We start from the raw sequence: 45,145 nt of genomic DNA, 5'->3' as shown, positions 1-45,145 counted from the left end.
GACCGTCATCACCAAGGCTGTCCTCACTCTGGAGAGGCAACGCTGAAAACGCTCACTGGTCGTGCCCGGGCCCGGGTGGAGCGTGATCCGGCCGGCATGCGGGGCATGCGCGGCCAGAGCGGTGTGGGTGAACGCTGCGTCATCCCCTGCATCGACGACGACAGCCAAGCAGGGTGTGCCGGGTGTGGTCATGCGAGGCGGCTGAAAGCCCAGCGCAACAGGTCGCGGTCCGGGCGAGGGCGGCCGGTCCGTTCCAGGGCGGTGCGCATGTGGGCGGTGAGTTGGGCCCAGGCGCGGAAGTTGCCGTGGGCGGCCTGCTCATCGGCGAAGGAAATGTCGGCCGGGTCGCAGTCTTCCCAGACCGGGTGGAAGAGCGGGATGACGTCGAGGACCTCTTCGGGGGTGAGGCGGGTGAACTGCTGCCAGATGAAGATCCGGGAGGACAGCATCGGCTCTCGGCGCAGCACTGTATGGGCGCCTGCGCCGCCGACGAAGACGATGGCGATCTGGGTGGTGGGCTCGTCCCACAGGTAGCGGAAGTACTCGAACGCCTCCCCGTTGAGCCACTGGGCCTCATCCACGAGGAACGTGCGGGGCCGCTCGGTCAGGGCGGTCTTCAGCAGGCGGTCGAACTCACTGGGATGGCGGGGCGGCTCACCAGGCAGGCGCAGCGTCTCGAAGAGCTCGTAGCGGACCGCGCGAGCGGTCGGCCGGGCACGGAAAGTGACCCGGCAGACTTCCTCACCGCAGGTGTCCTCCAGCTCGTGCAGGCACGTGTTAACCGCGAGGGTCTTACCGAAGCCCGCATTGCCGTGGATGCACATCATCGCCCGCGCAGCGACCGTGTCGGCGATGTTCTCCCTTGCGGTGAGCAGCGCCCGGGTGGTCACGATCGACGCGTCCGGGAGATCGACGTACTGGTAGGTGGGGGCGGTCACCGCGGTCCTCCCTCGGTGGCACCGGAATCAGTGCCAGGGCCAGTACCGGGGCTGGCCGTATCCGTTGGACGGGCGTGGCGGGTGCGTGCGGCGAGGCCGGGCGGCGTGCGCCACTCGGCTGGCGGAGCGGACGGCGGAATCAGGTCCGGCAACGCAAGCCTCGACAGGTCCACCCAGTCAGCCGCCGCGAGCTCCTCGCCGGCCTCCACCGCAGACACAGCACCGAGCCGCTCCGGCTTCCCTGGCCGAGTAACCGCCGCGTAGCGCTCACGCTGCGCCGCTGTGAGGTCTTTGCTCAGCCGCCGGCTGCGCGCAGCGCGTGCTGTACGGACCGCGGTGATCTGCTCCGGGCTTGCCTCGTCCGCGATGGTCGCGGGGCCCAGGTAGCGGCCGCTCATGGCGTCGAAGACCTCGATGCGGTGCTCGTGGTGCGGCATGAACCGCACCCTGACCCCCGTCCCCGCCAGGCCGCTCATCCACGGCCCCACATAGTCCCGCCGGCGGAACCGCACACCACGGGTAGAGATCACCCGGACGCGGCCGTCGTCCTCCAGCGTGAACGTCCACAGCTCCTCCGGGCTGACCTCCCGGACCGGAGTCGGATCGGCCTCCCATGCCTGCAGCGGAGACTTTCCTTTCAGCGGCTCCGGATGATGGGAAGTGTTCCACCACTCCACCCAGTCCAGCAGGCGGGCAGTGAAGTCCTCAAACCCGAGCAGCGCCTCGTCCTTCGGCCGTACCCGGCGCCTGCCCGGGCGCGGCTGACGCACATTCCCCGGCAGTGCCGCCAGGAACATCGACTCCACCGCCCGGTTCAAGCCCTCCACCGTGCCCTTCAGGTGCGGGGTGTAAGCGGGCAGGTCCTCTACCTGAACCACCAGAGCCCCGAACGCAGCCGCGACCGTCTTCGACAGGAAGTCCCTGCCCCGGTCCACACGCACTTTCTCCGGGAGCCCGCCCTGCGGCCCGAAAGGCTCCCCGCGCAACACCGCGGCGCGCAGCGCGGCCAGCACTGACTCCCGCGACGGATACCCGGGCGTGAGAGCCACACCCATGATCGTGTTCGTGGCACAGTCCACGAACCAGGTGATCCAGGGCCTCAGCGCGGTGCCCTCGACGTCGACCAGCACTGGGGCCTGGACGTGGTCGGTCTCCCACACCTGATTCCGCCAGCCCCGCGGCCGGGCCAGAAACACATCATGCTTACGGGCCTCGCCCTCACCGCCGGCAAGCCCCGCCCGCTCCCCCGCAGTCAGATCCCGCCGGATCGCACGATGCAGCGTCGGAATCGACGGAGGCAGTTCACCCTCGCCCCGGGCCGCGCGCGCCGTCAGCTCACGATGGACCGCGGCAACGTTGCCCCTCCACAACCCCAGCAGAGCCCGGACCTCCGCAGTGACGGTGAACCTCCCGTAGTACCGGGTCCGCTCCCCCGGCGCCCGGGCCGCGGTCTCGTCCTGCTCGGCGGCGGCCAGCCACCGCCACACCGCACGCTCCCGCACACCCAACGTCTCAGCCATCGCCCTCACGTCCTGGGTAGCGAGCTTCCCCTCCCGACGCAAGACCAACAACCGACGCACCGCAGGCCCCCGCAACGCCCGCACCGACACCGCCGGCAACCTCCCGCCCGAACCATCCGAGACCGGGAGCTGTACTTCCTCATCCACCCGCCCATCACACCGAACCCAACCAGCCGATGGATCAGAACTCACGAAACTGAGACAGCGTCACACCTAGCGCGATAAAGGCTCAGGACAGCGATCCCACACCGATCTCTCACGTCCATGACAGTGACACGAGACCCCGAAACAGACCCCGACCAGCAACAACACCCCAGGCACTCACTGTCTCTCACACCACTGTCCCCAAACCGAGAGATCGCAGCCACCGGGTCCGGCAAGACGATCACGGCCGCCGCGAGCGCGCTGGAGTGCTTCCCCGACGGCCGGACCCTGGTCACCGTCCCCACCCTGGACCTGCTCGCACAGACCGCCGAGGCATGGCGGCTGGTGGGCCACCGGACCCCGATGATCGCGGTGTGCTCGCTGGAGAACGACCCGGTCCTCGACCAGCTCGGGGTCCGCACCACCACCAACCCGATCCAGCTCGCCCTGTGGGCCGGGGCTGGGCCGGTCGTCGTGTTCGCCACGTACGCCTCGCTGGTGGACCGTGAGGACGTCGTCGCGCCGGTGGGCCAGCGGAAGGTTCGCGGGCCCCTGGAGGCTGCCCTGGCGGGTGGGGAGCGGCTGTATGGCCAGCAGATGGCGGGCTTCGACCTCGCGATCGTCGACGAAGCCCACGGCACCGCCGGCGACCTCGGACGACCCTGGGCAGCCATCCACGACAACACCCGGATCCCAGCGGACTTCCGGCTCTACCTCACCGCGACCCCACGCATCCTGGCCGCGGCACACCCGCAGAAGGGCGCCGGGGAACAGGAGGCGGAGATCGCGAGCATGACCGACGACCCGGACGGAACGTACGGGTCGTGGCTCGCCGAGCTCGGGCTGTCGGAGGCGATCGAGCGGGGGATCCTCGCCGGGTTCGAGATCGACGTCCTGGAGATCCGCGACCCCTCCCCCGTCCTCGGAGAGTCCGAGGAGGCGCAGTGGGGCCGGCGCCTGGCCCTGCTGCAGACCGCGCTCCTGGAGCACGCCGCCGCGTACAACCTGCGCACCGTCATGACCTTCCACCAGAAGGTCGAGGAAGCAGCCGCGTTCGCAGAGAAGCTGCCCGAGACGGCGGCCGAGCTCTACGTCAACGACGCCTCCGACGCCGACCTGGCGGCCGCGGGCCGACTGCCGAAGTCCTCGATTGAGGCCGAGTTCTACGAGCTGGAGGCCGGCCGCCACGTACCCCCGGACCACGTCTGGTCCGCCTGGCTGTGCGGCGACCACCTCGTCACCGAGCGCCGCGAGGCCCTGCGCCAGTTCGCCAACGGCATCAACGCCGACAACCGACGCGTACACCGCGCCTTCCTCGCCTCCGTACGCGTCCTCGGCGAAGGCGTCGACATCACCGGCGAACGCGGCGTCGAAGCCATCTGCTTCGCCGACACCCGCAGCTCCCAAGTCGAAATCGTCCAGAACATCGGCCGGGCGCTCCGGCTCAACAAGGACGGGGCCATGAAGATCGCCCGCATCATCGTGCCCGTGTTCCTGGAGCCGGGCGAAGACCCTACCGACATGGTCGCCAGCGCCAGCTACCGCCCCCTCGTAGCCGTCCTCCAGGGCCTGCGATCTCACGACGAGCGCCTGGTCGAGCAGCTCGCCTCCCGCGCCCTCACCCACGGCCAGCGCAAGGTCCACGTCCGGCGGGACGAGGACGGACGGATCGTCGCAGCCGGCGGGGAGGGCGAGGTCCAGGACGGCGCTGACGCCGCGGCTGAGTCCGCGCTGCTGCACTTCTCCAGTCCGCGAGACGCCGCCACGATCGCCGCGTTCCTGCGCACCCGGATCTACCGGCCCGAGTCCCTGGTGTGGCTGGAGGGCTACCAGGCCCTGCTTCGGTGGCGGGCGGAGAACGGCATCACTGGCGTGCAGGCCGTGCCGTACGACACCGAGACCGAGGTCGGCGTCACGAAGGACTTCCCGCTGGGACGGTGGGTGCACCAGCAGCGCAAGGCCCTGCGCGCCGGGGAGCTGGAGGAGCGGCGCAAGACGCTGCTGGACGCGCCGGAGGCCGGGATGGTCTGGGAACCGGGCGAGGAGGCGTGGGAAGCCAAGCTCGCCGTGCTCCGGTCGTACCGGCGGGCAACCGGGCATCTCGCACCGCGTCAGGACGCGATGTGGGGCGAGGACGACGAGATGGTGCCCGTCGGACAGCACATGGCTAACCTCCGCCGCAAAGGCGCGAAGAACGGCCTCGGCAAGGACCCGGACCGCGCCGCCGAGCGCGCGGCACAGCTGTCGGCGATCGACGAGGACTGGGACTGCCCGTGGCCACTGAACTGGCAGCGGCAGTATCGCGTGCTCGCGGACCTCGTCGACACCGACGGACAGCTGCCCGACATCGCCCCGGGCGTGCTGATGGACGGCGACGACATCGGACGATGGCTCCAGCAACAGAAACAGCCGACCACCTGGACGCGACTCCTGCCCGAGCAACAGGAACGGCTGACCGCACTGGGAGTACAGCGCGACCAGGCGCCCGCCCCCGCCCCCGCAGCCAGCCGCGGAGCGAAGGAGCCGAGCAAGACGCAACAGGCATTCCAACGGGGCCTGACAGCCCTCACCCAGTGGGTGGAACGGGAAGGCGCCCACCGGCCCGTCCCCCGCGCCCACCGCGAGGAGATCACCGTCGACGGCGAAGCGAAGCCGGTCATCGTGAAGCTCGGCGTATGGGTCTCCAACACCAAAACCCGACGCCACAAACTCACCACCGAACAACTCGCCTCACTCGCGAAGCTGGGCGTGGACTGGGTCGTTTCGTAATTACCGGCCGTGCAGCTTCGCGCGCTCAGTCTTCAGTTGGTCGAGGAGGTCGGCGTCGCTCTCTGGCACTGGGCGGCCAAGGCGGCGGCACACATCGCGGTGGAGCCGCAAGGCGGCGGCAGCATCAGCAGGGTCCAGGAGGGACGACAAGCGAGGATCTTCCGGTCTCACTTGGGCATCCACTAGAGCCTGTCTGACAAATGATCATCTGGGAGGTTCGCGGAGCCAGAGGATCAGAGCGGCCAGGACGATTCCGGCGCGGTAGCGGTTGGCAAGCTTGTCGAACCTGGTCGCGATCGCGCGAAACTGCTTGAGGCGTGCGAAGCATCGTTCGATCACGTTGCGGTCGCGGTAGACCTCCTCGTCGAAGGCGGGCGGACGGCCGCCTTGGCGCCCTCGGCGCCGGCGGTTGGCCGCTTGGTCGCGGCGCTCGGGGATCGTGACGGCGATGCCCCGACGCCGCAGCAGGTGCCGGATCGCCCGGCTGGAGTAGGCCTTGTCGCCCAGCACTCGGGTCGGTGTCGTGCGCGGGCGGCCGGTGTCGGCTCGCGGAACGCGGATCCCGTCGAGGAGCTGACCGAACGCGGTGGCGTCGTTGATGTTGCCGGGGGTGAGCACGATGGACAGGGGCAGGCCCCGGCCGTCGACGGCGAGGTGGACCTTGGTGGTCAGCCCGCCTCGGGACCGGCCGAGGGCCTGGCGCGCCTGCGAGCGGCCCGGATCTTCCAGTTCGTCTCCGTCCGCGGCCCCTTTTTACGTGCGCCGGCGGCGTGCTGGTGAGCCCGGTTGACCGTGGAATCGACGGCGACGGTCCACTCCACCCGGCCCACCGCGTGGTCGCGGACCTGCATGTGCTCCAAAAGCCTTGCCCACGTGCCGTCCGCCTCCCAGCGGGCAAACCGCTCGTAGACCGTCTGCCACGGCCCATACCGCTCCGGGAGATCACGCCACGGAGCCCCGGTACGCAACCGCCACAACACACCATTGACCACCTGCCGGTGATCACGCCACGGACGGCCACGCCCGTCCACCTGCGGCAACAAGGACTCCATCCGTTCCCACGCCGCGTCCGTCAACTCGCCTCGACCTGCCGCAAGATCAATTATCAGACACGCCCTAGTCAGCCACTCCCGCACAGCGGGGGAACCTCAGACCGCGGATCCCGCGGCGGGAGCGGATGGGCGGGATGCTTCGCACCAGTTCAATCCAACTTGCCGCGATCGGTCGGATTCGGTGCCGTCAAAGGCCCTCTTTTGGCGGTCTGGAGGCTGACCGGGCCAATCGCGCACCGCGACCAGTCAGGCTCGCCGCGGGCGCCCAGTTCATCGACTATCACGCGGTGAGCCGAGCCCAGATTCGAGCCCGGCTCCACTGGGCGAAGCGCCGGCGGGCGGTCTGCCAACTCGGCCCGGACACCGGCGCGGAAGCTGCCTCCACATGCGGCCCGAGGTCGCCAAGAAGACGATCGCGGCCAGGGCCTCGCGGTCACCTGTCCGACGTTAGCCTCACCTTGCGGGCGTACCACCTCCGTCGGCGGCCCCACCCGCGCGGACAGCACCCACAACTCGTCCGGCACCAACCGCTCAACCGGATCAGCCGTGCCCGGTTCAAGGAACGGTCACGCCATGCGAGCCGACGCCTTACGTGTTCCGCGGGGGGAAATCTGTCGGCGGCGCGAGGAATGCCAGCGCATGGGTATCGGCTGGTCGTCTGAGACTGGAAGTGTCATAGCCCCAGGCCGTGAGGCCATTGAGAGCTCGGGCTCGGTTGTAATAGTCGGTGCTGCCGCTGGCGAGAAGATCCTGCGCATGTGCCGCCAGGGTAGCTCCTTGCCGCGCGAGGGAGGGGTGTTCAGACAGCGGTACGGCAGCGGCGAGCGCTGCGTGGCGCAGCTCGGTGTCCGGGTCGTTCAGGAAGGGGGCCAGGGCCTCGAAGAACGCGGGCCGCATATTGCGTACCGCATCCATGGCCTGCGCCGTGCGGATGAGCGTGCGATTCCTGTCGTCACAGTCATAGAAGAGCGATCCCAGCCAGTCGATCAATTCCGCACGGAACTGGCGAGGACGCTTCTCCCTGAGGGAGGGAGCGATATGGAAAACTTGCCCTACCGATTCAATACGTGAGTCCGGGAGGATGGAAGCAACGTACATCGCCGCCGGCACCGAAGGGGGATAGACGCTTCGCTGATGACGAATCGGCTCCAGATTTTCCAAAGCTAGACACTGGGTCGTATAATTTGACTCAAGAAGCTCTTGCAGAAGACGCGGAATTTCGAGAAGAAAATCAGGCCCTGCAGCCGCATACATCTCTTGGGACGCCCAATCGGTGCGCCGCAGAATCTGATCTGCATCCTCCAGTGACGAGGAGGTGGCCCACCAGGGATCTCGGATTTCATTCGCCATGGACGAAGGTTACCCGACTGTGGTCCCGATGATCCAATCAAGTCTGTCGCCCGCAGCAGGCGCCCGCTCCGCCTGTCGGTCCGCCTTCGAACGGCGGAAAAATACCGCTCACAGGTCAATTGGCGTCTTATCCAGGCCGGCTATCAGCACTGGGGAGGCGCCGGACATCTCCGGAGCCTCCCCAGCAAGTCACGACTACTTACGCTTCCGCTTGCCCTTCAGCGGCATACAGTCGCCGTTGCTCCCTGCATAGAAGACGCAGATCTGCTGATCTTCGTAAAGAATTGCCGGTACAGCCTGTTGGCAGCCCATGGGGGTGAGACCCTGTTGAGATGATGTAGGCGATTTCGGGCATACATAATTCTTATTGATAACAAAATCGATCTTTTCCCCTACAGGTCCGTTTTCCGCCATCTCCCATGCCAACTTGACCTCGGCATGATGAGCCGTTGCGACGTATTCTTTGAAATCAGGAAAATCCTTCGAGGTTGCCAGAAAGTCGCTGATCTTCTGGGAATTTTCCGATAGTCCGCTAACGATAGGCCCCTCCCAGACTCGCTTTCCGTCCCGAAAAGCAAGGCCTGAGGTGGCGTCCCCGTGCGGGGAGGCACCTAGTTCATTCAGTGCTTGAAGGACCCAGGTGGGGCACGTCCCGTCGGTGTTGTGGACGAGGACGTCGGCTGATCCGGTACTGACGTAGTACGTGTGGAGATCGTCGACCGTCAGGTCATAAGCGGACTGGAGACCGGACCAGCGCCGGGTTTCACTGACCTCGACGGTGGTGCCGACGGGAGTACGCAGGGCGTCGCCGACACGGAGGTCGCGGGCGTCGATCCAGCGCTTCCGGTTCTCCACCCAGTAGGCGTGACCGTCGGTGGAGGTGATGGAGGAGCCGTCGGTGAGGGTGACGTCGGTGAAGCTGCGGTCGTCTGGGGTGCGGATGGTGCGGGTGACCGTGCGGGGCCCGGTCTCTCCGGTGGCCGGGTCGGTCGCGGTTACCTGGTCGCCGACTCGGATCTCTTCGATCGGCAGGGTTGTTCCGGCGGCCGTCAGGACCGGTGTGCCGGCGGGGAAACTGTGTGCCGCGTTCGAGGTGAGGCATTCGACGGCCCGCCTGGTGTTGCGCAGGCGCTTGAGGGCTTCGACGCCGTCATCGATCTTGAGGAGGAGCTTGGCCCGGCCCCAGGGCAGGGCGCTGACGCCGGCGACGATGCAGTCGACCGTGGTGGGATCCTTGATGCAGGCCTTGATGTCGTTGAGCCCTGAGAGCTCCCAGACCATGCCCCTGAGGAAGGGGTCGTCCTGCCAGACCTCGATTGTGGAGTGTTCCGGGTCTGCGGCGCAGGCCAGGATGGGGATCATGGATTCGCGGCTGGCGAAGGGGCGGCAGATCCGCTTGGGTTTCGTTTCCTGCTGTTGCTTGCGTTCTTCCTGCGCCTGGCGGAGTGCCTCGGCTGCTTCCTTCTCGACGAGTTTGAGGGTGGCTTGCCATGCCTCCTTGGCCATGACAGTGGCTTCGTCGCGGCTCTTGCCCGCGTTGAGGGCGGACTGGCGGGCCTGTTCTGCGGAGTCGTTGGCCCGCTTCGCGGACTGGCGTGCGTAGGAGGCTGACAGCTCTGCCTGATCAGCGGAGTTCTCGGCGTCGTTGGCATCCTGGTTGGCTTGGTCGGCTGCCGTGCGGGCCGTGGCTGCGGACTTCTGTGCAGCGGCGGCGCTGCCGGCGGCCCGTTCCGCGGATGTCTTGGCCTCCTTGGCCGCGGTTTGGGCCTGGCGCAGAGACTCTGCGGCCTGCTTGGCGGCGTCCTGGGCTTCGGCTGCCGCCTGGACGGCCTTGGCGGCGGCTTCGGCTGCATTCCAGCGGTTGATCTGGGCCTCGGCGACGATGATGTCGCCTTCGTTGAGGAGCCGGTCGATCTGGTCGGTGTGGTGGGTCGCCAGGTCGTCCTTGAGGCGGGCCGTGTACTGACCCGTGGTGACGAACTCGTGAAGGGCCTCGGGCGGTCCCGCGAGGGCAATCCGGGCGGCGGCCTTGGCTTCCGCGCCCCCGACGTTGGTCAGCTGGGCCGCGGCGACCCGCTCGTCGGCCGCGCGGGCGGCGTGCTGGCCGGCGTGGAGGAAGGTGGTGAGGGCTTTGGCCGTGCCATCGGCCAGGGCCTTCTGGGCGGCCTCCTTGACGTGGGTGCCGCCGGTGTTGGTGAGCCGGGCGACCTCCACCCGCATCTCGGTGTATCCGGCGGTGAACTGGCCTTCGTTACGGAACGTCTCGATCTGTTCGGGGGTGCCCTTCAAAGCCTCCGACGCGGCGGTGCGCACGGAGGGATAGGGGCTTTGGGTGGAGAGGTCGACGACACGCTGGCGGGCATCGTTGCGGCCGGCTTCCTTCCAACGGGTGCGCAGGTAGTCCAGTACGTCCTGGTCGGTGCCGGACAGGGCGCGCGCCGCGGCTTCCTGGTGCCACGGACCCAGAAGTTTCATGGCCTGCATGGCCAGCTGACGTCCCTTGGCGGCCGTGGCCTGGACGTCGACGTCAGGCCGGGAGGCTTCGGCGGCCAGGGTGGTCGCGGTGTCGTCGAGGGACAGGGCCTGGACTTGCAGGGAGGCGGATGCCGAGATCCGGGCTTCGTTCGCCGCCTTGGCACTTGTGGCGCGCTCGATGGCTCCTTGGGTGCGGGTCTCAAGGTCGCCGGCTTCGATCTCGCGGGCGAGGGCGGCCACCTCCTTGGCCTTGGTTACGGCGGCGGCTGCCGTTTCGGCCGCGGTTTTGGCTGCTTCCGCGTTCTTTTTAGCCTGATCCGCGTAACCGGCGGCTTCTCCGGCGTGTTTGGCGGCGTCTTCCGCGTAGTCAGCGGCCTTGTTTGCATGCGCGGCTGCCGAGTTCGCGGCGTCGCGGGCACCGTAGGCGGCGGCGGCCGCCCGGCGGGCGAAACCGGCCGAGCGGTCGGCCGCGGCGTTGGCAGCGTTGGCGTGGCGGCGGGCTTCGGCGGCGGCCTGGCGTGCTTCCGCAGAGTGGGCGCCGGCCGCATCGGCGTAGTCGTTGGCTTGCTCGGCGGCGTCCGCTGCGGCCAGAGCGTTCGCCGAGGCCCCCTTGGCGGCGTCCGCGGCTACGCCTGCTGCTGCGGAGGCACGGCCGGCGCTCTCAGCGGCTGCCGCGGACTGGGTGGCCAACAGAGCGGCCGCGCGGGCGCCGGCGGCTGCGTTTTTGGCGCCCTCCGCCTTGGTGGCGTCACCAGCCGCGGCCACGGCCGCGTTGTAGGCCGCATTGGCCGCATTGGCTGCGCCAGCGGCGGCGGATGCGGTCTGGGCGGCCGCCAGGGCCGCCCTGCGGGCGGCGCGGTTGGCCGCGTTGGCGGAACCAATGGCTTCCTGCGAGGCCTGAGCCGCGGCGCGTGCGGCCTCTGCGGCCTGGGCCGCCTTGACCGCGGCCTTGTTGGCGTCGTTCTTCGCCGCCTGTGTCTCGGCGGCGGCCTTCGTGGCGGCTTCCTTGGCCAGGCCCGCTGCCTGCACGGCCTTCTTGGAGGCCTCTTCAGCCAGCTTGGTGGCGTCCTCGGCCTGCTTGCCGGCTGCCTGGGCCTGCGCGGTGAGCTCCGCGACGGTGGCGTGTTCCTGGTCGCGGTTGCGGGCGGTGAACTGCCCGACCTCCAGGAACTCCACGATGTCCTCGGGAGTGCCCTGCAGCGCCGCCTGGGCCGCGGCCTGGACGTTCGGGCCACCGGTGCTGGTCATTCGGGCCACTTCGACCCGGTTGTCGGTCTGTTGGGCGGTGTACCGGTCCTTCGCCAGGAACTGCTCGCGGTCGCTGTAGGTGCCCTTGAGCGCGGCCTCGCCGGCCTGCCGGACCCGGGGGCCGCCCAGCTGGACCAGGCGCGCGATCTCGACCCTGTGGTCGGTGTCCAGCGGTTCGACGTAGCCGCTGAGGAGAAACTCCTGCAGTTCGGCGGGCGTCTTCTGCAGGGCGGCGACCGCGGCTTCGCGTACGCGTGGTCCGCCGGTCATCGCCAGCCGTGCGGTCTCCACACGGTTGTCGGTGTTCTGGATCCCCTCGGCTTCGTCGAGGAACCTGCGGATCGCGTCGTCCCCGCCGAGCAGCGCCTGCTCGGCGGCCTCTTTGAGGCCTCGGCCTCCGGTCTGCCAGTAGCCGACCACGTAGGGCCGGGCTTCCTGCGCCGTGAGGGCGGGAATCTCCGCGGCGGCGGCCGGGGCTGTTCCCACGAGACCCGCCAAAAGGCCCGTTGCCAGCAAAGTACGCAATGCACGGCGGCGGGCCGAGAATCTTTTCAATGCTCCCGAATCGAATGTCCGGGAAGGTATTCGTCGCCTCACAGGACGACCCCCCTCAAGATCGTGATGATGGCCACAGGAATTCATGGACGCCGACGAAAAGGCCCGCATTGCATGGGGGCTTTGATGCCCGGAGCCAGGTCGCTGTCCGGGTTTTCGCGGCAGGCCGCAGCCTGGAGCCTGGTGATCCTACCGGGCTCCTGCCGACGCCAGGACGGCCAGGTCACGTGATAGGCGCGCCGGGGATCAGGCATAGAAGGCGGGGCGTGCGGGACTGCCCTGAGGGCGCCTCACCTGACAGCCTTTCAGGTCGGACTGGAGACCTTCGCCGCGTTACCGGCTTGACCGCTGAGAGGTAGATCACAACACCCGCAAAGGTAGGTGCGGCTGGTTTGTGGTTCACTTTGCTTCGATCTGACGGGGGCTCCGTTGTCATGCCCTCATACTTGTTTAGGAGGTCTGTCATGGTGATATCGCGTGCCAGAAAAACTCTCATCACCACTCTTACCGCTGCTTTCGCGGCTACTGCGGCAGTTCTCACGATCGCCCACGCCGCACCGACGCTACCGGCCATGCCCGGCGTCCAGTCCGCTGTGGCTGCCCCAGCCGCCGGCGAAATGCCCTACGCGATCGAGGACTTCAGCTACCCGAACGCGGCCAAGATCAAGGAAGAGACCCAGCAGAAGCTCACGCTGAAGCGAGGCGACGGCAACCTCGTCTACATCCCCTGCAACGGGACCGAGGACATCAAGGTCGAAAGCACAGAGGGTCAGGCCTACTACTGCTTCGACGTCAAGGCCAAACCCGCCTACGTCGAACTGGAACTGCCCTCCGCCTACGGCATCTGGACCAAGGCCGACCCCGTGCATGTCACCATCGAAGCCGACGGCAAGAGCACCTCCCTCGATGCGCCCGCCAACCGGTTCACCGGGTACGGCGAAGCCGGCATGGAGGCGAAGATCTCCACCCTCATCGAACTCCGCGTAGCCGGCTAGTTCACGCCACCCCTCAACCTTGTCTCGCCCGCCGCGCCACCGTGCGGCGCAGCTGTGTACCTGAGCTCCGTTCAGCCCACCAATGCGTCGTTCGCAAGCGTTGAACCTTCGGCCGGGGCCGGCCGAGCCCGGCGAAGGGGCACATTCATGCACATGGGGCGGTCCGGTACACGGGGCCCAGGGGTGCCCAGGGTGCTCATGTCAGTGTCCCCACCCACGCCGATCCACCGCCCCGCCCGCAATCTCTTCGGCGCGTACACGTCGCCTCGTCCTGTTGTTAAGGAAGCACCACATGTCTGCACTCCGTCCGCGCACCGCGCGGATGACGGGTCTGCTCGTGACCGCCGCGGTCACCACGAGTCTGACCTCTGCCACGCCCGCCCTCGCTGTGGCCGGGCCGGAAGCCGCCGCCGGCAAACACGCGTACACCGTGAGGCTGACGCTCGGGGAGGAGGCGAACAGCCGCGCTTGCAGCGGGACGCTCGTCGACGCTTCCTGGGTCCTGACCGCCGCGAGTTGCTTCGCCGCCACGCCGGGTGCCTCCGTCCCGGCCGGTGAGCCGTCGCTGAAGGCCGTGGCGACCCTCAGTGACGGCAAGGCCCTCGCTGTCTCCGACGTGTTCCCGCACCCCGACCGGGACCTGATCCTGGCCCGGCTCGTCGCTCCCGCCTCCGGGATAGCCACCGCCGCCCGCGCGGCGGCCGCGCCCGCTGCCGGTTCCGACGTCACCGCAGCCGGATTCGGGCGCACCAAGACCGAATGGGTGCCCGGCAAACTGCACACCGGCACCTTCACGGTCAACACGAGCGACGCCACCACCCTTGCACTCACCAGCAAGGGCACCGACGCCATCTGCAAGGGCGACACGGGTGGCCCCCTGCTGAACGCGGCCGGTCAGATCATCGGTGTGAACAGCCGGTCCTGGCAGGGAGGCTGCCTCGGCACCGACCCGGCCGAGACCCGTACCGGCGCCATCGCGGCGCGCGCGGACGGACTCGACAGCTGGATCGCCTCCGCCAGGCAGCGACCCGTCGTGTTCAAATCCGGGGCGACACTGCAGTCCGGTGAGACGCTGCTCGGCGAGAGCGGCCGTCTGACCATGCAGACTGACGGAAACCTGGTCTTCTACCACATCACCGGCGGTGAGGGCAAGGGTGCCGCACTGTGGGCCTCCCACACCGGCGGCAACCCGGGCGCGTACGCCAAGATGCAGGCCGACGGCAACCTCGTCGTCTACAAGAAGGGCGCCAACGAGGCCGACGGGGCCAGCGCCCTGTGGTCTTCCCGCACCTACGGCAACACCGGTGCACGCCTGGACGTGCAGGCGGACGGCAACCTGGTGATCTACACGAAGGACGGCGGCTCCAGCCAGGGCGGGGCCCTGTGGTCCACCGGCACCGCCGGGCGCGGACCCAAGCTCGCTTCGGGTGACAAGCTGATGCCCGGCGCGTGGATGAGCAACGACACGTTCGTCGTCATCATGGACATCCAGGGCAACGTCCTGGTCCGTGAGCGGGCCACCGGCCGCGAGCTATGGGGCAAGTACACCTGGAACTGGGACGCTTACCTGCAGATGCAGGCCGACGGCAACCTCGTCCTGTACAAGAAGGGCACCACCACCGGCGCTCTGTGGGCCACCGGCACCTACGGCGGCAACGGCTCCTACGCCACCCTGGAGAACAACGGCAGCCTCGCCGTGCGGTGGCAGGACGGCGGACTGCGCTGGGGCAGCAGCAGCCTTCGCGGCGTCCAGTCCAACCGGTGCATGGACTTCAACGGAACCGACATCGCGATCTACGACTGCTGGGGCGGCCCGAACCAGCAGTGGGACTACACCGCCGCCAAAGAAATGCGGATCGACGGCAACCTCTGCCTGACCGCCGAGGCCGGCGCCCCGCAGTCCTCCCGGCTCAAGGCCCTGGCCTGTGACGGCCGAGGCGAACAGAAGTGGAACTACAACGGGACCACCCTCACCAGCGCCGTCAAGCCCGAGCAGTGCGCCAACGTCTTCAGCGAAGCCGTCACCAACGGCTCCCCGGTCGGCCTGTGGGCCTGCGGCACCGGCGCGAACGCCAAGTGGAACCGCCCCTGACCACCGCCCCACGCTCGGAGTAGTGCGTACGAGCGACCTCCGTACCTGAGCGAAACCGCCCCCACGGGACCTGGCTTGCCAGCTGCCGCGGGGGCGGTGGCATGGCGGGGCCCATTCCCTCGGGTTCCATCCAGGTGACGCAGAGGATGCCATCCTGCGCGGGAAAGTCCCCGTCGGGGGGTTTCTTGACGTTGCGTGTCGCATCAGCGCCCCGAAGGGACAAAGGAACAAGGGCGGCATCTCCGATGTCGTACTGGCGCAAGGGAACACGCATGGCAGGGCTGGCCGCCGGCGGGGCTCTCCTGCGGCTCGCCTTGCGACGGCCCGCGCCACCCCGCCCGGCCACCGGTTCACCCTCGATGGCGTCTCCTACACCCGCGGCCAGAACGCGGCCGGCGCCGCAGCCCGTGACGCGAAAGGCACGCTCGTCCACCTCGACCGCGTCGAGCACCGCGCCTTCTGGGCCTGGGCGGCCGTCGAGTTCCTGCGCCACACCGGCACCCGCGTGGAAGAGATGCTGGAGATCAGCCACCACGCGATGATCCAGTACCGGCTGCCCACCACCGGGGAGATCGTCCCCCTCCTGCAGATCGCCCCCTCCAAGACCGACGTCGAGCGCGTTCTACTCGTCAGCCCCGAGCCCGCCGACGTCCTGGCCACGAGCATCCGCCGAGTCCGCGACCCCAAGACCGGCCTGATCCCCCTGGTCACCCGCTACGACGCCGAAGAGCGCCAGTGGAACCTGCCCGCGCCCCTGCTCTTCCAGTACGACCGGGGCGCCGAGCCTCCACACTCAACTCGCAGACCATCCGCGAGGTCCTCAAAGAGACCGTCGCCTTCATGCGCCTCACCGACGCGACCGGCCGTCCCTTGCACTTCACCCCGCAGGACTTCCGCCGCATGTTCATCACCGACGCCATCCGCACCGGCCTGCCGCCCCACATCGCGCAGGTCATCGCAGGCCACGCCAACATCAACACCACCATGGGCTACAACGCGACCTACCCCACCGAGACCATCGAAGCCACCGCGCCCTCATCACCCGCCGCCGCACCCTGCGACCCGCCGAGGAGTACCGCACCCCCACCCACGCCGAATGGGAGGACTTCCTCGGCCACTTCGAACGCCGCACGTTTTCCGTCGGCACCTGCGCGCGCGCCTACGGCACCGCCTGCATCCACGAGCACGCCTGCGTCCGCTGCTCTCTCCTGCGCCCCGACCCGGCGCAGCGTGGTCGGCTCGTGGAGATCCGCGACAATCTGCGCGATCGGATCACCGAAGCCGAGCGCGAAGGCTGGCTCGGTGAGATCGAAGGACTTCGCATCAGCCTCGCCGGAGCCGAATCCAAGATCAACCAGATCGACTCCTCCGCGTCCGGAGGGCCGGTGCTGCTGGGGCTGCCCACGCCGCGCCCCGCCCAGAAGGAATGATCAGGCATCCGGCGGAAAGGGGCCAGGGAGCACAACACTGCAGGTCGAGGTGGTGCGCAGCCATGCCCACACCGTTCTCGTCCATGACGAAGATGCCCTCGGTGTTGCCGTCGACTTCCTGTCCTGGAGCCACTGCTTCGACAGGTTGTGCAGATTCTGGTGCTGACGGTCTTTCCTGACGCGGCGCGCACGGGCGTATGCGTACGGGTGTGACGGGCACCAGCGCGCTGTGACATCGACTCTGAGCAGCGAAGGGCGCCATGGGCCCCCGCCCCGGTCACCCTGGACGACGGCCGCACCATCGACGTCGCCGCATCGGTCGGCGCCGCGGCCCCGGCCTCGGTCGGTTCCCGCGACCTGACCCGGCTGCAGAGGGCCGCCGATGCCGCCCTCTACGACAGCAAACACTCCGGCCGCGCCGTCCTCGCGACGACGTGGCACGTCACCGTGCCGTCCATCAACGGACGCCGGGCCGGCCGTCCGGGCACCAGCGTGTGGGGGCGGGCCGCATGAGCGACGTGCCCCTGCCCGAGGGCGACTGGATCCGCGGCATCAGCATCCGGCGGCCGTACGCGGCCTGCATCCTCGCCGGTGCCAAGACGGTGGAAAACCGGCCCGCACGGTGGCGGACCGGCTGGGTGCTGCTGCACACGAGCAAGACCGTCGACCGGCCCGCCCTGCGCCTCCCGCTGATCGGCCGCACGATCCGAGACCGGAGCTGGTCACCGGCGCGGTCGTCGGCACCGCCCGGGTCACCGACTGCCACCAGGACCCTGAGGGAGCGTCGCTCTGCTCGCAGTGGGCGCGCCCAGGTGCCTGGCACCTGGTGCTCGCCGACGTCCAGGAGCTCCCCATGCCCGTTCCCGCGCGCGGGCAGGTTTCGTGCCCTGGAAGCCGGAGCCGGACCTGCTGGAGCGCGTGTTCCAGCAGTCGCCAGGCTTCCGGCCGTGACCGGCATCCGAGGCAAGAAGAAGCCGCCGTGCGAGCCGGGCCTGGTCCCGGCTCCCGGCGCGCTCCTGGAATGGCGCGACAGCCAGCACTTCGACCGCTGGCAGGACCGCCCCTGCGTGCTGTGCGACAAGCCCACGCTGATGCGCTCCCACGCCGGGGAGCCCGTCCACAGAGCGTCGACCGAGGTGAAGGCGCTCGACACCCTCCTCGGCTCGCTCGGCTGACCGAGCCGCCCGGCAACGCGCCGCCCTGGCGCCGAAGGGCGGCACCGGACCCCTCTGGTGCCGCCCTTCGGCGCGGTGGCAGGGTGATCAGGTCAAGCCAGGCCCGGGACGGCCGATCCCCCTAACCGGACCACGCCCTCGCGGGGATCGTCCAGTGGGACACTGTCAGGCATCACCTCCCGCCGCGCCGCCACCACCCGCACCGGGTCAGGCCGCTGCGTGCTGGCGGCGGCCCAGGGTGCGCCGGCAGGGCGGGCCGCCCGGATCGTCCGGAGGACGGCCAGGGTGTTACTGGCGCCCTTCTTGCGGCGGTTGACGCCCCAAAGGGTGCCGTCGCCGACTGGGTAGCAGCCGTGGAAGTACCGGATCCCGTGGGTGCGATGGTAGGTAGCCGGGTGCCGTTCGGGGTGGCCGAAGGCGGCCCAGCCCGAGCGCATCGTGGGCCGGATCCCGAGGGGGCCGAAGTCATCGAACGCGAAGACCCGGTTTTGGAAACGGTCCAGAACCTCCTCGATCCGGTCCAGCTTCGCGTCGCGGGCGGGGTCGGGGAACTCCTTCCACGTCTTGGTGCGCTGGAAGGTGATGCCGCGGCGGGCAAGCAGGCGGCGTAATGCCTCGCTGGCCGAGTTTGGTCGGGCGGGTAGTGGCTGCCTTGATGACGAAGTCCTCGTCATCAGGGCTGAGCAGGCGGGGACCGCCTCCCGCCCACTGAGGGTCCAGGCAGGCCAGGCCGATCTCGTTGAACCGGTGGATCACGTCACGGACGGTGTCCTCGTCGGTCTGCACCAGCTGGGCGATCACCGGGACCCGGTTCCCGCCGGCCGAGGCCAGCAGCATCATCGCGCGCCGGAACCACACCGAACTGGTGCTGCCCCGACGCACGATCTGCTGCAGCTGCTGCCCCTCCTGGTCGGTCAGTCTGCGCACGCGGACAGGCTCGGCCACCACCCCCAGCGATCGGATCGGACGGCGCCGCACATCCAACCGTCCCGACCACGACCCCGCCGAACCTTCCACGCCAGAGGACTACATGCCGCGCTGGGCACCTCGATTTCGGCGGCCATAACAGCCATGTCACGCACGTGCATGTAGTAGCGCGCCGCGTGCTCGTCGTCGATTGCCGGAAGGACCCTCTCGAACAGGGCCATCAGCCGCCAGGCCTGCGCGGCGCTGTTCGGTGAGCGGACCTGTGATGACGCCGACGTAACGCCAGATTGCTCCCGTTCCGCCGAGATCGCCACCGGCACTCACCTCGATCTTCGTGACGGCCCGTCGGCTTCTTCGGCCGACGGTTTCGGTGTTTGGGCATGGCGAGGGCCCGGCTGTCACGTCGGGCGGGCGCCGGTTCCACTTCCGCAGGATCGATCAGGTCGCCGGGACGGGTGAGGCCGGTTGGACTGAGCTGCTTCGCGTCCGGCTGGCCTGCCGGCGTTGACGCACCGCGGCGTGGCCGCGTCCTCGATGAGCGTGCCTTGCACCTGTGGCCGCCCCAGGCGGACTTTGCCAGCCGGGTCCCCCACTGGTCCTGGACTACGACGATGAGCACTTCTACCCGGGTCAGCCGCGCCGACTGTACGACATGCTCACGTCCCCCAAGGACTACCTGAAGCTGACTGCGGCGGAGGGCGCGCAGCTCCACTGCTCGCCGATGGCGCCGCAACTGCACTGCGAGGTCGTCTTCGACTGGCTCCAGAAACCGTTTCGGGCACCTGACGCTTCCCCTTCGAGGGTAGGTTCGACGGGCCAGCGACCGGCCTCCGTACTCGACGATGTCCTCCTCGTCATAGGGCGCGGCAGGACTCTGCGCCAGGGGCAGTCGACGACCGGATCGCTGGTGGGTCCGCGATGCTGGTCGAGCAACGTCAGCCTGCCTGCGTGCAGTTGCTGCGTGAGCGCCCGCAGGCGGGTTCCAGCCCGACCTCGCCGCCGTGCGGGGAATACAAGGCCCAGCTCGTCGAGGGCCACGGGAAACAGGGCCAGCACGTCGTAGTGCGCCTGGGCTGTGTGCACCCGGCCGGAATGCGGGGTCGGAGACACCCGCCCGCCGCTCGGGCGGAACAAGAAGGCTCATCGCTGCAAGCGCGAGACGTACGTCCCACCTGTGCCAAGATGCGGATTGTGCCCCCTCGACGTCGCCCGTAATGGCACCTCCCGGCTCCATGAGGAGACCCGTGACTGACGCCCCCCGCCGAATTCTGGTGACCGGCTCCACCGACGGCCTGGGACGCGCCACAGCATGTTCGCTGCTGTCGGCGGGCCACGAGGTGGTGGTGCACGCCCGCAATCAGGAACGTGCCGCCGGCCTCGCACCACTGCTGGAGCAAGGGGCGGGGGTCGTGGTCGGCGACTTCACCGACGGCGACGCCGTCCGGCGTATCGCTGCGGAACTGAACACGCAGCCCCTCCACGCGGTCATCCACAACGCCGGCGTGTGGAGCGGTCGGGCGGTCATGCCGGTCAACATCGTCGCGCCGTACTTGCTCACAGCCCTGCTGCGGGGCCCGCGACGGCTGGTGTACCTGAGCAGTGGCTCGCATTTCGGCGGGCACCCCCACTCCTCGCTGGACGGCACCGACCGGGGTGGTGAGCACGCGGGCTCGTACGCGGACAGCAAACTGTTCGTCACGGCGTTCGCCGCCGCGGTCGCCCGCCTGCGCCCCGAGGCGCCGAGCAATGCCGTGGACCCGGGCTGGGTGCCGACGAAGACGGGAGGCCCGAACGCCCCTGACGACCTCGAACTGGGCCACCGGACGCAGGAGTGGCTGGCGTCGAGCGACGATCCCGAGGCCCTCACGAGTGGTGAGTACTGGTATCACCGTCAGCGGCAGGAGCCACACGCGGCGGTCCACGACCGCGGTTTCCAAGACCACCTCCTACAGGCGCTGGCGCATGAGACGGGAGTCTCCGTGTGAGCCGCTCGGCCCGGTGGGAAGTAGCCGCCGAGACGGTACCCGGTCATGACCGCGGTCGACTCGGGCCGTGGCCCGGTGTCCGTACCCGGTACCTCCAGGGCCAGGCAGTCGGCGACGTGCCGCCCTGCCACCGAGCTCCGGGAGGGCAGGCCGGCGAGCGGCGGCGGCCCGGTCCTTGTTCGGCCGGGAGACTTCTCCGGCGTGGCGGCGCTCCGGTTCATCTGTTTCCGCACACGGAACGGCTCGGTCCAAGAATGCGTAGACGCTGGAACGGAATCCGCGTGTGCGACTACGCACGATGGCCGCTGCCCTGCACCCCGTGACCAACCCGTACGCGAGTTGGGAGTGCGTTTCGGCAGTGATCCGCGCGCGGGGCCGGCACTCGGCGGGTGCCGGCCCCGGAACGAGCCGGGTCCCTACCGCTGCGGTGGCTCATGTACGCAGGTACGAAGCCCCGTTGAGATCCAGTACCGTCCCCGACGCCCACTCGGCGGCCGGTGAGGCCAGCCACAGCACGCCGGCCGCGATCTCGTCCGCAGACGCCACTCGCCCGAACGGACTCTGGGCGCGGATCACCTCGCCCTCCTCCCCGCTCAGCCGGTGCGCGACACGTTCCGTCTGGAAGAATCCGGGTGCGATCGAGGCAACGGCGATTCCGTACGGGGCAAGGTGCACAGCGAGGGACTGGCCCAGCGCATGCACCGCCGCCTTCGTCGCCCCGTAAGCCGGGTGGTCGGGCTCACCGCGAAACGCCCCGCGCGAGCCGACGTTGACGATCCGGCCACCACCACCCTGCTCGATCATCCGGCGAGCCGCGAGGTGGCTGAGGTTCGCAGTTGCCAGGAGGTTGACGGATACGTGACTCTGCCAGGCGGCTGCCCACTCCTCGTACGAGGTGTCGGCGAGCGGATGCGAGAGGTTGACCGCGGCGTTGTTCACGAGCACGTCCAGCCCGCCGAGCCCTCCGGCGGCGATCTCGGCGACGGCACGCGCACCGTCCGGGGTGGACAAGTCGCCTCCGGCGAGCAGGTGCCCCGTACCGACGAGGGAGGCGAGGGTCGCCTCGGCCTCCCCACGCCGTGAGCCGAAGTGCACGGCTACCCGGTCCCCGTTGGCCGCGAACGCCTCAGCAAGCGCGCGGCCGAGCCCGCGCGAGGCACCGCTGACGAGCACACGACGGCCCCTCGACGGAAAGGCCCGCGAGTGAGTCGAGGTGACGCCGTAAGGAGAAGTGTCGATGGAAGGAGGAAACCTGGTGGAAGTCATGCGGATCATAATGCCCCCGGCCCGCGCAGCCGGGTCGGCGCTCCACTCCTGCGCCGACATGACGTCACCAGAGAACCCCCACAACCTCCCCGGTCATGCGGGCACAATGCTAGTCGCGCGGCTGTAGACGGCGCTGGTGGTCGTACTGCCGAAGCCGACCCGCTGGCGTTCGCAGATCGGGATGATGCGGTGGGTGCGGGCCGTCGGTCAGGTCATGGGTACGGCCGGGCAGCGCGGGCGAGATCCACAGCAGCTTGCCCGAGGGGTCGGCTACGACCTGCACGTTCACGCAGTGACGACGGTGCTTCTGGGAGAAGTCGGCCCGGCTGTCGCCGACACGGTCGCACTCGGCGAGCGTCCCGTCGAGCAGGACGTAATCAGGATCCGTCTCGCGCCGGACACGCAGAAGGCCGGGTGCCCGGCCGGACAGGTGCTGGACGACGGCTTTGACGTAGGCGTGGGCGGTCCCGACCTGTGGCCCATGTCCTCCAGGGCCTTGGCAGCTGTCCGCAGGGTTTTGTCGTTGTGGTCGGCGAGCAGGAGGGTGCGTCCGGGGCCCAGACGTCGGGCGATGGCCTGGCCGATCCCGCCGGCGCCGATGACGACGAGGACGTCGGTGTTCATGTGGATCTCCTGGCTGTGAGGCAGGTGAGGTGTGGGTGTGAAGCTGTACTTGTCCCCCGGCTTCTCGCCCAGGTCGGCGACCTTGCCCGGGGTGCGGACGGCGCCGATGACCGTGTCGCCGCGCTGGAGGAGCTGCTTGGTCAGGATGTGCCCGAAGCCGCCGCTGACGCCGGTGACGAACCAGGTGCGTGACCTCATGCCTGGTCTCTGTTCGCTGCCGGGGCGTCGTCGGCCGGCGAGATGGCGTCGACGGCGGCCAGAGCGCCCAGGGTGCGGGGGTAGCCGATGAAAGGCAGCAGGCCGGTCAGGACGGCGAGCAGGGTGGCGCGGGTGTTGCCGACGTTGAGGTTGGCCGTGACGTGGCCTCTCACCTGGGCGTCGGCGCCGCCCAGTGCGGCGAGCATCGCGAAGGTGAGCAGCTCGCGTACGGGCACGTCGATACCGGTGCGGGTGTAGTGGTCGCCGAAGCAGTTTCCGCTGAGGAACCGCTGAATGTGCTGCTCGTCGGCGGGGGCGCCGGCGTACATGGCGTCTACCGCCTGGTCGCCGACGATCCGCTTCTGCGCCGCCAGGCCCTCCTCGGCCCGGGTCTGGGGAGTGGTGGTGGACTGGCCTTCCAGCGGCAGTTCGACGCCGTGTTTGGACAGGGCGTCGTTGGTGGCGTGCAGGAAGTCAAAGACGCGGGCCATCCCGGCGTACGGCACGGCCTGGTAGACGATCTCCTTCGCCTCCACCGGCGTCACGCCGACGGTGAGAGCGGCGCCGAGCATCACCTGGTACTCGGCGAGGGCGCCGACGGCGATCATCGCGGCGAGCTGTGTCATCAGCCGGGTCCGCTCGTCGACCTCGCCGGTGTGGTGCAGGACTTCGTCGAAGGCGAAGTTGTCGAAGTACTCGATCAGCTCCGGGTCGGTGACCGCGAGCGTGGAGACGTGACCGGGGAAGAGCCGCTCGTGCACGGCGCTGGCGGTGGCATTGGGCTTGCGGACGCTCATGGGCGCACCATCACCTTCAGGCGGCTTCGGTCGTCCATGGCCTGGTAGGCGTCGGCGACCTGGTTTAGGCCGACCTCGGCGTCGAAGACGCGGCCGGGTTCGATCCGGCCGGCGAGGACATCGGCGATCGCGGGTTCGAGATAGGCGCGGACCGGGGCGGGGCCGCCGGCGAGCTGGGCGTTCTTGCCGAACAGCGACCCGAAGCCGACCGGCGCCTCCTCGTACTGGGGGACGCCGACGCGGGAGATGATTCCGCCGGGCCGCACGATGCCGTATGCCTGCTCGTAGGCGGGCATCAGGCCGACGGCTTCAAGCACGACATGGGAGCCCTCGCCGCCGGTCAGGTCCATGACCTTGGCGATGCCTTCCTCGCCGCGTTCGGCGACGACGTCGGTGGCGCCCCACTCCATGCCGAGGTCGGTGCGGGAGGTGTGCCGGCCCATGAGGATGATCTTCTCGGCGCCCATGCGGCGGGAGGCCAGCACCGCGGACAGGCCCACGGCTCCGTCGCCGATCACCGTCACGGTTTTGCCGGGCTCGACCCGGCCCATGTGGGCGGCGTGGTAGCCGGTGAGGTAGACGTCGCTCAGCGCCAGCAGCGACGGCAGCAGCGCGGTGTCGACGTCCGTGGGGATCTTCACGAGAGTGCCGTCGGCCTGGGGTACGCGGACGGCCTCGGCCTGCGCGCCCCCGACCCCGCCGGCGCCGTACCAGCCGCCGTGCGGACAGGCCGTCTGGAAGCCGTCCCGGCAGATCGGGCAGGTGTTGTCCGCGTACGCGAACGGGGAGACCACGAAGTCACCGCGCCGCAGGCCCCGCACCTCGGAGCCGGTCTCCTCCACGATGCCGAGGAACTCGTGCCCCATCGGCACGCCCTCGTCGGATTTGTCCATGGAGTGGTAGGGGTGCAGGTCCGAACCGCAGACGCAGGCGAGCGTGATCCGGACGACCGCGTCCGTGGGTTCCACGATGCCGGGGTCGGGGACGGTTTCCACCCGGACGTCGCCGGGTCCGTACATGAAAGTCGCGCGCATCAAACTTGCCTTTCGAGAGGATGGTGTCGGCGTGCCACGGCAGGGCCGCGCACGCGCACGTGGAGTGGTTCAGTGCGGTCGAAGCCCCAGCCGGGGCGGAGCGGGCCGTCGGGGATGCGCGGCCACCTGCGGGTATTCACCGGGATCGGTCTCGCGGAAGCTGACGTGCCCCCTTACACCGCCAGCTTCGACGCTGCCCTGGTGCCGTGTCTGGGTACCGCGGTACCAGGGTCCGGTGGTGCCCTTGACCGATCGCACGTACAGGTACCCGCCCGCCCGGACCACCCACATCGTCACCGGCTCCCGCAACGAACCCTCCGCCCGTTCCGAGCGCAGGTCCAGCTCCTGGGCCGCGCCGATAGCGGCCAGCTCGCTGTCATCCCATTCCGCCATGATCACTCCCCGCATTCGCATCGTCTTCCGCGACGCTGAAGCTCCAGGCGGTGTGCACACTGTCCGCAGCCGACTCCACAGAGCTACCGCGCCATCGCTCCGGCCCCGTAGCGGCTCGCCCATACGCGGCGGGCCGAAACCCTGCTGGAGGCGATGTGCGCGCCGCCCGGCTCCGGTGGCCCCGAGTGGAAGCTCTCACCGCTGAGGCTGGAGGCGTCGGGCCGGAGCTGCGCCCAGGCGGTTTTTCGCCTGTCGCCTTCCCGTCCCGGCCGTTTCCATCGAACACGCTGGGCTCCCGGTGTGGGAGTCACTGCTCTTCCAGGTAACGGCAGTACCTCCCACTGCGCCCGTCAGCGGATTTACGGTGGGAAGACCTACAGATGTGACGCGGTCAGCAGGAGGCGCCATGGCCCCGGGCTTCCGGCCGGCACTGATGCGGCGATCCCCCGGGAAACCAGTGCCCGGATCGCCGCATGCGAAGGGCAGGATCTAACCATGGCCGGCATCGACAAGGAGAACGTGGCCGCCGCAGTCCGCGAATTCCTCAGCACCCGGCGGGCACGCATCACCCCCGAGCAGGCCGGCCTGCCGGTATACGGCGGCAATCGCCGCGTTGCGGGACTTCGCCGCGAGGAAGTCGCCCTGCTCGCGGGCATGAGCGTGGACTACTACATCCGCCTGGAGCGCGGAAACCTCAGCGGCGCCTCGGACGCGGTACTCGAATCCCTCGCACACGCCCTGCAGCTCAACGAGGCCGAACGCGCTCACCTCTACGATCTCGCCCGCGCGGCCACCCCCTCCGGACGGCGGCCCACCGTGACCGCCTCACGCGTACGGCCCACCATCCTGCGCATGCTCGATTCGATGCACGGCGTTCCCGCGTACGTCCGCAACGGACGCTTCGACATCCTGGCCGCGAACACCCTCGGACGAGCCCTGTACGCGCCGGTCTTCGACTCACCCCTGTTCGCCCAGCGCGGCCCGGTCAACACCGCCCGCTTCCTCTTCCTTGACCCGGCAAGCCTCGGCTTCTGGACCGACTGGGACAAGGCCGCCGACGACTCGGTCGCCTTCCTGCGCACCGAGACGGGGCGGGCGCCCCACGACAAGGCGCTGACCGACCTGATCGGCGAACTCAGCACAAAGAGCGATGACTTCGCCCGCCTGTGGGCGCGCCACGACGTGAAATTCCACCGCTCGGGCGTCAAGCATCTCCACCATCCGCTGGTCGGCGACCTCGCCCTGCCCTACGAGGCGATGGACCTGCCCGCCGACCCCGGCCTGCGCATCAACGTCTACACGCCCGAACCGGACTCGCACGACCAGGAGGCCATCAGCCTCCTTGCCAGCTGGGCGGGCACCGGCACCGTCGTTCCCTCCCCGAGCGGCTGAACCCGACCATCCCTCACTCGCCAAGGAGCACCACTTCATGCGCTACCGTCCACTCGGCCGCACCGGCGTGCGGGTCAGCCCGCTCTGCCTGGGAGCGATGATGTTCGGCCCCTGGGGCAACGAGGACGAGGCCGACTCCATCCGGATCATCCACCGGGCCCTGGACTCGGGCATCAACTTCGTCGACACCGCGGACGTGTACTCCGCCGGCGTCTCGGAAGAGATCGTCGGCAAAGCTCTCAACGGCCGCCGCGACAACGTGTTCCTGGCCACCAAGTTCTTCATGCCGATGAACCAGGACGATCCCAACCAGCGCGGGGGATCCAGGCACTGGATCATCCGCGAGGTCGAGAACTCCCTGCGGCGGCTCGGCACGGACCACATCGACCTCTACCAGGTGCACCGCCCCAGCCCCGACACCGACATCGCCGAGACCCTCGGCGCCCTGTCCGACCTCGTACACCAGGGCAAGATCCGCTACCTCGGCTCCTCCTCCTACTCCGGCTCCCAGATCGTCGAAGCCCAGTGGGCCTCCCGCGAACGCCACCTGGAACGCTTCGTCACCGAACAGCCCCCGTACTCGATCCTGGTCCGCGGCATCGAGGAGCACGTGCTGCCCACCGTGCGCCGCCACGGCATGGGCACGCTGACCTACAGCCCGCTCGCCGGCGGCTGGTTGTCCGGCCGCTACCGCAAGGACGCCTCATCCGGGCCCGCCTCGGCCGCCCGCCCCCCAGCCCGCTTCGACATGGCCACGCCGGCCAACCAGCGCAAACTCGACGCCGTCGAACAGCTCGCGGTCCTGGCCGACAAGAGCGGCCTGACCCTGATCGAGCTGGCTGTCGCCTTCGTGATCAACCACCCCGGCGTCACCTCGGCCATCATCGGCCCGCGCACCATGGAACAGCTGGAGGCCTTCCTGCCTGCTGCGGACGTCACGCTCCCCGCCGACGTACTCGACCGCATCGACGAGATCGTGGCTCCCGGCGTCACGGTCAACCCCGCCGACGACAGCTACGGCGACTACGAACTCCGCCCCGACCAGCGACGCCGCTGACTGACCGTACGCAGCCGCCGTCGGGGACGTGTAGCGGATACCACGCAGCTTCTCGGCCGCTTTCAGCGCTCTGGCCCTGCTTTCACGGACATGGGCCGGAACCAGTTCGGGCCTCAGCGCGGGCCCGGGCACGACGATGAATGGCGCGGCTGGTGGGGTGACAGGCCTCCGTTCCGCACCCCGGTGTGACCCACCACAAGCGTCCTTCGTTCACGCTCTGCGACACCACGTTCCACTTCGTCGACGGTGACCCCGCCACGGTCCTGGAGCAGGCGCGGGAGGCGGCGCAGGGCAAGGACGTCCGCCTCGGCGGCGGAGTCACCACCATCCGGCAGTTCCTCGACGCCGACCTCGTCGACACCATGCGTGTGGCGGCCTCACCGGTGAAGCTGGGGTCCGGACTACGGCTCTGGGAGTCACCCGATGAGCTGCTCGACCGGTTTCACCTGGAAGTCGTACCCAGCCCGCGTGGCGTGACGCACAACGTGTTCTGGCGAAAGTGACACGAGGGCTCGCTCGGGGACGTCTGCCGCGGACATGGCCCGTCCACCGTCCCGGTGGACGGGCCATTCCGCGAGCCCCGCAACGGGTCACGGCGACGACCGCACACCGTCGTCGCGAACGTGTGGTCCATGAATCGCCGCAGTTCAGAGCCGGTACACGAGCTCCCCGGTCGGCAAAACCGACGAAATTCATGGCGGCAACCCCCGCCCCACCACCGGCGCCCGACAGAGTCAGGGGCCCTCAGATTCAGGGGTGTCGGGGAGTTCCTCGCGCGCGTCATCCTGCCGGCGCCGGGCTGCGATGTCCCGAAGATAGGCGACACCGATCTCCCTCAGGCGCTCCTCGGCCTCCATCGCCCCCATAGCCACCTCTCATCCCCGATACCCGGCCGGACACGAACGAGCCCCGGGGTCACCATCCCGCCCGCTCCAAGCCCCGGCCAAAACCGGATCACATCCGGCCTGAACCCGCCACACGCACGGCCGGAAACCACACCCACCGCAGCACTGGAACCTCCCCCGTACCACGGCATCCGTCAGCCCGTCAGCACAGCCCGGACAACGACCTGCCGAGTTCCAATGCCTGGTCCCTCAGCACCCGCACCGCACACCGCCACCCGACAACGACTCGACACCGCGCGGACGGCCCGTGTTCACCTGGGAATCTGCCTGAGGCCTGCTCTGCGGACTGATGCGGCCGGTCTGCGCAAGGACGTCTTGAGACAGGCGGGCGGCAGGCGGCATCCTCCGCCTCCGTATAGACCTCGCCCGGCGAAGGTTCCGGCACCTCCTCATCGGAGCGGGGCGTGGACCCATCCCCAGGTGCCGACCATGCCGCAGTCGCGCGGGATCAGAAAGCGCATGGATCACGAACTCGCACCGGAGTACTAACCGGTGCCGATGCCGGCTGCGCGTAGCTTCGCCTCGATCAGGGTGGTCATGCGGGCCCAGGCCGGTTTGCGGTCCTCGGCGTGGTGACTGAGCAGTTCGCGTCTGAGCGCACCGTCGGCGCGGGCGTTCAAAGCCGTCAGGGCGGGCAGCAGCGACGGGTCGGCGATGAAGTGTTCGGCGATGGCGGTGGCGATTTCCTCCACCTTCGGGTCGTCGGGTTCCAGGTCACCGGCTCGCATGTTGAGCTTCATCAAGGACACGTACCGGGGATCGTTGAGGCCGTGCTCTATCTGCGCCACATAGTCGTCGAGGCTTTCCGGAGCCAGGGCTCTGACCAGGACGAGGGCTTCGCGGGCCGTCGCGACGTCGTCCGGCGTGAAACCGAGGCCGGGAAGCCTTTCCAGCAGCGCGCAGGCATGCTCGGGGAGCAGGACGCGGTCGCCGTGCGCGAGCCGGTGCAGCAGTTCGCGCCGCCTGGTCAGATCGTCGATGCGTTCGGTCAGGCGCCGCTCCACGTCGACGAGGGCCGCGGTGAAGACGTCCGGTTCGGCGTCGAGGATGTCCGGGATCTCGGCCAGCGGTATGCCGGCTTCCGCGAGCGTGCGGACTTGTACCAGGCGCAGCAGGTCGTTCGATCCGTAGCGGCGGTAGCCGGAGCTGTCGCGGCTGGGTTCGTCGATCAGCCCGTGCAGGTGGTAGTGGCGGATGGTCTTCGCGGTGACGCCGGCGAACGTCGCAGCCTGGCCGATGGTGATGCCCTGGGTCATGGCGGTCAGTCAACGCGGTGCTGGTCCAGGGCGGCAACTTCGCGTACCGCTTGCGCGATGGCGCGGAAGTCCTTGCGCACCACCGTCGAGTGATTGCTCGGGACCGTTGCGCTGACCCGCACGTTGGGGTTGCGGGCGAGGACCGGGTCGAGGGTGGCGCACATCGCGGTGTGGCCTTCTTCCGTACTGCCGAGGCTGGCGCCGGAGGCAACAACGAAGCGCATAGGAAAGGTGACCCGGTCGAAGGCGGGACCAGCGGCGGCGACGATCTCGTTCAATTCGATGTTGATGTCGGCGTGCTGTTCGGCGCTCATCCGGGCGGCCAGGCCAAGCCTGCGAGTCAACGGCATGGTCCAGGCGAACTTCTTGAACAGCCGCCGGATCTCATCCTTGCCGGCCTCCCGGCCGCCTTCGACGGTGGCGAGGTAGTCCCACGGATAACCGCCGTCGACCATGACCACGCCGGCGACCCGGCCGGGGTTGCGGGTGGCCCAGTGCAACGCGAGGGCCGCTCCGTAAGACCAGCCCACCAGCACGGGCCGCTGCGCCTCCCTGGCCTCCAGGACGGCGTCGATGTCCCGCACGCAGGCCTCGAAGGAGTAGTCGGAGGACTTCTTCGAACGACCGCGGGCCCGCTCGTCGTAGGTGATGTGCCGCCAGGACCCGCCGAGCTCGGCGATCACGGGCCGCCAGTTCCTCTGCGTGGCATAGGAGCCGTTGAGGTAGACCACAGGCCGACCGGGCCCACCGGTGTCGGTGACGGCCAGAGCGGTATCCTCCACCGGCACCATGCCGGCCCACGCCGGGAGGGAGCCAACGCAGGAAGCCGAGCTGGAAGCCGGGTCCGAGACTGCGTTCGCGTTCGAGTTCGTCATGGGTTCAGCCTGGACCTTGACCTTAGGGCAAGGTCAACCCTGTAACGGCGACCGGGGATCGCAACCCGCTATTCCTGGCCCTGAACGCCGCCCGCACCGTCGGCGCCTTCTGCATGACTCCTCAAGCCCTTGTCCGCGGCACTTGGTTAGCGTCGGGTCCAGATGAGGAGGCCGGCGAGATGGAGTGCCGCCTGGTAGGCGATGGCGCGCTTGTCAGTTCGTGTGGCCGGGCGCGCCACTGCTTGAGCCAGTGGTCGCCGCCTCGTCAAGGAACTACCGGTTCCCGGCGAACGTGCAGGTCATCATCGACGCGGACAGTCGCCTGGTCGTCGCCTTGGCCCGGCCGGCACCGGGCAACAGGCCGACGGCCACGTCTGGCGGGAGACGGAGCTGCCCGCCGCGGCGGCCGGGACGACGGTGATCCCGGACGGCGCCTACCTCGGCACCGGCTTGATCGTTCCGCATCGCAGAAGGCCTGGACGTCCCGTCCTGCGCGGGCGGGAGGAAGACAACGCCGAACACCGAAGGGTCCGAGCCCGCGTCGAGCACACCGTCGCCCGCAGGAAGAACTGGAAGTTCCTCCGCGACTGCCGTCAGGAGGGCGACGGCCTCCAGCACGCCGTCCAGGCCGCCGCCACCATGCACAACGTCGCCATGGCAGGGTGAACACCAGGCCAGACACCACCCAGGCCTGCCCGAAAAGGACCTTCTGCAACACCCTTTGGCTGCCCCTCCCGATCCCGTAACCGGGTGGTGATTCACGGTGTGCGCGCCCGGGTGAACGGGTCCGGTCGTCGCCGATCCAGGCCAGGAGGCGGGCGCCGACTCCGGCGCGGCTGATCGCTGGATGTACGGCCCGACCAGGCGTCTTTCCCCGCCCCTGCGGCCTAGTCGTGGGGCGAAGGGGCTGAGCAAGGCGCAGCAGGCGTTCCAGCGGGGTCTGGAAGCCCTCACGCAGCGGGTAGAGCGGGAAGGCGCCCACCGGCCGGTCCCCCGCGCTCACGGCGAGGAGATCACGGTCGAGGATGAGGCGGAGCCGGTGATCGTGAAGCTCGGCGTGGCCGGGCGCTGCGGTACGGCCACCGACCGGGCCGCGGCGGCCCCGGCTCCCCCGACGAGGCCCTGATGCCCCAGTGCGGAGAACCGTCAGAGGGGTTGGGCGACAGACCAGCGGGGAAGCCTCCGTCCCGCGCAAGTCCATGGACTGAAGTGGAGCCCTGTGCGGTAGGCACCGATGTCCGAGATCAGGGGAAACATGAGAGGCGGAGTTGGTGCTTGGTGGAACGACGAATGTCGGTTGCGACGCACTGGGGTAGTTATATCGCCGTGGTCGATTCCGGCCGGTTGGTGAGAATTGAGCCGAGAGGCGATGACACCGTGCCGTCGCCTATCGGTCCCGGAATGGTGGCTGCCGCTGACGACAGCGCTCGCGTGTTGCGCCCCGCGGTGCGCAAGGGCTGGCTGCATGGCCTGCCGCGTGCCCACGACACGGCCAGGGGCGCGGACGCCTTCGTGGAGGTGAGTTGGGACGACGCGATCACCCTGGTGAGCGATGAACTTCGTCGAATACGTGCACAGCACGGAGACAGCGCGGTGTTCGGCGGATCCTATGGATGGGCGAGTGCCGGTGTGTTTCACAACGCACAGGCTCAACTCCACCGCTTCCTGGCGTTGGGTGGCGGATACACCGACTCCCGCAATACGTACAGCACCGCAGCATTGGAGGTCATTCTCCCCCATGTGATCGGCGGGCATCCGTGGAGCTATCAGTCCCGGATGCCGATGTGGAACGAGATCGCCGAGAACTGTGAGCTTGTGGTGGCGTTTGGAGGGCTGGCCCTCAAGAACAGCCAGATCAATCCTGGTGGGCTGGCCAGGCACCAGACGCAGAACCTCCAGCGCCGGTGCCGTGAGGCCGGGGTGCGGTTCGTGAACGTCAGCCCCATCCGCAGCGACGTCGCCAGTTTCCTCGACGCCGAGTGGCTGCCCGTCATCCCCAATACCGACACCGCCCTCATGCTCGGCATCGCACACACGATGCTGGTCAACGGCTGGCACGATGAGGACTTCCTTCGCCGGTGCTGCGTCGGCTTCGACCGCTTCGCCGCCTACCTGGTCGGCGAGCACGATGGCGTCCGGAAGGACGCGGCCTGGGCAGCGGGGATCACGGGCATCAGCCGCGAGGCGATCAACGACCTCGCTCGTCGTCTCACCACCCAGCGCTCTCTCATCATGGTGAACTACGCGGTACAGCGGGCAGACCACGGCGAACAACCGATCTGGATGTCTGTCGTGCTGGCCGCCATGGCAGGTTCGATGGGTCGGCCCGGCTGCGGGTGGGGCGCGGGTTACGCGACCATGGACGCCACCGGTGTCGCCAGGGGCCGCTCTCCCGTGGCGGCGGTACCGGCGGTTTCCAACCCTGTTCCGGATTTCATTCCCGTTGCAAGGATCGCCGACACCCTGCTGCATCCGGGCCGGACCATCGACTATGACGGCCAGCGCCTCACGTTGCCCGAGCTTCGCCTGATCTACTGGTGCGGAGGGAACCCGTTCCACCACCATCAGGACCTGCACCGGTTGAGCCGAGCCTGGCAGACCCCGGACACGGTCGTCGTTCACGAAGCCTGGTGGAACACCACGGCCAAGTTCGCGGACATCGTCCTCCCCCTCGCCACCAGCTTGGAGCGCGACGACTTCGCCGCCGGGTTTTCGGACCCCCACCTCGTCGCGATGCCGAAGGTCCGCGAGCCGGCGGGCGAATCGCGCACTGATCACCAGATCTTCGCCGCCTTGGCTTCCCGGCTCGGATACGGGCAGGAGTTCACGGAGTCGCGCTCCGAGACCGAATGGGTCCGGCACCTGTACGAGCAGACGAGGGCCGAGCTCGGCGGCGATGCCGGTCTGCCGTGCTTCGACGACTTCTGGCGCAGCTCCACCGCGGAGCTGCCGGCGTTGACCGGACCGTTTCCCGGCAGTTTCGAGGACCTGCGCTCGGATCCGCGGCGTTCCCCCCTGCCGACACCGTCGGGCCGGATCGAGATCTTCTCCGAGGAGATCGACTCGTTCGGCTACGCCGACTGTGCCGGGCATCCGATGTGGTTTGAACCGGTGGAGTGGCTTGGCGCCGATCTGGCGGCCCGGTTTCCGCTGCACTTGATCTCGAATCAGCCTGCCTCACGTCTGCACAGCCAGTACGACAACGGCGGCCACAGCGTCAGCTCGAAGATCCGGGGCCGTGAGCCCGTGACGATCAACCCGTTGGACGCGTCGTCGCGTGGAATAGAGCGCGGCATGATCGTGCGCGTCCACAACGATCGCGGGAGCTGTCTTGCGGGCGCCGTCCTGTCGGACGACGTCATGCCAGGTGTCGTACAACTGTCCACGGGAGCGTGGTGGGACCCGGTCCAGCCGGGTCTGAGCGGAACACTGGACCGCCACGGCAATCCGAACGTCCTCACGGGGGACCGGCCATGCTCGCGCCTGTCCCAAGGACCGAGTGCGCACAGTGCGCTGGTCGACGTGGAGGTTTATGACGAGCCTCTTCCGGACGTACGCGCCTTCACGACGCCGAACCTCGAACATTGAGGCGAAAACCCTCCGCCTCTTCCACCCGTCTCGGCGCACGCCATCATCGAACGCGGAGCAGGTTGGCTCTGGGCACCGACAAGCCATCCACCTGCCCGTTTGCGTTCGCGTGATCGCACGATTACGTTGCGCAGTCGTGACTGCACTTCAAGAACGCAAGTACGCCCAGTGGTTCCGGGGCGCCGATGTCGACGGTGACGGGTTCATCACCCAGCGAGATGTCCGGATGATGAGCGAACGCCACATCTCCGCCCGCGGCGCAGCGCCGGACTCCGCGACCGCCCGCCTGCTCACCGACGGGATGGATGAGTTCTGGACGAACGTGATCGCCCCTATGGAACAGGACGGTGATGGGAAGGTCGACCTGCGGGAGATGACCGAAGGGTTCAGGCGGGTCCTGACCGACCCTGCCCTGTACCCGGAACAGATCGCGCCGGTGACCGACTGCTTCTTCGACCTCGTCGACCTCAACGGAGACGGCAAGATCGACCAGGCGGAATTCCAGCAGATGTTCGACTCAGTCGCCGGCGTTCCCGGCGAAGACTGCGGCGCGGTCTTCACCGCTTTGGACCGGGACGGCTCCGGTGCGCTGGACCGCGCCGAATTCCACCGAGCCGTCACGGAGTTCTTCTACGGCAACGACCCGCACGCCCCCGCCAACCACCTGTTCGGCAGGATCGCCGGCTGACCACCATCCTGGATTCGGCCAGAGCCACGCACGCCCACACCACTGCTGGTGTGGGCGTGCGGCGTGGGGACGGGCCAGGCGGTGTCTGACGCCGCTCGGCGTACCGCTTGACCACCTACGTGGCGGGCCGCGCGAAGGCTTCGGGGCGTATGTCGGCGAGGAGCCGGTTGCCGCGCTCCTGCGTCCTGGTGAAGGCGGCGGGGTCGCTGATGGAGATACCGTGCGGGCCGCGGCCGTGGAAAGGCGGGCGTATCCGCCGTCGGCGCGGACGGCTGCGACGAACTCCTTCTCCTGGGCGCGGAAGAGGGGGTCGCCGACGCCGTTGACGAACAAGGACGGGCAGTCGGCAGCGGCCGGCGACGGGGAGGAAGTCGCGCCGGGTGAGGTCTTCGACCCGTTCGGGCGGTCGCTCCACAGGCTTAGACCATGGTCAGGAAGTGGTCCGCCGGGCCGTAGTCGACCTTCCAGTCGGCATAGACACCCACCGCGCCGTCCTTCCGGCACCGCAACCCAACCGTCACCCAGTGGACCGATCCATCGCCGGCGAACGAGAACGCGACTGCCATCTCGAACTCCTCGATCCCGCACGGGCAGCCAGCCTCGCCAGGATCCGCGTCCTCCCAGCACTGTCGGGGGCGAGGTCCCGGTACAACTGCCCTTCGGCGACCGTGTGGGCCACGGGCGGAACTCCTTCACCGGGTCGCGGGAACCGGCGGCCCTCCAGGGGCTGTCAGCCTACTGTCGCCCGCGTGCCGCGAGGGCAGCCGGGCGGGCACCTGCCAGCCCCCAGTCGGCGGGGCAGGGTCGCCCGCCGGGGTCGGGGTCTGCCGGCCTCGGCTACCACATCACCGGGAGCCGTTCGGGAATCCGCTTCATGAAACCCGTCCGCCAGACCAGTTGACCGACGGGGGCGGCGAGTTCGAGGTCCGGCAGCCGCTCCAGCAGGGTCTCCAGAGCGACCCGGGCGTGAAGGCGTCCGAGTGCGGTGGCGGGGCAGTAGTGGGAACCGCTACCGAAGGAGAGGTGGTCGGCGGCGTTGGTGCGGTCCAGGGCGAAGCGGTGCGGGTCGGGGAAGGCCCCGGGGTCGAAGTTCGCGCCCTCGACCAGCACCAGGACCAACTCCCCCTGCTCGACGTCGACGTCCCCGAGCCGCACGTCGGCGAGTGCGATCCGGGGCAGGGCGTCTCCGATGGACAGGTTCACCCGTAGCAGTTCCTCCACGCCCGCCTCGACCAGGTCGCGGCGGTCTCGCATCAGGTCCCAGGCGTCGCGATGGGTGAGGAGGTGGATCAGGGCCATGGTGAGGAAGCCGGAGGTGGAGACGGTACCGGCGCCGAACATGGTGACGCCCACGGTGGCCAGCATCTCGTCGGTCAGGTGCGCGTAGTCCGGGTCCTGGCGCAGGGCGGCGAGTTCCCCCATCAGGCCGGAGGTGGCGGGGTCGTCCAGCAGGACGGTCATGCGGGCGATGTCACGGTCCCAGTTGATCTTCGCGCCGGCGATCGGACAGGCCGAGTTCATGAACGCGATGTCCAGGCTGCGCAGGAACGTGCGGCCCTCGCTCTGCGGGATGCCGAGGATGCGACAGTGCAGGCCTGCGGAGTACGGCTCGCAGAACGCGCCGCGCAGGTCGGCCGTGGGGCCGTCCTGGACGAGCCCGTCGACGAGCCGCTCCGCCTCTTGGCGCAGCCACCGCACCAGCCCCGGCACCTTCGGGTTCAGTGCCTTCATCACCGCCCGGCGCAGCCCGGCGCCGGTGATGTTGCCCATGTTGTTGACGACCTCGGGCGGGATCGTCAGGGCGTACTGGCGGGGCACGCCCGGTGCCGAGGTGTCCTTCAGCGAGAACCGCTCGTCCGTCAGGACCTGCTTGCACAGCCGGTACGAGGACACCAGCCAGGCCTCGTCGCCGGCGATCGTGCGCACCCGCCGCACCGGCGTGGCCGCGCGCAGCTGCGCCAGCCCGGCGGGGAGCCGGGTGCCGTCCCGGGAGAACGGGAAGTCGAGCAGGTCGTGGCTGCCGGCGGCCGGGAGCCCGGTGTGGGTCGTCGTGCTCATGCGGGGGCTCCTTCGGCGGGGGTGACGATGGCGTGACCCTGGTTGCGGGAGGCGCGCAGGCCGGCGCCGCGGGCGTAGAGCAGTTCTGCGAGCGGCAGGAGTTGGTGGTAGCAGTTGAGCGAGGACGACACGTCGATGATCGCGGGGGTGTCGAGGAACAATGGCGCCTCGGCGCACACGTACTCCAGGCACACGGCGCGCTGCCGCTCGGTGGGTTCCTGCCCCCGCGCGCTCAGGAACCGGCTCACCATGTCGTCGCAGGCCCCGCGGAGGTCGGTGTCCGTCTCCAGCCGGCGCGTCAGCTGACGGTGGATCTCCTGGTAGGCGGTGTTGGCCCGGAAGTCGGACATGGGACGCCAGCGCAATCGCGTCTGTCCCGGATCCGCCGTCGTTACGGCGTCACGGACTTTCGCCCGGACGCTCCGCAGGTTCTTGACCGCCTTTCTGCGGGCCTCGTCGGGGTCGTACCCGCGTGCCTGGTACATCTCGGCCACGTGGAGGTCGGTGTAGACGAAGTCGACCCGTTCGTAGTGGCCCAGGCCCCAGGCGGCCAGGTCGTGCAGGCGCCGGGCGGAGAAGTAGCTGTTGCCGGGCGAGACGCCGATGACGGCGTGCGCGCCCTCGTCATGGATGACCTCGCAGTGGCGCGTGAAGGGCTTCACCTGGAACATGCCGGCCATCGACGGGACTGCTGTGATCACACCTGTGGTCCTCCACCGCGTGCTGCTGCCGACCGGGCCCCGTGCCCCTCGGTGTGACGCCGCGATCCCGTCACTCTAGACGCAGAGTATGGGTACCCACAGTTACTCCGGGTTTTACGCGAAGGCGCCTTCGGCAGCGGTGGTTGTCACCCATGAAGCGGGGTTTGAGACACCGAGCCAGTGGTGTTCACGTGGCGGTTGCCCGGCTTCGTGCTGGGGGTGGCGGAAGGCGCCCCGGTCCACGGCACCATCGGCGCTGATCTCGGCGACCAGCACGGGGCGGACCAGGGTCGCGTCTAAGACGTCGCGGGAGACCCACGCGAACCGCACCCCGGCCCACGGGTAACCCGGCCCGGCGACCGCCAGGTGCTCCCCCTCCTGGCGGCGGGAGACGTCCGGGCGCAGCGGGACCGTGCGGCCAACCGCGCGCAGCCGGCCCGCAGCGTCATACCCGTCGAGGAGGAGGAGTGCGGTCGGGCCAGGGCGCCCGTGATCGCGCCGATCACCGCTTCGGTGGTGTCCCGGCTGCGGGCCTTCGTCCTTCTCTGCACTACGTGTCGCGGCGGGATTCAGCTCGTTCCTGATGCGCCAGTCAAACAAACACGCCTTCCGAGGTGCCGAACAAGGTGCCGTGCGGACAGCCGGCTGCGGTCGGTCGGCTCCCGCCCACACGGCGCCCGTCCCGCCCGGCCCGCTCGCGCGTAGTCGGCCGGGGTCGCCCCGGAGCGGTGTACCGCGGTCATCGCGTTCAGGAGGGCGGACCAGGCGGCCGGTGTGCAGCAGGCGCAGCATCAGGACGGGAATGGGCGTTGGTCCGCCCCCGCGTGGGGGTGGACCAACGCCCATTCCTGCCATCTGGTGCCGGTGCTACCAGCGGTACCAGCGGCCGCTGCCGCCCTTGGGGCGGGCGACGAAACCGATCAGCCACAGGACCAGCACCGCGATGGCGACCCACCAGAGGATCTTCACCGCGAAACCGGCACCGAAAAGGATCAGAGCGAGCAGAAGAACGAGAAGCAGGGGAACCATAGTTATCAACCTCCGAAGCACCGCATGCCCCGCCAGCACCTGCGCATGCGCCTGACATTTACGGGTTTCTTATCCGCGCAGGCGGGCAGGCGAATCCGCCCCGGTCATGAGCTACCCGTACGGCTGGCGGCGCGGCCTGGAAGCCGCCACCCGGGAGCGCGAGCGGTCCGGGCAGCCGGTGCCTGCCGTCGGAAGTCGGGCCCGCCCCGGGTCACAGTTCGGCGAGGGGGGGCTGGCTGACCTGAACTTTGTCTGCCAGGTCATCGCGCTCTCTTGCCCGTCGCCGCCTGGTGTGCTCGGCGGCGCGGGCTGCCTTTGACAGGCGTCGTGCTTCGGTGGAATCGGCCTGGCGGGGGCGTGCGTAGGCTGAGGGTGTGCCCCCGCCTCCGGCAGTACTGTGCGCGGCGGCAGCAGGCTGGCCGACGCGATCTGCGGGGCGAGGCTCAGCCTGTCAGGGGATGGTGGTCGGTGGCTGTCGTGGCGTCCGGGTGGATGGTGAAGACCTGGTCCAGGCCGACGATGCGCAGGATGCGGGCGGTGTTGGGGGGGACCGCGGCGAGGGCGAGGTCGCCGCCTTGTTCGGTGGCGAGGCTTCTGGCCGACAGCAGGGCGCTGATGCCGCTGGAGTCGCAGAAGTTCAGTGCGGACAGGTCGAGGACCAGCAGTGTCCCTGTCGCAAGGGGGAGGCCGTCCACGGCGGTACGCAGTGTGGGTGCGGTCTCGTAGTCGAGGTCACCGGTGATCTGGAGTACGGGGCCGGTGGCGGCGTTGCGGGTGGTGATCGTCAGTGGGTTCATGTCGGGTTGTCACTCGGGGTCGTGGGACGCGAGGCCGGTATGCCGAGGGCGAGCAGGGCGGTGTCGTCGTCGAGTCCGTCGCCGAAGGAGGCGAGCAGGGCGGTCAGGGCGGTGATCAGGGCCTGGGGTCCCCGTGCGGGCTGGGCGGCGGTGAAGGTGTGCAGGGCTTCGTCGCCGTACAGTGCGCGGCCTGGTCCGGTGCGGGCTTCGGTCAGGCCGTCGGTGTACAGGAGCAGGGTGTCGCCGGGGAACAGCCGGGTGCGGGCGGCGGTGAAGGGGGCCTGGGGCAGGACTCCGATGAGCAGGCCGCCGGGGGTGGGCAGGAACTGGGCGGTGCCGTCGGCGCGCTGGATCAGGGCGGACGGGTGGCCGCCGGAGGCGAGGTGCACGCGGACGTGGCCGTCGTCGGGTTCGAGGATCCCGAATATGGCGGTGCAGTAGCGGCCTTCGCCGCTGGTGTACCGATCGTGCAGCACCGTGTTCAGGGTGGTGAGCACGGTGACCGGGTCGGGGTCGTGCAGGGCGGCGGCGCGCAGGGTGTAGCGGGCGAGGGAGGTGACCGTAGCGGCCTGGGGGCCTTTTCCGCAGACGTCGCCGAGGAAGAACGCCCAGCGGCCGGTGTCCAGGGGGAAGAGGTCGTAGAAGTCTCCGCCCAGCAGATCCGGGGAGGCCGTGTGGTAGTAGGAGGCGGCTTCCAGACCCGGGATGGCGGGGAGCTGGGCGGGCAGCAGGCTCTGCTGGAGGACGGCGAGTGCTTCTTGGAGGCGTGCGCGGTCGGTCTCGGCCTGCCGGCGGGCTTCCTCGGCCGCCTTGCGGCTGCGCAGGAGCTCGGTTTCGTAGGCGCGGCGGTCACGGGCGTCGAAGACGGTGGTGCGGATCAGCAGCGGCTCGCCGTTCTCGCTGGTCTTCACCTTCGAGGTGACCAGTACCGGCATCCGTCCGGTAGCGCCCTTGATGTCCATGGCGATGCCGCTGGCTTCGCCTGTCATCTGCAGCAGCGGGGCGAAGTGTGTCTCGTGGTAGAGCTTGCCGCCCACGGTCAGCAGGTCCGTGAAGCGCATACGCCCCACCACGCGGGACCGCTCCAGACCCAGCCACTCCAGCAGCGTGGCGTTGATCTTCGCGATGGTGCCGTCCATCAGCGTCGACAGGTACCCGCACGGAGCCTGTTCGTACAGTTCCTCGGCGCTGTCCTCCAGCAGCGAGGTGAACACCGCGTCCGTGGCGTCCACGTCCTCCTCTTCGCCCGGGTCCGGTGCATGGCCGGTGCGGCACATCACCAGGCGGCTCCGACGAAGTCGACGATCGCTGCGGCTGTAGCCTGCGGTGCGCTCAGCTGCGGACAGTGCCCTGTCGCCTCCAGGGTGACCAGCCGGCTGCCGGGGATCGCGTCACGGACGTAGGCTCCGACTTCGCGGGGAGCGATCACGTCCTGCCGGCACTCCAGGACCAGCGTCGGCACGGTCACCGTCTTGAGGTCCTTGCGGCTGTCGGACAGGAACGTCGTACGGGCGAAGATGCGGGCCATGTCGGGGTCGGTCGCGCAGAAGGAGGCGGTCAGTTCCTGACCGAGTTCGGGCCGGTCGTCGTTGCCCATGATCACCGGGGCCATCGCCGCCGACCAGCCCAGGTAGTTCGATTCCAGCGACTCCAGCAGCTCGTCGATGTCCTCGGCACTGAACCCGCCCCGGTAGCCGTCGTCGTCGATGTAGCAGGGCGAGGGAGCAACCATCACCAGCTGGGCGATACGCTCCGGCGCTCTGGCCGCGGCGAGCACCCCCACCATCGCGCTGACCGAGTGCCCAACGAACGTCACCTCCCGCAGATCCAGTTCCTCGCAGATCTCCAGCACGTCCTGGGCGTAGCCATCGAGCGAGCTGTAACGCCGCTCGTCCCAGGCCTGTGGGTTCGCCCGGCCCGAGCCCACGTAGTCGAAGAGCACCAGCCGGTAGCTTTCCGCCAGCGTCGGTACGACAAGACGCCACATGTTCTGATCGCAGCCGAACCCGTGCGCCAGAAGGAGCACCGGCCCGTCCGCACGGCCGGTGATGGTCACGTTGTTCCTGCGACGGATATCCATACCCGCCAGTCTCCCACTCCCCAGCCGACCCACAACGCGGGCCTGGCAGGCTGGTGCTTTACGGGGCGCACTGCCCGTCGTGGGTGACGGCGATCTGGCCGGGCTCCCGGCCCACCGCGATCCGCTCCTCCTCGTCTCTCCGCGATATCGACGACGGTGACGCTGCCGGAGCCGGCGTCGGCCACCAGCAGGAAGGCGGCCGTGGCCACGCTGCGCGGTGCCCGGCCCACCCTCCCCCGCCCCCTGATCCGGCCTGCGGCCTGCGGCCGTGTCAACAGCGAGGATCCCGCACCCACCGCCAGGGCAGGCTCACGCCGACGAGGTCCTGGACTGGATGAGCTGGGTGCACTTCACGATCGTGCGCGCGCACCAGCACGGGGCCGGAGCCCGCAGAGAGCGGCGCCGGCCGGAGAGCCCGGCGACCATGCCATCGGACGTCCCGCGACGGGCTGACCACGAAGACCGTCACCGTTCACCTGACCTGACTCCACAACGCAGGCACCTTCATCTGGTCCGCCCGGTGACCCGCTGTCCACCGAGCGGACCCTTCGCCCGGTGCCGTGTGCGATGACACGGCGGCCGGTGGGGGCGGGAGTCGTGTCAGCGGACGACGTCGAACACGTTCTTCTGCAGGCCGTTGGCGTACGCCTCGTGCTCAACCAGCTTCAGCTTCTGGGTTTCCTTGTCCGTGGTGCTGAACAGGCGCTTGCCCGCACCGAGCAGGAGCGGGAAGACGAGCAGGTGGTAGCGGTCGATCAGGCCGGCGTCCCTTCCACGACCAGCGGTCTCGACTACCGGATCCGATCGCGCCGGCGAAGCGGGACCCACGCCGGACCAGGCAGGGAGCCGTCCACTGACAGCGGCCGCCGCTCGGCCGCGTCAGGGCGGTAGACGCGGAGCGTACGCTTCGCCACCCAGACCGCGCCCGAGTGCAGGATGAGGGTGCGGGTGGCGCCGTGCCGGTAGCGGAGATCGGCGATCTCGAAGAGGTGGCTACCAGTCAGGACGTGGTAGTGCACCGGGAGTTCACGGAGCGGGCTGTCGACCGGGAACGTGCCCGGCGGGGTGCGCCCCGGGCTTCGTTCGGCCGGCTGACGCATACGGGCGCCGGTGGGGGTGCAGAGGTCGGTGCGGGCGATCCACCGAAACCCGCCCGTGTCCGCCAAGCGCACCACCAGCAGGGACGGGTACAGTCTCACGACCTCGCCGCGCGCCTGGCGGTCGCGGTCGAACACCATCGTCCCGACCGCGAACCGGACCCCGTTCGCGCGGGGCCCTCGCTCGCGCAACGGCGCATGAGCACCTGCATGTCGGTGACGGTGGCGCCGCGCAAGGGGCAGGTGGCAGTGTCGCGGCGGCGGGCGTAGTCGTGACAGCGCGCAGTCGGGCGGTGACGGCGCCGGCCATCGCGCTCGGGCACGAAGGCACGTCCCCCGGGGGGCGCGGACGTCCTCGCGGGCCAGGCGCTCGCCCATCCCGCCGCCATCATTCGCGGCGGCGGAATTCGGGCTGGGGCGTGGCCAGTGCGGCGGGTCAGACGGCCGCCCCTGGCACGGCTGCGCGCCAGGCCCTCACAGCGGATCCCGGCGCCGGAATGCCACTCCACCACCGGTTCGGCGGCCGCCCCGTGCTCCGGCACCACGACACCGGCGCCAGGTCCCCACAGTCATGCCGTACGCATCCGCAGTCCTCCCCGGCGGCGGTGTGGGGCAGACCGTGGCGGATGACGCCGTCCCGGGGTGGTGGGCGCCCGCCCCGCAGTCAAACCGGCCAGGACAGGGCGACATACGCCCCCCCGCACGGGCAGGTTCCTGATCTCCCCAGCCCGATCCTCGCCGACGTGAGCGGGATTCACCGCCACACCGCACACCGCTGGGTCGTCGCCTATGCCCGACGTGACTGGGCTGAGTGCCTCGCTGCCCGAATCAAGGACAAGGAGGCCGCCGGCATTGCGGGACATGACACGGTGACATGGGCCGACGCCTGTGAAACCACGGTGCCTCGAGGGGCATCGCTCGGGTAACGTGCGGACCATGTCGAGCCCTGAGGCAGCCAAGGTGGGGGCTTTCGGTCACGCCGTCAGCTCCCTGAACCACTGAGTTCGTAGTCCTGTCGTCCCGCCGTGTTCTGCGGCCGGACGAGCGTGCCCTTGGGTGCTGACCGCGGTGACGAGACGTCTTCTCATACCTCTCCTCACCTCGGAGCCATTCGATGCCTCTCCCGCTGTATCTCCTTGCCATGGCGATCTTCGCCATGGGCACCTCCGAATTCATGCTCGCCGGGCTTCTGCCAGACATCGCCTCCGACCTCGACATCACAGTCGGGACAGCAGGCATGCTCACCTCGGCCTTCGCGATCGGAATGATCGTCGGTGCCCCACTCGTGGCCGGGCTCGCTCGCAACTGGCCCGGACGAACCAGTCTTCTCGGGTTCGTCCTCATGTTCTCGGCAGCTCACGCCGCGAGCGCCATCACCACGAGCTTCCCGGTTCTGCTCACGACCCGGGTCGTCGCCGCGCTCGCGAACGCAGGGTTCCTAGCCGTAGCGCTGACGACCGCCGCCACGCTGGTCTCCCCCGGTAAGAAGGGACGTGCGCTGGCCGTGCTGCTGTCAGGCACGACGGTGGCCACGATCGCCGGGGTCCCAGGAGGATCGGTCCTCGGCACGTTGCTCGGCTGGCGGGCCACGTTCTGGGCCGTCGCCGCTCTCTGCCTGCCCGCAGCTCTCGCCATCCTCAAGGGAATCCCAGCGCGACCTGCAAAGGAAGACGCGACTGGCGGGCCGGCCCTGCGATCGGAGCTCGCACAGCTCAAGAGCCCGCGGTTGATCCTGGTGATGCTGCTCGGCGCCCTGGTGAACGCGTCAACCTTCGGAAGCTTCACCTTTCTTGCCCCCGTCGTGGCCGGTGCCGCCGGGCTGGGCAAGCTGTGGATCTCAGTCGTTCTGGTGCTCTTCGGCGCCGGTTCCTTTGTCGGTGTCACCCTCGCTGGACGGCTGTCCGACCAGTATCCCGGTCTGGTCATCGCAGTCGGCGGTCCGCTGCTGCTCATCGGCTGGCCGGCCCTGGCTGTGCTGGCGGAAGAGCCGATCGCTCTGCTCACCCTCGTGTTCATACAGGGCGCACTGTCGTTCGCGCTGGGCAGCACCCTGATCGCGCGGGTCCTCTACGAGGCTGCCGGAGCCCCCACCATGGCGGGCTCATACGCGACGGCGGCACTCAACGTCGGCGCCGCCGTCGGGCCCCTCATCGCCGCGACCACCCTCGGCACTGCGGTCGGGGACCTCGGCCCGCTCTGGGCAAGTGGGCTCCTCGTCCTGGTCGCGCTACTTGTCGCGTTCCCCCTCCGCCGTGTGCTCGTGACTGGTCGGAGCAACGAGGTACTTCACTGACGCATGCGCTGCGCTCTTGAGCAACCGACGCTGACCTGTGTCAACGCAGAGACCCTCGCTGTCTCTCACTCCACTGTCGTGAAACCGCGGGACTGAGCGAGTTCTGCCTCCCGGTCCGTGGCTCGACGGGTTCAGGAGTCCTCGGGAACGGGGGCGTCCGGGAGTTCTTCGGTCGGGTCATCTTTCTGCCGCCGGGCAGCGTTGTCCTGGAGGTAGGCCGCGCCGATCTCCCTCAGGCGTTCCTCGGCCTCCATGGACCGCTCGGTCGCCCCCATACTCACCTCTTACTCCCCGATGCCCGGCCGGACTAGGGCCTGTGTGAGGTTGCGATCAGTCGGCGGCTTTGAGGAGGTCGTCGATCC

General features: G+C 69.1%; 30 protein-coding genes and 12 pseudogenes. 16 read left to right on the top strand and 26 right to left on the bottom strand.

The genetic code is table 11. The annotated features are described in order from the left end of the window. Nucleotides 1-188 precede the first annotated feature (188 nt). Nucleotides 189-938, bottom strand: coding sequence for an AAA family ATPase (locus ACZ6ZT_RS32590; protein ID WP_469723882.1), 750 nt, complete (start codon nucleotides 936-938; stop codon nucleotides 189-191). Then, a complete protein-coding gene (locus tag ACZ6ZT_RS32585) occupies nucleotides 935-2,518 on the bottom strand; it encodes a transposase (RefSeq protein WP_469723887.1) in 1,584 nt (527 codons plus the stop codon). Before ACZ6ZT_RS32585 ends, ACZ6ZT_RS32590 begins: the two co-directional genes overlap by 4 nt. A gap of 204 nt (nucleotides 2,519-2,722) precedes the next feature. Here ACZ6ZT_RS32585 and ACZ6ZT_RS32580 point away from each other — a divergent pair, with 204 nt between their 5' ends. Continuing rightward, on the top strand, nucleotides 2,723-5,371 hold the full coding sequence (locus tag ACZ6ZT_RS32580; protein WP_469723881.1) for a helicase associated domain-containing protein: 2,649 nt from the start codon (nucleotides 2,723-2,725) through the stop codon (nucleotides 5,369-5,371). Nucleotides 5,372-5,553: 182 nt separating this feature from the next. Here the strand turns inward: ACZ6ZT_RS32580 and ACZ6ZT_RS32575 are convergent. The 4 genes and pseudogenes from ACZ6ZT_RS32575 to ACZ6ZT_RS32560 form a co-directional block, all read right to left on the bottom strand. Next, nucleotides 5,554-6,423 (bottom strand): annotated as a pseudogene (locus ACZ6ZT_RS32575) (IS5 family transposase). A 94-nt stretch (nucleotides 6,424-6,517) separates the two neighbouring features. Continuing rightward, nucleotides 6,518-6,950, bottom strand: a pseudogene (locus ACZ6ZT_RS32570) (transposase); the annotation flags it as partial. A gap of 61 nt (nucleotides 6,951-7,011) precedes the next feature. Next, a complete protein-coding gene (locus ACZ6ZT_RS32565; RefSeq protein ID WP_469723880.1) occupies nucleotides 7,012-7,773 on the bottom strand; it encodes a hypothetical protein in 762 nt (253 codons plus the stop codon). Between the two features lie 195 nt (nucleotides 7,774-7,968). Continuing rightward, on the bottom strand, nucleotides 7,969-11,982 hold the full coding sequence (locus ACZ6ZT_RS32560) for a polymorphic toxin-type HINT domain-containing protein (RefSeq protein ID WP_469723879.1): 4,014 nt from the start codon (nucleotides 11,980-11,982) through the stop codon (nucleotides 7,969-7,971). Nucleotides 11,983-12,644: 662 nt separating this feature from the next. On the opposite strand from ACZ6ZT_RS32560, the gene ACZ6ZT_RS32555 reads away from it, so the two are divergent. From ACZ6ZT_RS32555 to ACZ6ZT_RS32525, 7 genes and pseudogenes are all read left to right on the top strand, one after another. Beyond that, nucleotides 12,645-13,046 (top strand): hypothetical protein, encoded by a 402-nt coding sequence (locus ACZ6ZT_RS32555; protein WP_469723877.1) that lies wholly within the window; start codon nucleotides 12,645-12,647, stop codon nucleotides 13,044-13,046. 292 nt (nucleotides 13,047-13,338) lie between these two features. Beyond that, entirely contained in the window at nucleotides 13,339-15,138 is a 1,800-nt protein-coding gene (locus ACZ6ZT_RS32550) for a trypsin-like serine protease (RefSeq protein ID WP_469723876.1), read from the top strand. A gap of 735 nt (nucleotides 15,139-15,873) precedes the next feature. Then, nucleotides 15,874-16,083 (top strand): annotated as a pseudogene (locus ACZ6ZT_RS32545) (site-specific integrase); the annotation flags it as partial. 296 nt (nucleotides 16,084-16,379) lie between these two features. Next, nucleotides 16,380-16,568, top strand: a complete 189-nt coding sequence (locus tag ACZ6ZT_RS32540) for a hypothetical protein (RefSeq protein ID WP_469723888.1) — start codon at nucleotides 16,380-16,382, stop codon at nucleotides 16,566-16,568. A gap of 273 nt (nucleotides 16,569-16,841) precedes the next feature. Beyond that, nucleotides 16,842-17,081: pseudogene (locus ACZ6ZT_RS32535) on the top strand (GGDEF domain-containing protein); the annotation flags it as partial. Continuing rightward, nucleotides 17,078-17,519, top strand: a pseudogene (locus ACZ6ZT_RS32530) (ASCH domain-containing protein). The pseudogenes ACZ6ZT_RS32535 and ACZ6ZT_RS32530, both read left to right, overlap by 4 nt. Beyond that, complete coding sequence (locus ACZ6ZT_RS32525; protein ID WP_469723875.1) at nucleotides 17,516-17,743, top strand: hypothetical protein; 228 nt, start codon at nucleotides 17,516-17,518, stop codon at nucleotides 17,741-17,743. The pseudogene ACZ6ZT_RS32530 and the gene ACZ6ZT_RS32525 overlap by 4 nt, the downstream one beginning before the upstream one ends. A gap of 236 nt (nucleotides 17,744-17,979) precedes the next feature. Here ACZ6ZT_RS32525 and ACZ6ZT_RS32520 read toward each other — a convergent pair. Next, nucleotides 17,980-18,688 (bottom strand): annotated as a pseudogene (locus ACZ6ZT_RS32520) (helix-turn-helix domain-containing protein); the annotation flags it as partial. Between the two features lie 1,226 nt (nucleotides 18,689-19,914). Between ACZ6ZT_RS32520 and ACZ6ZT_RS32515 the strand changes: the two are divergent. Further along, complete coding sequence (locus tag ACZ6ZT_RS32515) at nucleotides 19,915-20,655, top strand: SDR family NAD(P)-dependent oxidoreductase (RefSeq protein WP_469723874.1); 741 nt, start codon at nucleotides 19,915-19,917, stop codon at nucleotides 20,653-20,655. A 432-nt stretch (nucleotides 20,656-21,087) separates the two neighbouring features. Here the strand turns inward: ACZ6ZT_RS32515 and ACZ6ZT_RS32510 are convergent, their stop codons facing one another. The 5 genes and pseudogenes from ACZ6ZT_RS32510 to ACZ6ZT_RS32490 form a co-directional block, all read right to left on the bottom strand. After that, on the bottom strand, nucleotides 21,088-21,921 hold the full coding sequence (locus ACZ6ZT_RS32510) for an SDR family NAD(P)-dependent oxidoreductase (RefSeq protein ID WP_469723885.1): 834 nt from the start codon (nucleotides 21,919-21,921) through the stop codon (nucleotides 21,088-21,090). Nucleotides 21,922-22,077: 156 nt separating this feature from the next. Next, nucleotides 22,078-22,408: pseudogene (locus ACZ6ZT_RS32505) on the bottom strand (transposase family protein); the annotation flags it as partial. A 331-nt stretch (nucleotides 22,409-22,739) separates the two neighbouring features. Next, nucleotides 22,740-23,540, bottom strand: a complete 801-nt coding sequence (locus ACZ6ZT_RS32500) for a carboxymuconolactone decarboxylase family protein (RefSeq protein WP_469723872.1) — start codon at nucleotides 23,538-23,540, stop codon at nucleotides 22,740-22,742. After that, nucleotides 23,537-24,574 carry an alcohol dehydrogenase catalytic domain-containing protein gene (locus tag ACZ6ZT_RS32495; RefSeq protein WP_469723871.1) on the bottom strand — a complete coding sequence of 346 codons (1,038 nt, stop codon included), beginning with the start codon at nucleotides 24,572-24,574 and terminating at the stop codon, nucleotides 23,537-23,539. Before ACZ6ZT_RS32495 ends, ACZ6ZT_RS32500 begins: the two co-directional genes overlap by 4 nt. A gap of 69 nt (nucleotides 24,575-24,643) precedes the next feature. Beyond that, nucleotides 24,644-24,967, bottom strand: coding sequence for a DUF2255 family protein (locus ACZ6ZT_RS32490; protein WP_469723869.1), 324 nt, complete (start codon nucleotides 24,965-24,967; stop codon nucleotides 24,644-24,646). A 495-nt stretch (nucleotides 24,968-25,462) separates the two neighbouring features. Between ACZ6ZT_RS32490 and ACZ6ZT_RS32485 the strand changes: the two genes are divergently transcribed. From ACZ6ZT_RS32485 to ACZ6ZT_RS32475, 3 genes and pseudogenes are all read left to right on the top strand, one after another. Then, nucleotides 25,463-26,359 carry a helix-turn-helix transcriptional regulator gene (locus ACZ6ZT_RS32485; protein WP_469723868.1) on the top strand — a complete coding sequence of 299 codons (897 nt, stop codon included), beginning with the start codon at nucleotides 25,463-25,465 and terminating at the stop codon, nucleotides 26,357-26,359. A gap of 37 nt (nucleotides 26,360-26,396) precedes the next feature. Continuing rightward, nucleotides 26,397-27,416 (top strand): aldo/keto reductase, encoded by a 1,020-nt coding sequence (locus ACZ6ZT_RS32480; RefSeq protein ID WP_469723866.1) that lies wholly within the window; start codon nucleotides 26,397-26,399, stop codon nucleotides 27,414-27,416. Nucleotides 27,417-27,506: 90 nt separating this feature from the next. After that, a pseudogene (locus ACZ6ZT_RS32475) lies at nucleotides 27,507-27,919 on the top strand (dihydrofolate reductase family protein); the annotation flags it as partial. An 887-nt stretch (nucleotides 27,920-28,806) separates the two neighbouring features. Here the strand turns inward: ACZ6ZT_RS32475 and ACZ6ZT_RS32470 are convergent. The 3 genes and pseudogenes from ACZ6ZT_RS32470 to ACZ6ZT_RS32460 form a co-directional block, all read right to left on the bottom strand. Further along, a complete protein-coding gene (locus ACZ6ZT_RS32470) occupies nucleotides 28,807-29,577 on the bottom strand; it encodes a MerR family transcriptional regulator (protein ID WP_469723865.1) in 771 nt (256 codons plus the stop codon). A 5-nt stretch (nucleotides 29,578-29,582) separates the two neighbouring features. Continuing rightward, nucleotides 29,583-30,368 (bottom strand): alpha/beta fold hydrolase, encoded by a 786-nt coding sequence (locus ACZ6ZT_RS32465; RefSeq protein WP_469723883.1) that lies wholly within the window; start codon nucleotides 30,366-30,368, stop codon nucleotides 29,583-29,585. A 230-nt stretch (nucleotides 30,369-30,598) separates the two neighbouring features. Continuing rightward, nucleotides 30,599-30,699 (bottom strand): annotated as a pseudogene (locus tag ACZ6ZT_RS32460) (IS5/IS1182 family transposase); the annotation flags it as partial. 6 nt (nucleotides 30,700-30,705) lie between these two features. Between ACZ6ZT_RS32460 and ACZ6ZT_RS32455 the strand changes: the two are divergent. The 3 genes and pseudogenes from ACZ6ZT_RS32455 to ACZ6ZT_RS32445 form a co-directional block, all read left to right on the top strand. Beyond that, nucleotides 30,706-31,118, top strand: a pseudogene (locus ACZ6ZT_RS32455) (transposase family protein); the annotation flags it as partial. A 624-nt stretch (nucleotides 31,119-31,742) separates the two neighbouring features. Continuing rightward, a complete protein-coding gene (locus ACZ6ZT_RS32450) occupies nucleotides 31,743-34,040 on the top strand; it encodes a molybdopterin-dependent oxidoreductase (RefSeq protein ID WP_469723864.1) in 2,298 nt (765 codons plus the stop codon). Nucleotides 34,041-34,176: 136 nt separating this feature from the next. Next, complete coding sequence (locus ACZ6ZT_RS32445) at nucleotides 34,177-34,728, top strand: EF-hand domain-containing protein (protein WP_469723862.1); 552 nt, start codon at nucleotides 34,177-34,179, stop codon at nucleotides 34,726-34,728. Between the two features lie 419 nt (nucleotides 34,729-35,147). Here the strand turns inward: ACZ6ZT_RS32445 and ACZ6ZT_RS32440 are convergent, their stop codons facing one another. The 10 genes and pseudogenes from ACZ6ZT_RS32440 to ACZ6ZT_RS32395 form a co-directional block, all read right to left on the bottom strand. Further along, a complete protein-coding gene (locus ACZ6ZT_RS32440) occupies nucleotides 35,148-35,294 on the bottom strand; it encodes a hypothetical protein (protein ID WP_469723860.1) in 147 nt (48 codons plus the stop codon). A gap of 271 nt (nucleotides 35,295-35,565) precedes the next feature. Continuing rightward, nucleotides 35,566-36,786: a cytochrome P450 gene (locus ACZ6ZT_RS32435; protein WP_469723859.1), complete on the bottom strand. Its 1,221-nt coding sequence runs from the start codon at nucleotides 36,784-36,786 to the stop codon at nucleotides 35,566-35,568. After that, nucleotides 36,783-37,487, bottom strand: coding sequence for a cyclodityrosine synthase (locus tag ACZ6ZT_RS32430; RefSeq protein ID WP_469723858.1), 705 nt, complete (start codon nucleotides 37,485-37,487; stop codon nucleotides 36,783-36,785). The genes ACZ6ZT_RS32435 and ACZ6ZT_RS32430 overlap by 4 nt, the downstream gene beginning before the upstream one ends. Before the next feature lie 569 nt (nucleotides 37,488-38,056). Next, a pseudogene (locus ACZ6ZT_RS32425) lies at nucleotides 38,057-38,245 on the bottom strand (hypothetical protein); the annotation flags it as partial. A 109-nt stretch (nucleotides 38,246-38,354) separates the two neighbouring features. Continuing rightward, nucleotides 38,355-38,516: a hypothetical protein gene (locus ACZ6ZT_RS32420; RefSeq protein ID WP_037792689.1), complete on the bottom strand. Its 162-nt coding sequence runs from the start codon at nucleotides 38,514-38,516 to the stop codon at nucleotides 38,355-38,357. A 443-nt stretch (nucleotides 38,517-38,959) separates the two neighbouring features. Further along, nucleotides 38,960-39,313, bottom strand: a complete 354-nt coding sequence (locus ACZ6ZT_RS32415) for an STAS domain-containing protein (protein ID WP_469723856.1) — start codon at nucleotides 39,311-39,313, stop codon at nucleotides 38,960-38,962. Further along, on the bottom strand, nucleotides 39,310-40,590 hold the full coding sequence (locus tag ACZ6ZT_RS32410) for a PP2C family protein-serine/threonine phosphatase (protein ID WP_469723854.1): 1,281 nt from the start codon (nucleotides 40,588-40,590) through the stop codon (nucleotides 39,310-39,312). Before ACZ6ZT_RS32410 ends, ACZ6ZT_RS32415 begins: the two co-directional genes overlap by 4 nt. Further along, nucleotides 40,590-41,393 (bottom strand): alpha/beta fold hydrolase, encoded by an 804-nt coding sequence (locus ACZ6ZT_RS32405; RefSeq protein WP_469723852.1) that lies wholly within the window; start codon nucleotides 41,391-41,393, stop codon nucleotides 40,590-40,592. Before ACZ6ZT_RS32405 ends, ACZ6ZT_RS32410 begins: the two co-directional genes overlap by 1 nt. Before the next feature lie 600 nt (nucleotides 41,394-41,993). Beyond that, nucleotides 41,994-42,161: pseudogene (locus ACZ6ZT_RS32400) on the bottom strand (dihydrofolate reductase family protein); the annotation flags it as partial. Nucleotides 42,162-42,184: 23 nt separating this feature from the next. Next, complete coding sequence (locus ACZ6ZT_RS32395; RefSeq protein WP_469723851.1) at nucleotides 42,185-42,682, bottom strand: hypothetical protein; 498 nt, start codon at nucleotides 42,680-42,682, stop codon at nucleotides 42,185-42,187. A gap of 922 nt (nucleotides 42,683-43,604) precedes the next feature. Here ACZ6ZT_RS32395 and ACZ6ZT_RS32390 point away from each other — a divergent pair. Further along, on the top strand, nucleotides 43,605-44,783 hold the full coding sequence (locus ACZ6ZT_RS32390) for a Cmx/CmrA family chloramphenicol efflux MFS transporter (RefSeq protein WP_469723849.1): 1,179 nt from the start codon (nucleotides 43,605-43,607) through the stop codon (nucleotides 44,781-44,783). Between the two features lie 131 nt (nucleotides 44,784-44,914). Here ACZ6ZT_RS32390 and ACZ6ZT_RS32385 read toward each other — a convergent pair whose 3' ends face one another. Further along, entirely contained in the window at nucleotides 44,915-45,064 is a 150-nt protein-coding gene (locus tag ACZ6ZT_RS32385) for a hypothetical protein (protein WP_469723847.1), read from the bottom strand. Nucleotides 45,065-45,145: the final 81 nt, after the last annotated feature.

Source organism: Streptomyces sp. NPDC102258 (genome assembly GCF_055584685.1).
Note: the sequence above shows the minus strand (reverse complement) of the source record. Positions and strands in the feature narration are given on the sequence as shown.

Excerpts from the sequence above, each read along its gene's own strand:
- ACZ6ZT_RS32415 (WP_469723856.1), bottom strand. The coding sequence starts at position 39,313 with ATGAACCCACTGACGATCACCACCCGCAACGCCGCCACCGGCCCCGTA.
- ACZ6ZT_RS32470 (WP_469723865.1), bottom strand. The coding sequence starts at position 29,577 with ATGACCCAGGGCATCACCATCGGCCAGGCTGCGACGTTCGCCGGCGTC.
- ACZ6ZT_RS32465 (WP_469723883.1), bottom strand. The coding sequence starts at position 30,368 with ATGGTGCCGGTGGAGGATACCGCTCTGGCCGTCACCGACACCGGTGGG.
- ACZ6ZT_RS32500 (WP_469723872.1), bottom strand. The coding sequence starts at position 23,540 with ATGAGCGTCCGCAAGCCCAATGCCACCGCCAGCGCCGTGCACGAGCGG.
- ACZ6ZT_RS32440 (WP_469723860.1), bottom strand. The coding sequence starts at position 35,294 with ATGGCAGTCGCGTTCTCGTTCGCCGGCGATGGATCGGTCCACTGGGTG.
- ACZ6ZT_RS32490 (WP_469723869.1), bottom strand. The coding sequence starts at position 24,967 with ATGGCGGAATGGGATGACAGCGAGCTGGCCGCTATCGGCGCGGCCCAG.
- ACZ6ZT_RS32410 (WP_469723854.1), bottom strand. The coding sequence starts at position 40,590 with ATGTGCCGCACCGGCCATGCACCGGACCCGGGCGAAGAGGAGGACGTG.
- ACZ6ZT_RS32550 (WP_469723876.1), top strand. The coding sequence starts at position 13,339 with ATGTCTGCACTCCGTCCGCGCACCGCGCGGATGACGGGTCTGCTCGTG.
- ACZ6ZT_RS32485 (WP_469723868.1), top strand. The coding sequence starts at position 25,463 with ATGGCCGGCATCGACAAGGAGAACGTGGCCGCCGCAGTCCGCGAATTC.
- ACZ6ZT_RS32450 (WP_469723864.1), top strand. The coding sequence starts at position 31,743 with ATGTCGGTTGCGACGCACTGGGGTAGTTATATCGCCGTGGTCGATTCC.
- ACZ6ZT_RS32510 (WP_469723885.1), bottom strand. The coding sequence starts at position 21,921 with ATGACTTCCACCAGGTTTCCTCCTTCCATCGACACTTCTCCTTACGGC.
- ACZ6ZT_RS32405 (WP_469723852.1), bottom strand. The coding sequence starts at position 41,393 with ATGGATATCCGTCGCAGGAACAACGTGACCATCACCGGCCGTGCGGAC.
- ACZ6ZT_RS32565 (WP_469723880.1), bottom strand. The coding sequence starts at position 7,773 with ATGGCGAATGAAATCCGAGATCCCTGGTGGGCCACCTCCTCGTCACTG.
- ACZ6ZT_RS32580 (WP_469723881.1), top strand. The coding sequence starts at position 2,723 with ATGACAGTGACACGAGACCCCGAAACAGACCCCGACCAGCAACAACAC.
- ACZ6ZT_RS32390 (WP_469723849.1), top strand. The coding sequence starts at position 43,605 with ATGCCTCTCCCGCTGTATCTCCTTGCCATGGCGATCTTCGCCATGGGC.
- ACZ6ZT_RS32480 (WP_469723866.1), top strand. The coding sequence starts at position 26,397 with ATGCGCTACCGTCCACTCGGCCGCACCGGCGTGCGGGTCAGCCCGCTC.
- ACZ6ZT_RS32495 (WP_469723871.1), bottom strand. The coding sequence starts at position 24,574 with ATGCGCGCGACTTTCATGTACGGACCCGGCGACGTCCGGGTGGAAACC.
- ACZ6ZT_RS32420 (WP_037792689.1), bottom strand. The coding sequence starts at position 38,516 with ATGGTTCCCCTGCTTCTCGTTCTTCTGCTCGCTCTGATCCTTTTCGGT.
- ACZ6ZT_RS32435 (WP_469723859.1), bottom strand. The coding sequence starts at position 36,786 with ATGAGCACGACGACCCACACCGGGCTCCCGGCCGCCGGCAGCCACGAC.